The organism is Chryseobacterium sp. WX, from assembly GCF_029542485.1.
In the GTDB taxonomy this organism is placed as follows: Bacteria; Bacteroidota; Bacteroidia; order Flavobacteriales; family Weeksellaceae; genus Chryseobacterium; species Chryseobacterium cucumeris.
Genome location: NZ_CP120710.1, coordinates 2420452 through 2478122 on the forward strand (window position 1 = coordinate 2420452; position 57671 = coordinate 2478122).

The following is a 57671-nucleotide window of genomic DNA, read 5'->3' on the forward strand; positions in this document are numbered from 1 at the left end:
GAACGCTTGCCGAAGATTTTGAAATCCCAAAATTCTGCTGTACCTGTAGAATGACTGTTCCTACAGAATTCAGAAGAATGGCGAAGACAAAATAGTTTAAAAATAAAACGGCCTTGATGTTAAGATTTTTCATTCAGGTGATTTCTTGTTGGCTAAGATAGAAGCATTTCTGTTAACGATAATTTAACACAGTAAATCAATATTTGAACTATATTAATATATTTAGTATTTTCAGTGAATAAATATGATTAATTAGATGAAAGTTACTTTTGAAAGGGTAATCCCTAATGAAAAGAGCTCATTCCGCACCATTCATAATAATTCTCCCATTTCAGAATTCAAATGGGAGTATCATTATCATCCCGAAATTGAGCTGGTATGTGTTATTTCCGGGAATGGAACCCGTCACGTGGGTTATCATAAAAGTAATTATACGAACGGAGATCTGGTATTAATCGGGTCCAATATTCCCCACTCCGGATTCGGTCTGAATTCTATTGATCCGCATGAAGAAATTGTACTTCAGTTCAAAGAAGAAATCCTTCAGTTTCCCGAGCAGGAAGTAGAATCGAGATCTATTAAAAACCTGTTGGAACTTTCAAAGTACGGGATTCATTTTCATCATAAAGTAAAAAAGGTGATGCTTCCCAAACTGAAACTGATGCTGGAATCTGAAGGCTACAAAAGATATTTATTATTGCTTGAAATTCTTTTTGAACTTTCAAAATGTGAGGATTATGATCTTTTAAACAAGGAAATCATGCCCTACACCATTATTTCTAAAAATAAAACCCGCCTTGAAAACATCTTCACCTATGTAGAACATCATTACGATAAGGAAATTGATATTGAAGACGTGGCAAAACTTGCCAACCTCACTTTACCAGCTTTCTGTAATTTTTTTAAAAAAGCGACTCAGATTACGTTTACAGAGTTTGTGAACCGTTATAGAATTAATAAAGCCTGTCTGCTGATGGCGCAGGACAGATCTATTTCAGAATGCAGCTACCAGTGTGGCTTTAATAATGTGACCTATTTTAACAGGATGTTTAAAAAATATACGGGGAAGACTCCTTCAGAATTTATCAGGAATTATTCTCATAGCAATGTTAATGTAGATATAAAGACTGAAAAGGAGACTAAAGCTAAAGTAAGTTTTTAATAGAAAAACTACGCTGAGACTCCTACCGGAGTGACAGACTGTGTGGATAATAGGTGAATTATGTTGCAAGAAACAAAAAAGCCACTCCAAAAGAGCAGCTTTGTATTATTGAGTAAAAACCAGTAACTAAATAAACCAGCAACTAGCAATTATTTCCATTTAATATTGCATCCCATGCTAGGTCTCTGAATTTCTTCCTGAGGTTCTCCAGCCAAAAGATTTTCAAAAGCAATAATCAGATCTTCTCCGGTTACATCTTTATTATTTCCAGGTCTTGAATCATCCATCTGACCTCTGTATACAAGGTCAAGCTTATCATCAAAGAAATAAAAATCCGGTGTACAAGCTGCATCATAAGCTTTTGCTACTGCCTGGCTTTCATCAAACAGATAAGGGAAATCAAATCTTCTTTCAATTTGAAATTCGATCATTTTTTCCGGAGAATCTGCCGGATATTTTTCGATATCGTTAGCATTGATGGCGATGAATTCAATTCCGCGCTCGTTATAATCTTCGTATAGTTCATTGATCTTGTCAATTACATGAAGAACAAACGGACAGTGGTTGCACATAAAGATCACCAAAGTACCTTTTTCTCCTTTCAGCTCTTCCAAAGACTGAAGTTCATTCGTTTTTGACGGGTTAGGAAGTTCAAAAAACGGAGCTTTTGTTCCTAATGCCAACATATTTGAGGGAGTATTCATATCCTTATTTCTTTACCGGCAAAGATAATTATTTCTTTTGTTAATTAGGAAAAAGACATTTTCATTTTTAATAAGGTAAGGAAGCTGGAAGCTGGAGGATGAAGATTGTTAGCCCTCAAAAATAGTTATAGTCAAATTCTATTATTATATTATTTAACCTTCAAAATAACTCCCAGCACCCATTCTTCTAGCTTCCAGCCTTTAATTAATCTTCTTTAAAAAGTAGACGAACCTATAAAACTTACAATATCCCTTGGAAGTTATATTAAAAAGTTTGTAGTTTTGCTAACGCTGTTAGTAAATAAAAATCATGGGTCTACATGAACGCCGTCAACGAGAAAAAGAATCCATCCGTGCAAATATTTTGCAGGCTGCTTTTACGTTGGCGAAAACTGAAGGCTGGGGTTCGCTTTCTATGCGCAAGATAGCAGATGCTATTGAGTATAGTGCTCCCGTTGTATATGATTATTTTGAAAATAAAGAAGCTATTCTATTTGAAATTTCTTTAGATGGCTTTCATAAGTTACACATTGAACTGTTAAAAGCTCAGCAGAAGCACGATACTCCGGAAGAGCAGCTTGTTGCCATTGTGGATGCGTACTGGAACTTTGCTTTTAAAAATAAGGAATATTACCAGCTTATGTTTGGTCTTGGAATGCAATGTTGTGGAAAAGGACAGATTAAAAAAGAATTCTCGTCATTCCAGGAACTTATTTATGAATGTACTTATGAGATTATAAAGAAAAACGGATCCAATCCGGACAATGCCTGTCATATGTCTCATGCTCTGTTTTCTGCCGTACATGGAATGATCTCTATTATGATGATGCGTACAGCTGATATCCCTTCAACAATGAATAAAACGACTTTGGACGAAACTGTTTCGGCTTTTATTAAGTCTTTATAGATTTTTTTTGAATTAAAAATTAACACCGTTAGGAAAATTAACACTGAATTAATATATATTTCCTGTTAATCCTGACTAAAAACTCAAACATTTATGAAGCCATTCATTATTTTAAGTTGTTAAAATTAGTGATTTTTTGTCTACTAATTAACACTGTTAGTAAAATTAACACACCTTACACCATCATTATACACTTCAATACATTAAAAAAATTTCAATTATGGAAGCAATCGACCTCATCGGACATTAAAAATTCTGTAATTTTTTTTGAACAAATCATTAACACTGTTAGGAAAAAATACAGCATTTATCAAAACATTTTTTACTTACCTCTAACACTTCATTAAAAAAATTAAACCAACAATGAAATTACCTGGAAAAACAAGGTTTATTGTACTTATTGCAAGTATAATTCTTTTACAGAGCTGCACAAAAGCCGCAGAAGGAACCAATGCCGCACCTCCAGCTCCAGAACTTCCGGTTTATACCGTTATCACCTCACCCGCTACTACATATCAGGAATTCCCAACTGCTTTGGAAGGGAAAAACAACGTAGAAATCAGATCTCAGGTAGATGGATACCTTGACAGAATCTACGTAGAAGAAGGAGCATATGTAAGAGCAGGACAACCGTTATTCAAAATAGATTCAAGAAGTTATGGCGAACAGATGAATATGGCTCAGGCTAATCTTCAGGCGGCCAATGCCAATATTCAAAAAGCAAGAGTAGAAGTAGACAGACTTCAGCCGCTGGTGGCTGCCAAAGTAGTTTCTGATGTACAGCTTAAAACCGCAAAAGCCAATTATGAAGCGGCTGTAGCAGCAGCTGCACAAGCGAGAGCCTCTGTAGGAAACGCCAGAATCAACGTAGGATTTACAACCATTACAGCTCCTGTAAGCGGCTATATAGGAAGAATTCCTTACAAAAAAGGAAGTCTGATTTCAAGAACAGATGTGAATCCATTGACATTACTATCTGATATCAGTGAAATCTATGCCTATTTCTCTTTAAGTGAGCTTGACTTCATTGCTTTCCAGAATAAATATCCGGGAGCAAGCTTAGAAGAAAAACTGAAAAATATGCCCATGGTAGATCTAGTGATTGCCGACAACAGTACTTACCCTGAAAAAGGAAGATTAAGTATTGTAGACGGACAATTTGATAAAACTACCGGAGCAATCAGTGTACGTGCCGTTTTCCCTAATGCCAACGGAACTTTAAGAACCGGAAATACAGGAAGAGTACGTATGCCACAGCTCATTTCAAATGCAGTTGTAATTCCTCAGGAATCAACCTTCGAAATTCAGGATAAAACCTATGTTTATGTAATGGGTAAAGACCAGAAGGTAACCGGGAGACCGATCAAAATATCAGGAAAAACGGATAGCTATTATTTTATTTCTGAAGGGCTTAAGCCTGGAGAAAAAATTGTATTCACGGGAATTGGAAACCTGAAAGACGGTGCTTCCATCAAGCCGAAAAATATTTCTTCGGACAGCTTGTTAAAAGCAAAACCATTATAGTTCTTTCCGAATACAGAAGACTTAAAAAAATAAACTTCTTATGTTAAAACAATTTATAGAAAGACCAGTCCTTTCAACGGTCATCTCCATAATACTCTTATTATTGGGAGCTTTGTCTCTCTTTAATCTACCGATTGCCCTTTTCCCGGACATCGCTCCACCAAGCGTTCAGGTAACGGCATTCTACCCTGGAGCCAATGCTGAGGTCGTAGCCCGTTCGGTAGCCACTCCTATTGAGGAAGCTGTAAACGGAGTTGAGAACATGACTTATATGACCTCAAACTCCAGTAACGACGGTACCATGACCCTGAGTGTTTTCTTCAAACAGGGTGCCGATGCAGACAATGCGGCAGTAAACGTACAGAACCGTGTATCGAAAGCGATGAGCCAGCTGCCTCAGGAAGTGGTACAGGCCGGGATCTCAACCCAGAAGGTTCAGAACAGTATGATTATGTTCATGGGACTGACCAGTGAAGATGCAAAACAATATGATGAATTATTCCTTCAAAACTATCTGAAGATCAATGTTATTCCACAGATACAGCGTATTCCGGGGGTAGCACAGGCTCAGGTATTCGGGACAAGGGATTATTCCATGAGAATCTGGCTGAAACCGGATCGTCTGGCGGCTAATAATCTTTCTCCACAGGAAGTTTTGGGAGCCATTAAAGACCACAACCTTGAAGCTGCTCCGGGCCGTCTTGGACAGGGAAGTAAGGAAACCTACGAGTATATCCTTAAATATAAAGGAAAACTGAATAAGGGTGAAGACTATGAAAACATCGCCATCAAAGCAAACAGTGATGGATCTTTCTTAAGATTAAAAGATGTTGCAAGAGTAGAATTCGGTTCTTATACCTATACTGCGACCAACAGGGTAGATGGAAAACCGGTTGCCGGATTTGCTATCCTGCAGACAGCCGGATCCAATGCCAACGAAATCCTTACGGAAATTGAAAAGCAGGTGAAAGTAATGGAAACCACTCTTCCAAAAGGAGTGAAGCCAATCATCATGTACAACTCTAAAGACTTCCTGGATGCTTCTATCCATCAGGTTGTGGAAACACTTGTTATCGCCTTCATCTTGGTATTTATTGTAGTATTTATTTTCCTTCAGGATTTCAGATCTACCTTAATTCCGGCTATTGCCGTACCCGTTGCGATTATAGGAACCTTCTTCTTCCTGCAGTTATTTGGTTTCAGTATCAATATGCTTACCTTATTTGCATTGGTACTCGCCATTGGTATTGTAGTGGATGATGCCATTGTGGTGGTGGAAGCCGTCCATTCTAAAATGGAACAGACGGGAATGCCTGTAGAGCATGCTACCATGCACTCGATGAGTGAAATTTCAGGAGCCATTATTTCCATTACACTGGTAATGTGTGCCGTGTTTATTCCGGTTGGTTTCATGCAGGGACCTGCAGGAGTTTTCTACAGACAGTTTGCTTTCACATTGGCGATTGCGATTTTAATTTCAGCAGTGAATGCATTAACATTGAGTCCGGCATTATGTGCGATGTTCTTAAATGATCCTCAGGGAGAACATGGGGAGCACGGTCATAAAAAAGGTTTTGGAGCAAGGTTCTTCAATGCTTTCAATGCGAGCTTCAACAGCATGACCAAAAAATATATTTACAGCCTTAAGTTTTTAATTAAAAACAAATGGGTTGCGATAGGAGGTCTTGTTATCATCACAGCAGCAAGTGTATTTTTAATCAAGAAAGCGCCGTCAGGATTCATTCCTACGGAAGACCAGGGATTCGTATTGTATGCGGTGAATACTCCTCCGGGAAGTTCACTGGAAAGAACACACAGAGCTACGGCTCAAATTGATAAAATTATCAACGGTGAAAAAGCAACCAACCACCTTTGGGTAGCGGACGGGATGAACTTCATCAGTAATGCCAACGCTTCTCCCTATTCTGCAGGTTTCATTAAGCTTAAAGATTATGACAAGCGTGGTGAAATGAAAGATCCTGATCAGATTGCTGCAACATTGACAGGTAAGGTAAGCCAGGTAAAAGATGCCAACGCATTCTTCTTTAACTTCCCCACTGTACAAGGTTTCGGTAACGTTTCCGGATTTGAATTCATGCTTCAGGACAAAACGAATGGTTCTTTTGAACAATTGGGAACAACCACTCAGCAGTTTATCGGAGAACTGATGAAAAGACCTGAAATTGCTTTTGCCTTCACAACGTATGCCGCAGGAAACCCTCAGTATACTATTGATGTGGATACTGATAAAGCTAACCAGCTGGGCGTTTCTGTAACAGAACTGATGCAGACGATGCAGATTTATTTCGGAAGTAGCTTTGTATCGGATTTCAACAGATTCGGGAAGTATTACAGAGTAATGGCTCAGGCAGATATTCCTTACCGTACGGATGTTAATTCACTCGAAGGAATCTATGTAAAAAATAAATCGGGAGAAATGGTTCCTGCCAAAACTCTGGTTACTCTAAAAAGATCTTTCGGTCCTGAAACAGTAACAAGAAATAACCTTTTCAATGCTGTTACGATTAACGGAACTCCGAAACCTGGTTACAGTACCGGAGATGCCATCAAAGCGGTTGAAGAGGTTGCTCAACAGTCACTCCCAAGAGGATATGGATATGAGTGGACAGGGATTACCCGTGAAGAAATTAAAACAAGCGGACAGACTGCCTTTATTTTCTTCTTAAGTATCCTATTCGTTTACTTCTTACTGGCAGCTCAGTATGAAAGTTATATCCTTCCTTTTGCGATTATTCTTACCATTCCAACAGGGATTTTCGGAGTATTTGCCTTCACAGGATTAGCAGGAATTGATAACAATATTTACGTTCAGGTAGGATTGATCATGCTTGTAGGACTATTAGCGAAGAATGCCATCCTGATTGTAGAATTTGCCGTACAGAGAAGAAAAGCTGGTAAAACATTGATAGAATCTGCACTTCAGGCATCAAGATTACGTTTAAGACCGATCTTAATGACCTCTTTTGCCTTCATCGTGGGAATGCTTCCACTGGTATGGACGCAAGGTGCTTCTTCAAAAGGAAACCACTCTATCGGTTACAGTACCGTAGGAGGAATGCTTACAGGGGTAATCTTCGGGATCTTTATCATTCCGGTAATGTATGTAGTGTTCCAGTACCTGCATGAAAAAATGCCAAGCAGAAAAAAGAAAAGACTTCTGAAAAAACAAATGGAGGAAGAACTTTTAGCTGCTAGTCACTAATAAAAAAATGAATGACAAAAACTTAGAGAAAATTTTAAGATCATAGGTTTACCTATTTACCTGCCTGTTCTTAATGGTTTAAAAAATTAACTATTTTCTCCTACTAAAGAAATTTTTGCATCAACAGAAACCTCTCTAAGTTTTGTCTTCAATTAAAAGTTTAAAAACTATGAAACGAGTAAAAAATATTATTCTAACATTTGTGCTGGCCATCGGCTCTGTTTCGTGTGTGTCTAAACTGGCCTACACGGAGCCTGAGCTTCCACTTCCGGAAAAGTTCCAGTACACTGCCACTGCAGACACAGCCAGTATAGCTAACCTGGAGTGGAAACAGTTTTTCAGTGATCCTATTTTACAGGGACTGATTGAAAAAGGAATTAAAAATAATTATGATCTTCAGATTGCCTTAAAGCAGGTGGCTGCTTCACAGGAAAAACTGAAACAGGCAAAATATATGCAGTATCCGGATGTTGGGTTTGGAGTAAGCGGACAGATTTCAAGACCATCCAAAAACAGCATGAACGGGCAAAGCTTAAATTTATTTTTAGGTTCAAGCCATGTTGAAGACTATAACGCAGCCTTCAATCTTTCATGGGAAGCAGATATCTGGGGAAAAATCAAAAACCAGCAGGAAGTTTCAAGAATGCAGTATCTTCAGACGTATGAAGGTTCAAAAGCAGTTCAGACTCAGGTAGTAGCAGCTATTGCACAAGGGTATTATAATTTGTTAATGCTTGACAGACAATTGGCTATTGCAAAATCCAACCTGGAACTGACCAGCAATACCCTTTTAATGACCCAAAAAATGTGGGAAAGCGGCGATAATACTTCTTTGGGAGTTCAGCAGGCCGCAGCACAGAAACAGGCTACAGAACTTCTGATAGCCCAGCTGGAGCAGAATATTGCCATCCAGGAAAATGCACTGAGTATTCTGGTTGGAGAACTTCCCAATAAAGTCGACAGAACCATTGAAATGTCTGATACTTCACTGCCTCAAAACATTACTGCAGGACTTCCGGCAGCTATGGTAAGCAGAAGACCAGACGTTCGTCAGCAGGAACTGGTTTTATTAGAATCCAATGCAATGGTAGGAATTGCTCAGGCAAATATGTATCCTGCATTGAAAATTACCGCGAATGGTGGAGTAAATTCATTCAAATTTGATAACTGGTTCCAGATTCCGGCTTCGTTATTCGGATCGGTTTTAGGGGGAATTACCCAGCCTATTTTCCAGAAAAGACAGTTGAAAACAGATCTGGAAGTAGCAAAAATTCAAAGAGAAAAAAATGTTCTTGCATTCCGTCAATCGGTATTAAATGCTGTGGGAGAAATTTCTGATGCCTTGGTTTCCAATGAAAACTTAAAAGTTCAGGAACAAAAAGCGACAGAACAGGCAACTACACTAAAAGATGGAATTAAAAGTGCACAACTTCTTTACAAAGGAGGTTCAGCCAATTACCTGGAAGTGATTACAGCACAGGGGAATTCCCTACAGGCAGAGTTGAATCTGGCTTCCATAAAAAGACAGAGATTAAGCAGCATTGTAGATTTATACAGAGCTTTAGGCGGCGGTTGGAAGTAGTAAATTAAATTATATTTGTTTTAAGATGCGGTTCTTTTCAGAGCCGCATTTTTTGTATTGTTTCTGTTTATCTACAATATGAATTTAAACTTGGATTCCTAAGGAATGACACAGTGTATGGATAAATGAAGCGTCCGGTTTGTCATTCTGAATGGAACAAAGTGGAATGAGGAATCTTTAAAAACAATCGATGAGATTCTTCCTTTGTCAGAATGACAAACTAAGTGCTTAATTCATTCCTGAAATTGCTCAGCAATCCATTTTAACAGAGCCTCAAAATCTTCCTGAGAATATCCCAACTGTAAATAATGAATATCGTCCGCCTTTCTGTACCATGTCAATTGGCGTTTTGCATATCTGCGGCTGTTCTTTTTAATTTCCGAAACCGCAAAATCAAGATCCCATTCTCCATCAAAATATTTGAACAGTTCAGCGTAACCTACAGTATTCAAAGCTGTCAACCCTTTGAATTTCTCAAGACTTTTCACCTCATCCAGCAAGCCGTTCTCCATCATGATATCCACTCTGCGGTTAATTCTTTCATATAATTCTTCCCTTGGAGCTTCTATCCCGATTCTGATGACATTAAAATCTCTTCCATTTTGAGAAACCGAAATATGTTCAGAATATTTTTTATCCGTCTGCCATATAATATCAATAGCTCTCAACAGCCTGCGGTGATTGTGAATATCCACCACACTGAAATATTCAGGATCCAGTTCTTTTAAAATCTCCTGAAGTTTTTCTATTCCCTCCTGCTCCATCATATTTTGAAGCTTTTCCTGGTTTTCAGCATTGGCTTCCGGAAGATCATGCAGACCTTCTATCACAGCTTTTTCATACATCATGCTTCCTCCAACAAGAATTACCGTGTCATGAGCAGTAAAAAGTTCATTGAGTTTCTGAAGAGCATCTTCTTCATACTGCCCGATAGAATAATACTCTTCCACTGAAAGATTTCCGATAAAATGATGAGGTGCCTGCGCCAGTTCTTCTTCTGAAGGAGCTGCCGTTCCTATTTTCATTTCTTTAAAAAACTGGCGGGAATCACAGGAAATAATCTCGGTATTGAAATGCTGCGCCAAATCAATTGCCAATCTCGTTTTTCCAATTCCGGTGGGTCCTACTACAGAAATTAAATTTTTCTTTTTCACAGCGCTAATTTACGAAAATGGGTTTATTTAATTTGCTGGAAGATGGAAGCCTGAGGTTGGAGGTTAATTAAATCTCATTATATATTTACAACAACCTTCCAGCTTCTCGCCTCCATCTTCCAGCCATTCAACATTAGTTAAACTATAGACTTAAATGTTTATCTTTGTAGAACAATAAAAAACTATGATTTTATCAATGACCGGATTCGGTAGAGCCGAAGATGTTTTTGAAGGAAAAAAAATTACTATTGATATTAAATCTCTGAACAGCAAGAGCTTTGATTTAAATATTAAAATTCCTTTACGTTATAAAGAAAAAGAATTTGAAATCAGAAAAATTCTTAACGATAGAATTATCCGTGGAAAAGTAGACTGCTACGTTAATATCGAGAATCTTGAAGAGTCCAACGATGTAAAAATCAATAAAAACTTAATTGACTCTTATATTAACGAACTTAAAAACATAGCTTCTGACGGTCCCAATTTCGAATACCTTAAAATGGCAGTAAGACTTCCTGATGCCATCACTTCAAGACCTGACGAATTAACGGAAGGTGAATGGGAAGCTCTGGCTAAGATTGTCAATAATGCCGTAGACAGATTCGAAGAATTCAGAAGAACTGAGGGTGGTATCTTACACGAAGAACTCAACAGAAATATTCAGAATATCGACAAATATCTTAGCGAAGTGATTCCTTTTGAAGAAGAAAGAATTGTAAGCGTGAAAGAACGTTATCAGAAATCTTTGAAAGAATTTGAAAATGTTGATGAAACACGTTTCTATCAGGAAATGGCCTATTTCACTGAAAAACTTGATATTTCTGAAGAAAAGGTAAGACTTGCCCAACACCTGAAATATTATAAAGAAGTAATGGACAATGAGTCTTTCAACGGAAAAAAACTGGGATTTATTTCTCAGGAAATCGGAAGAGAAATCAATACACTGGGTTCTAAAGCCAATCACGCAGAAATCCAGAAACTGGTGGTGATGATGAAAGACGACCTTGAAAAAATTAAAGAACAAACGTTAAACGTATTGTAATGATAGATACGGGGTACGAGATGCGTGGTTGTTCTAAGAATAGATCACCAAACTCGAAACCCGAAACCCGAAACCCAAAAAAATGGATAAAGTAATTATATTTTCAGCACCATCAGGGAGCGGAAAAACTACATTGGTAAAGCATTCACTGGAGACATTTCCTGAACTGGAATTTTCAATCTCATGTACGACAAGACAGCCAAGAGGAAGTGAAGTACATGCCGTAGATTATCATTTTCTGACACCGGAGGAGTTCAGACAGAAAATTTCCGAAGATGCTTTTGTAGAATATGAAGAAGTTTATACTGACAAATATTACGGTACTTTAAAATCTGAAGTAGAAAAAATCTGGAATCAGGGAAAAGTAGTTATTTTTGATGTAGATGTAAAAGGAGGAATTTCGTTAAAAAAATATTTCGGTGATAAAGCGCTGTCTATTTTTATAGAACCGCCTTCCATTGAAGAATTGGAACGAAGATTGATCTCCAGAAACACAGATGATGCAGAAACCATAAAAACCCGTGTCGCAAAGGCAGAAGAAGAAATGACCTACGCCAGCGAGTTTGACAAGATCGTGATTAATGAAGATCTTGATGCAGCTAAAAAAGAAATAGAAAGTTTAATAAAAAGTTTTATCAGTAATTAATGGCTGGAAGATGGAAGAAGGAGGATGGGAGTAAAATACTACACTCAAAATCTAACTTCTAATTTCTAACCTCTAGCTTCTGATCATAAAAAATTGAGGTTGATATGAGTACCGAAACATTAGAAAAAGCTAAATCTGCAATTCCTGTCAGAGGATTTCTGGATATAAAAGATATTGCTATTCCTCAGGGTGAAGAATTGGTGAAGGCCATTCTCAAACTGAAAGAAGAAAAAAATGCGGTTATTCTTGCCCATTATTACCAGCCCGGAGAAATTCAGGATATCGCAGATTTCCTTGGAGATTCTTTACAGTTGGCAAGACAGGCTAAAGATACCAATGCTGACATGATTGTATTCTGTGGAGTACATTTCATGGCAGAAGCCGCAAAAATTCTTAATCCAACTAAAAAAGTAGTTCTTCCTGATACCATGGCCGGATGCTCTCTGGCAGATGGATGTTCAGGAGAAGGACTGAGAAAAATGCGAGAGCAGCACCCGAATGCTTTAATTGCTACTTACATCAACTGTAATGCAGAAACTAAAGCTGAAAGTGATATTATCGTTACAAGCTCCAATGCTGAAACAGTAATTGAAGCCCTTCCTAAAGACAGACCCATTATTTTTGCACCTGACAAAAACTTGGGAAGATACCTTTCTAAGAAAACAGGCCGCGATATGATCCTTTGGGATGGAAGCTGTGTGGTACACGAAGCATTTTCAATGGAAAGAATTGCCCAGCAATTGGCTGACAATCCGGATGCAAAACTGATTGCACACCCTGAAAGCGAAGAAGCAGTTTTAAAACTGGCCCATTTTATCGGTTCCACTTCTGCCCTTTTGAACTATGTAGAAAAAGATGACTGCCAGAAATTCATCATCGCTACAGAAGAAGGAATTCTTCACGAAATGAGAAAACGTGCGCCTCACAAGGAACTGATTCCTGCATTGGTTTTTGATGAAAGCTGTAATTGTTCAGAATGTTTCTATATGAAACGTAATACCATGGAAAAGCTGTATTTATGTATGAAATATGAGCTTCCGGAAATTCTTATTGACGAAGAATTAAGATTAAAAGCATTAAAACCTATTGAAGCGATGCTTGATCTTTCCAAAAGCATAAAATAATTTTTTTATCACGAATATTTATTATATTTAAAACTTAAACTAATAATAAATATGAAAAATCTAAAAAAATTAGACAGAAGAAGTCTTAAAAATGTAAACGGAGGAAGTAACATATGTAACTTAAACTGCGAAATACATGAAACCTGCGGAGCGGGATGTAATGGAGAATTAATCTGCGTACCCAGAGGAATGTATATTCCGGATAACTGTTAAAAAAATAAAGCACTGTTTTTACAGTGCTTTTTTATTTTTATTATGCAGTGATTGCAACAAAGCAATCTGCACTCACAACAACGCACATTCTGCAATTTTCGGACAATGTCCAATATTCATCGCACGAAGGATCACTGGAAGAGCCTGGTCCAAAAACCAGATGGGTAGGACAACCATCACACCTTGATATACCAGCACCTTTCATTTGTTCCAAATCTCTTCTGTTCAGTTTCTTTAATTTTTTCATAAAGTCAAATTATCTTTTAAGAAACTCCTCCGTCCACACATTCCATACTTACCAGAACACACATCTTGCAGTGGTCAGGAAGTCCCTGATAAGCAGAGCATGGATATTGATATTCAGGTCCATCTCCAAACGTAGCATTTTGAGGACACCCTGCACATCTTGAAGGACCTGCTGCTCCATTTAATTGTTCAAGTTCTTTTCTGTTTAATTTTTTTAGATTTTTCATAGTAGTTTTAAATTAAATTTTGATTTTATGTTCTTATAACAAATTGATGGTTTTTACATACTATTTTTCTAGCCTTCGAGAACCATACAGCTGCCTGGAATGGATGGATCATAAGGAAAAAGATAAAGACAAACTTTACGTCCTTTGAGATCTGTGCATATTGCACAACCTTTCGGTCCACAATCAAGATCTACCGCACAGCTGTCTCCTGTCCCTCCGATAATAGCTCTTAAGCTTTCTCTGTTTAATTTTTTTGAATTTTTCATAGTATTTTAATATTTAAATTGAGTTTAGTCTATTCAATACTACAGCATTGGTGCATAGCAGGTTCCTCCCGGCTTCAGCCAGCATCCCCAATTCCCGCCTCCACGGAAACAAACAAACTGCTCGCCTCCACAGGCTTCAATCTGAATATCAGTGAAACCACCTTTGATGTTCTTCTTGTCTTCCCTTGATAATTTTCTAATTGTTTTCATATGGTAATAATTTTGGTATTCTGTAATAATAAATTCATGATGTAAATCAGTAAGGACCAAAGCATTCAAAGCTTACTAACACTCTTCCTTTACAGCACTCAGGTAATGCATAATAATCAGCACATGATCTTGGTTCACCAGGTCCATATGGACCGGCAGGACAATTCTCAAAACAGTCATTCACATCTCCTCCACTGATTGATTTCAGATTTTTTCGGTTTAATTTCTTAAAATTTTTCATGATTAATTTCTTATTAGTTAATATTATAAATATAACATTTTTAATCAATTACACCAAAATATATCTCATAAAAAGGAAATATTATTTTATTTTGTTAAAAACTTGTCTGTTTCAAAATTATTTGTACATTTGTTCTGTTACAATGAATTTTTTAAGAAACATATCTGATATTTCTGCTCTGAAATCACTTATTTCAGGCATATCTTCTGTTTCTACATTTGGCACTACAACAATTACCCCATAACGGGGTAGATTTTCACATATTATTCCCGGTACCCGTACTCTTTTTTCAAAGAGTAACCATTTCTATTTACCCAACTTCAAAAAATAATTGATGAAAGTTTTAAAATTCGGCGGAACATCAGTCGCCCATTCTCAGAATATATTACTGGTGGAAAAAATCATACAAAGAGAATCTTTAAAGAGCAAAGTTGTTGTTATTGTATCAGCACTTCATGGTGTTACTGACCAACTGATTAAAGCTGCGGAATATGCTTCTGTAAAAGATGAAAATTATATTCAAACGGTTCAAAATCTTGAAGAAAAACACATAAATCTGGTAAAAGAACTTTTTCCAATCGCAGAACAAAGTTCATGGTTAAGTTTTGTAAAAAAACATTTTAATGATATCGAAGAGCTCTGCAACGGAATTGCTGTTCTTGGTGAATTGACAGACAGAATTAAAGATAAAATTGCTTCTTACGGAGAATTTCTGTCTTCAAATATTATTGCAGCAAGACTCCAACAAGAAAAATTAGATTGTATATGGATGAATTCTGCGGAGCTGATCAGAACAGACAGTAATTTCACCAATGCAAAAGTAAATTTTAAATGGACTGATAGTAACATTGTCAATTTCCTGAGTAAAACCCCCAACCGCATTATTTTAGGCCCTGGGTTTATTGCTCATGATGAAAAAAATAATACAACCACATTAGGAAGAGGAGGTTCCGATTATACTGCTTCTATTATGGCGGCGGCCGTTGATGCAGAAGAACTTCAGATCTGGACAGATGTAAGTGGGATGATGACTGCTGACCCACGGCTGGTTTCCAATGCTAAACCTATTTCTGAAATTTCTTATCATGAAGCAATGGAACTATCACACTTTGGGGCAAAAGTGCTTTATCCACCTTCTATTCAGCCTGTGATGGTAAAAAACACAAACCTGATCATCAAGAATACTTTTGATCCGGATGCGTCAGGAACTTTAATTTCTGATCAACTGAAATGCTCAGAAGATACAAAGCAGATTGCAGTAGGAATTTCAAATATGAACAATATTGCCCTGCTTACCCTTGAAGGCAGTGGAATGGTAGGAATACCCGGAATTTCAGCAAAATTATTTCAATGCTTAAGTCATGAAAAAATAAATGTAATTCTTATCACACAAGGATCTTCAGAACATTCTATCACCATTGCTATTGAAGAAAAAGAAGTTTTGCGTGCTGAAGATGCTATCAACTCTTCTTTTGCAGATGATATTAACCTTAAGAGAGTCTATGATATAAAGATTGAGACAGAACTTTCCATTGTAGCTTTAGTAGGAGAAAATATGAAAAGTAGAAGTGGTGTGAGTGCAAAAATGTTTGGATGTCTCGGAAATAATGGAATCAATATTAGAGCGATTGCACAAGGGTCTTCAGAAAGAAATATCAGCATTGTCATTTCAGAAAAGGATAGTAAAAAAGCAGTTAATGTGCTTCATGAGGAGTTTTTTGAATCTGAAATAAAGCAAATCCATCTGTACATCTGTGGAACAGGAAATGTAGGTTTAAAACTGATTCAGCAGATTTATAACCAAAATGATTATTTAAAAGAAAACTTTTTGATCAACCTGAGAATTGCAGGCATTTCCAATAGCCGTCATATGATGTTTTCAGATCAGGGAATATCAAAAAACAGCTATGCTAACTGGGAACAACATGGTGAAAAAGCCTCTGCCAGAGAATTTGCTGATGAAATTATTCGTCGAAACCTTAGAAATTCGGTTTTCATTGATGTAACAGCAAGTGCTGACATTCCTGAAGTGTATGAAAGCTTATTAAAAAGAAGTGTGAACCTCGTAGCCTGTAATAAAATTGCAGCTTCTTCAGATTTCAAAAAATATAAAACTTTAAAAAATACCGCGCGAAACCACAGCTGTAATTTCTATTTTGAAACCAATGTAGGAGCTGGGCTTCCGGTCATAGGAACCATTAATGATCTCATCAAAAGCGGAGATCAGATTCAATCCATTAAAGCTGTACTGAGTGGAACATTGAATTTCGTATTTAATGAGTATGACGGCAGCAGAACATTCTCTGAAGTTGTGGCACAAGCTCAGAAAGAAGGATATACAGAGCCGGATCCAAGACTTGATCTGTCCGGAACGGATGTAGCCAGAAAAATTTTAATTCTGGCAAGAGAGGCAGGATATCCGCTTCAGTTTGAAGATATTGAAAACATTGGTTTTCTGCCTGAAGAATGCATGCAGGGAAGCGTTGAAAGTTTTTACGAAAAGCTTACAGTATATGAAGATCACTTCAAAAACTTATTGAATAAAGCTAAAAGCGAGGGCAAAATATTAAAATATGTCGCAGAATTTGAAAACGGAAAAGCCAAGGTAGGCTTGCAGCATATTGCTCCGGAAAGTGATCTGTTTCACTTATATGGAAAGGACAATATTGTCATTTTTAAAACGCTGAGATATTCTGAGCAGCCTTTGGTTGTAAAAGGAGCTGGTGCAGGAGCTGAGGTAACGGCAAGCGGAGTTTTTGCAGATATAATCCGTTCTATTTAAAAACAGAGTTATGAAAAAAGTAAAATTAAAAGTCCCGGCCACCGTGGCCAATCTGGTTTGTGGATTCGATATTTTAGGAATGGCAGTCCATGATCCTTATGATGAGATGGAGTTCAGATTATTGGAAACTCCTGACATTATTATAAAACATACAGACTCTTTCGGACTTCCTGAAGAGCCTTCCAGCAATGTTGCCGGGATTGTTCTCTTAAAAATTCAGGAACACCTTAATCTGAAAAACGGCTTTGAAGTTATTATTCATAAACATATAAAGCCCGGAAGCGGGCTCGGCTCCAGTGCGGCAAGTGCCGCCGGAGCCGCCTTCGGAGTCAATGTATTATTAGGAAACAAACTTTCCAAAGAGGAAATGGTTTATTTTGCTATGTTTGGGGAAGAACTTGCTTCAGGAGTGCGCCATGCAGACAATATCGCACCATGCATCTATGGCGGAATCACCTTGGTAAAATCTACCGAACCAATTGATATCATCCCTCTGAACAGTCCTGATTTATTCGTAACCACCGTTCATCCGCAGGTGGAAGTTAAAACCTCAGATGCCAGACAGATTTTAAAGAAAAATATCACCTTAAAAAGCGCTGTTGAACAATGGGGAAATATAGCCGGACTTGTAGCCGGGATTCAGAAAAATGATTTCCCGTTGATTGGCAGAAGCCTCAACGATGTGATTATAGAACCTATCCGTAGTATTCTGATTCCGAAGTTTGACGAAATCAAAGAAAAAAGCTTACAGATAGGATCTTTGGGAGGAGGAATTTCCGGATCAGGACCTTCCATTTTCATGCTGTCTGAACAAAAAGAAACGGCAGAAAAAATTGCTCAGATGATGAAATCAGTCTATGATGAAATTGATATAGAAAGTTTTGTATATGTATCAAAAATAAATCCGGCAGGAATTCAGATTGTTGAAGAAAATTAACCTTAAAAAACAGAAATGAAATATTATAATTTAAAAGACCATCTGGAAAAAATTGATTTCAGAGAAGCAACAATAAAAGGCCAGGGAAAAGAAAAAGGGTTGTTCTTTCCTGAAAACATTCCTCAGTTTAATGAAGAATTTATTCAAAATCTTCATCAGTATTCCAATGAAGAAATTGCATACAGATGTATGAAAGACTTTGCAGGAGATGACATTCCTTCGAAAATACTCAAAGAAATTGTAGCAGAAACCGTGAGTTTTGAGATTCCTTTAGTAAAAATTAATGAACAGATATCTATATTGGAGCTGTTTCATGGTCCTACTCTGGCTTTTAAAGATATTGGTGCGAGATTTATGAGCCGCTGCCTGTCTTATTTTCTGAAAAATCAGCAGAAAAAAGTAACTGTTCTTGTTGCCACTTCCGGCGATACCGGAGGTGCTGTTGCCCATGGATTTTATAAAATCCCGCAGATTAATGTCGTTATTTTATATCCTAAAAACAGGGTAAGTCCGGTACAGGAGAAACAGTTGACAGCATTAGGAGAAAATATTTCGGCTATAGAAGTCAATGGCAGTTTTGATGATTGTCAGAATCTTGTCAAGCAGGCTTTTTCAGATGAAGAAATCAACAGTCAGTTATTTCTGACGTCTGCCAACTCTATCAACGTTGCAAGATGGCTTCCCCAGCAGATTTATTACTTAATAGCTTTGAAACAATGGATTCAACAGCATAAAGAGCATCCCGTAATCTGTGTACCAAGTGGTAATTTCGGAAATATCTGTGCCGGGCTTTTGGCTTATTTCAGAGGTTTACCTGTCAGCCATTTTATTGCGGCCTGTAATGCCAACCAGGTAGTTCCTGACTATTTTAAAACTCAAAACTACAAGCCCCAAAAAGCGATTGCTACTCTATCCAATGCTATGGACGTAGGAGATCCGAGTAATTTTGTACGAGTTCTGGAGCTTTTCGGGCATCAGTTTGAAACTGTAAAAAATAAAATTTCGGCTTATTCCATTGATGATGACCAAACCATGGGCACTATCACAGAAGTTTATGCCAAATACGGATATGTTCTGGAGCCTCACAGTGCCGTAGCCTTTGCGTCAATGAAAAAATATCTAAAAGAAAATCCCAATCAAAAAGGATTTATCCTGGGTACTGCTCATCCGGTAAAATTCCCTGATGCAGTGGAAAAAGCAATTCATACTCAGATTGAAATTCCTGAATCGTTGAATGAGCTCATGAAAAAGGAGAAAAAAACTGTAGAAATAAATTCAGATTTTGAAGAATTAAGACGATTTTTGCTTCATAAAATCTGAAGCAATGAGCAAAATATATCTTGAAGATGTAAGAATATACGCGTACCATGGTGTACTTCCTGAAGAAAATATCATCGGTACCTATTATATTCTGAATGCAGAACTTCATACCGATCTGTGGAAAGCAGCCACTTCCGACGATTTGCATGACACGATAAGTTATGCAGATATCAACAATATTCTTCACGGTGAAATGAAAATAAAATCCAAATTACTGGAACATGTAGCAGGAAGAATCATCACAAAAATTCATGACAGCTTTCCACAGGTCGATTATATTAAATTAAAAATCACCAAAACAGCGCCACCTATGCAGGGAGAAATGAAAGGTGCAAGTATTGAGTTGGAAAAAAGCTTTAAACCAGAAAATTAAATTACTTATTTTCGTTTCATTAAAAAAACATACAAATTGAAATTCGTTAAAATATTATTTTTAGTAGCGGGAATCAGCGTTTTTGGTCAAGCCGGTGTTGACAATCAGTTGGCGGCTTATAACTTTCCGAAGATCAGATCCAGTATTACAATGCCTGTGACCATCCCCCTTTCGGAACTCAGCAACATGATCAATGCTTCCGTGAAAGATCTGGTGTACCAGGATGATTCTTATACAGACAATAATAATGATCAGTTTAAGGTAAAAGTTTGGAAGACCAGACCTATCCGCCTTGTAGGAGGAACCAGCCAGAATCTGCTGATTGAAGTTCCTTTAAAAATATGGGCAGAAAAAGGAATTGGTACACTAGGAGTATATACCTATCAAAATACCACTTTCGAAACGGTAATGTCTTTCAATACCACTGTTACTTTTAAAAATAACTGGACCATTACTACGAATACCAGGCCCAATGGCTTCAGATGGGTAACAAAACCTGTTCTGGACTATGGAAGAATACAGATTCCTATTACCTCCATTGTTGAAAAAAGCTTAAAAGAGCAACAGGAAAAATTCTGTAAAACTATTGATCAGCAAATGGCTACACAGCTGAATTTCCAGCAATATGCCTTGATGGCATGGAATACTTTCCTTCAGCCCTTCAATATTTCTGAGGAATATAATACATGGCTGAAAGTAAGTCCTGTAGGTGTCAATATCACTCCTTTAAAGTTTTATGGAAACCAGATCAATGCTACTCTTGGTGTGGATATCTTTTCTGAAACTTTTACAGGGAATAAACCTGCCGCCTCTTCCCCGGTAACCAGTGTTGCCAATTTTAATACAACCCCTACAGTTGCTGACAAGTTTATTCTGCAGACTACAGCCAATATTCCTTTTACAGAAGCAAGCAATATGGCGAGAAAAACTTTCCTGAATAAGGAATTTGATATTCGCGACTCCAAAGTAAAAGTAACAGACATCAGAGTGTACGGTGTCGATAATAGAGTAGTTATTGAGGCTCAGACTGATGGCTATATAAAAGGTACTTCTATTATTTCAGGAATTCCGGTGTATGACGAAACCAAAAGAAAAATTGTATTGTCAGAAACCAAATTCAAACTGAAAACTACCAATATTCTGCAGAAAACCGCTTCCCTCCTGTTTCAGGGGAAAATCGTAAAAATGATTGAAGAAGAATATGGTATTCCAACTCAGGAACTGGAAGAAACTTCAAGAAAAAGCATTGAAGAAGCCTTCAACAAAGAGTATTATAAAGGATTAAAGATGAACGGAAAAGTTTTCAATCTTAAACCTAGTAAAATTCTGCTCAGTAATACAGGAATTACTGCAGTTATTGATACGAATGCCTCATTAAAGCTACTTGTCAATGGGTTCTAAAATTTTAAACTTAAAACTAAACTAAAAAACTAAACCAAAAACTAATAACCGACCATGAGAAAATATTTAGTAATTGTAGATCGAAACAGAGCTGAAAAGCTGACCAGATTTGCTAATTTTATTATTGACAGAGTTGTAATCTCAGTTTTTTTTCTTGCTTTAGGTTTTATTGCTTCCTTACTGTACAGCCTTGCCAATATTGACTTTCTTATCAACATTGTTTATAAAATGTCTGAAATGAATAGATTTCTTGATATACTAATAACCTCTCTTATCTACTTTATGTATACTTTTCTGATAGAATATTTTACTAAAGGACGATCCATAGGCAAATATATTACTGGAACAAAAGTTATTTGTATAGATGGGACTGAGCCTACTTTTAATGATTATCTCATCAGGAATATTTCAGGAATTGTTCCTTTTGATACGCTTTCCTTTTCGGAGAAAATGGCTGGCATGACAAATGGAGTGAAACAAGGGTAATTAACATGAAAAATTATCAGGCTGAAATTCAAGCAAAAAGCGAAATTGAGGATCTTGGAAAGAAAGAAATTGCTTAAAAACTTTTGTTCATAAAGAAATTTTACTATATTTGCACACCTCAAAAATGGTAAAAATGGTACTTTGGCCGAGCGGCTAGGCAGTGGTCTGCAACACCATCTACAGCGGTTCGAATCCGCTAGGTACCTCAAAAAAAACCTCTAAATAATTTAGAGGTTTTTTTGTTTTTATACTTTAGCTTTTTTAGTATTCCATTCTTTTTATCATCAATAGAACCTATGAAAAAATTACTAGTCTTCTTCATCATTTCATTTGCTCTTGCTCTGTTGAATGGATATTTTTTTAATTTCCTTAATGATACCTATTTTCATTTTGATGTCAATCAAAATAGAAACAAGAATATCTCGAAAGAAGAACTAAACTTCATTGCAATATTTATCGCCCCTTTTCTGGAAACTTTTTTATTTCAATATCTCCCCTACCTAGTTTTAAGCAAATGGATGAGAATCAGGAATAGAGTACTTTGTATTATCATCATGAGTATCATTTTTGCCTCCATGCATTATTATAACGGGCTATATATTGTTATGACATTTTTTGGAGGCATCATTTTAAACAATCTTTATATTTATTACTTCAGGCACGCCCATGCCTACAGTTTTATGCTAACAGTATTCTTTCACGGGTTATTCAATCTGTACGGCTTTTTATTTATAATGTAATATAACCTGCCTCTTTTAATGATACAAAAAAGCCCTTCAGATCACAGAAGAGCTTGATAAATAATGTAAAAAGTAATGATGGATAGAAAATTATCTCCTTCAAAAATAGAGGATTAATCCAACATACTTTTATGAGTAGCGTCATATTAGGGCAAAAAAAATCCTCGGAAATTCCGAGGATAAAAACTAATAACCATGAAAACTCAAATTAAACATGAGTTACATTTCTATATTGAAAAATCGTGCCAAGAATAATGATTTTGAGAAAAAAAATTATTTTCTTGTTGTGACACAATTTTCACCAATTCAACATTTAAAACAGATTTTACTGATCGTTTAAAAACCTCTTCATAATTACCTTTAATAATTTCAGATAAATCTAATGCTCTGGCAAAAGTATTAAAAAAAAAATAATTTACATTTTAATAAAAAAAAATTTACATTCAAGACATAAAAAAAATTAAAAAGAGCTGATCTGCCATAAAAAGTATTTCTAATAACAAATTGGCACACTCGCCACATCCATCAAAAAAAATATTAATCATCATGATATAAAAGATCATATCAATCCTTCATATAAAAAGCCCCCAAAAATGGAGGCCTCAAAAAACACAAATGATGAAAAAAAATTTTATATCAGAGATAAAAATTATTTTATCTATTAATTCTTAGCCAAAGATATACCAGTCTTTTTTTTTATTTTATGAGTATAATCATAAAATTATTATTTCTTTTAAATACGGAATTTTCAGGCCACACACTTTATTTCTCAAAAAAAGACAATAATCAAAATCTACATGATAATGGTTATCGGGGTGAAATATCTTATTCTTTAAAAAAACATAACACACTCTCTGGTGTGCAAAATATAAGAAAAAAAAATCAAATATATAATGACTGAAGTTATGTTTTCCCTATATATTATTTTATAATTTTATACTATTAATTCAAAAAGACCGTGGCAAATTTTTCTATACTTATAGCAAACTATAATAATGGAAAGTATTTCAAGGAGTGCTATCATTCATTAATCAATCAAACCTATGAAAACTGGGAGGTAATAATTATTGACGATGCTTCTACAGACAATTCGGTTGAAATTATAGAGTCTCTGATCAAAGATGACTCCCGCTTTAAGCTTTATCATAATGTTCTTAATGAAGGCTGTGGATCTACGAAAGCCCAATGCATGAAATATGCTCAGGGAGATTTATGTGCGTATCTTGACCCTGATGATGCTCTTCATCCTGAGGCACTGGAAAAAGTAACACTGGAATTTACAGACAGAGATGATCTTGCTGCCGTATATTCTCAAATGATACTTTGCAACGAGGACCTTGTTCCGGAAAAAATCTATACAGGTACTAAACAAATTTATAACAATCGCTATTTCTTCAACTATCCTATTCAGTTTGCCCACTTTTTCACGTTTAAAAGAGAGATTTATTTAAGAACTAAAGGAATTAATCCGAATCTGAAAAATGCGGTAGATCAGGATCTTTATCTGAAAATACTGGAGCAGGGGGAAGTAAAATACCTCAAAGAACCTTTGTATCTCTACCGACTCCATTCCAATGGAATTTCTCAGGATAAAGCAAAACAAAGTGCAAAAGATTCTTTTGCAAGAGTAATCCATGAAACGATGAAAAGACGGGGAATAAAAACCATTAACAACAAAATAGTTCCTGAGTTTTTTACCAGTTCAAATGAAATTTTTAATCTTCTGAATTACCAAACCAACAGAATGCACCGCATCATGAGTAAAATAAAAGTTACTTTAGATAATATATAAATCAAAGGCTGCTCTATTTGAGCAGCCTTTGATTATAAAATATGGAATGAAATTGTTTGTAATAAAAGTATCCGTTTTTGAACAATTATTATATGCGTAAAATCATAAAAAGCAATAAAATGAAAAGGCCTCCGTCAGGAGGCCTAAAAAACACAAATGATGAAAAAAATCTATTTAGAAAAATCCAAACAGAATATTGTAGAATCATTCAGCATCATCAATATATTTTACATTTTCTAAGCAGAAAATATAATACAATATCACAACAGAAGAATGAATACTTTATATTAGAATCAAGCAGCCCTCCGAAGAATAATCAAAAATAATCCGCATTACGAAAATGCTTTATAGGTTATACTCAATCTAAAAACCATATAAAATTATTGAATGATTGAAAATATCTCCATCTCTGGGATGGGTAAATTTAGCTAAATATTTGTTTGCTCACAAGGCTTATTCTTCCCAAATGATCGGAATATATATGGTAATATATCCATCAGAATCTACCTGTGCATCAGAAACTGTTGCAACTACTGTTGCATAGCCAACCCATCCTCCTTGTCCCTGCATTGCCGAAAAGGTATAAGTTCCCGCAGGAAGACCATTATAATATTGTGGAACAGATTGAAATCCGCCACTATAATATGTATCATACACTTCTCCGGTCGTCATATTTTCTGCAAGGAAACTTCCTACATCATAATTTCCTGACAGAATTTTTGTTCCGTTTTTAGAAAGAAGGCCATACCGGATCTTATAAGTCTGAGTTATTGGTGATTTATCAGCTATTTCTGAACTGCCTTTATGGGGTTCTGTTATTTCCTTGGAGGAAAACGATGTTGTAACAGTCAGCAATCCAATAAATGCTGATACTGTAAAAATTGATTTTTTCATATTAAAAAGTAATTTGGTATTCAAAAATACTCAACTTATATGAATTTAATAAAAACTATCAATGAAATAAAATTTACAAATACTTTTAAAAAGAAAAAAAGAAAATTGAAAGCATATGTATAATGTTTACTTTATTTTTTTTTATCCTAAAAAATCATACAACCTAAAATAATCAACCTTTATTTTTCAACCTTTGAAATCTACCATCAATAGTACAAAACTGATCATTATATAAAATTAACTCTCTTTTTAATTATCACTTTTAACACTTATTAACTAAAATTTGGCTTCATAATTGAAAATAGAATTAAAATCAAAGTCATTTTGGCTTTATCGTATTAAAATTTGAATTATGAGAAAGATAGTATTAGCAGGTTTTTTATCCGTCTTTTTAATGACGGCCTGCAAGAAAGATGACAGTGTTGCAGAAAAGTCACTGGAAGTACAGAAACTTGAATTTCAGGCCAGACAACTTGAAATAGAAAAACAAAAACTGGCTATTGAAAAGGAAAAAATGGTATATGAAGCGCAGAAAAAAGCAGATAGTGTATCAGAAAGCAAAAAAGCGAGAGCTGCTGCTGAAAATAATTCAAAACCACAGGTAATCAGAGAAACACGAACAGTATATAGAGACAGAAACTCTAATTCTGGCTCAGGAAGCAGCAACGGAAGTTATGCCAATAACGGAAGTGGTACATCACAGGGAACTACTCAGAAAAAAGGATGGAGTAAAGCTGCCAAAGGGACCGTCATTGGTACTGTAGGTGGAGCTGCTGTCGGAGCCATAGTTGCTAAGAAAAACAGAGGATTAGGAGCTGTAATCGGAGGTGTTGTAGGTGGTGCAACCGGATATACCATTGGTAGATCACAAGATAGAAAAGACGGAAGGGTACAACCCCGCTAATAAATATTTTAATGATAAAATATAAAGATTGCTTACTTTTAAGCAATCTTTTTTTATGATAATGATTCTGTTTTCTTCCATTTTCATCATTCCTGCCCTGATGGGCTGGGGAAAGATCATGGAAAATATATGGGGAATTTTATTTCAGGGTATCTCTGGAAAAATTTTAGCCGGAATTATGGGAATCAGTATTATATGGACAGTGATTTCTTTTTTTATTCCCTTAAATATCAAGGTGGAAGTACCTTCAATACTATTGGGACTATTTTCTTTCTTTATAAATAAACTTTATCAGGACTTTCGTCAATTTTCAAAAAAGGATTTTATAATATTAAGTGTAAGTTCTCTGACTGTTATATTCGCAGGGTCTTTCTATCCTTATATATTGGATCATTTTGGGTATTATATTCCTACATTGAAATGGCTTACAGAATATGGACTTATAAAAGGCATCTCGAATATAGACCTCACCTTAGGACAAATGTCTGTGTGGCATATTTTTCAGGCAGGGTTTTCGAATTTTTCTGATCCATTTTTAAGAATCAATTCCATACTGCTTATCATCTACAGTATGTATAGTATTGAAAAGAAAAACTGGATACATCTTTGTTTTCTGCCCATCTTATTACAGTTTTCACAGTCTCCTAGCCCGGACCTTCCTGTGATTATCTTTTCTGTGATTATTTTAAATGAAATTATAGCTGGAAACAGAAATATCACGCTCCTCTTTGCATTTTCAGTTTTTGTCTTTACCATAAAACCTACGATGATATGGCTTCCTATTTTGGTTTTCTTAAACTTTGTTTTTATTTTTAAAAGCAACTTTAAACAATTTCTTTTAGGGAGTTCAATTCTGTTTTTATTCTTCGTTAAAAATATCTGGACATTCGGATATCCTGTCTTTCCTATAGCAATAGGAGATCTGGGGCTATCCTGGAAGCCCAATTCCGAAGTTTTAAAAATTTCTTCTCAGTTCGCGATCATGAAAACCTATGATATGCAGTATACCTATGAGGAAATCCAAAATTTTTCAACATGGGATTATATCAAAAACTGGTTTTCTCTGGAAGGAATAAAATCCAAAATCAATATTATCTTTATTCTGAGCTTAATTATTTTCATAGTATTCGCCTGGATAAAAAAGAAAAAACTTATCACCCTGATCTGCATTTCATTGTTGATAAAAAGTATAATAGTTCTTGCATTTTCAGCCCAGTACAGATTTTTTACAGATGTCTTTTTTGCAATATCCTTTATTTTATTTTACGACTATTTTGATCAGAAAAAATCCATTATTGTCTTTTCAACACTTAGCTTATTCTTTATTTCAATATTATCTTTTCCGGGAATTATTCAAAAATATATTCCAAGTTTCCGGGTGGGAAGTTTTATGGCCGGATTTGAAAAAGAGCAGATATACAAACCTTCAACCTATGAATATCAGCGGTTTGACAGATTTAAAGTAGGGAATTTAAAGTTTAATGTTTCTCAACATTACCCCTATAGTTTTGATACTCCACTTCCTGCAATTACTCCGGCTTATCTTTTTGATGATGTAAATGCAGGTATTTTTCCACAGCTTTCAGATAAAAATGATATTAAAAAAGGGTTTATCCCGAAAAAAATGACTTCTGAAGAAAAAGAGGAAGCCCAGAAGGTTATCAATACTATCAAAAACAATGATAAATAGAACAAATCCAGAAACTTTATTATCTGAAGAAAAAAAGGTAATTTTGTATCATGTTCAACACATTAGGTAATCTTCTTAGTCTTACAACATTTGGAGAAAGTCACGGAGTGGCTTATGGCGGTATCATTAATAATTTTCCGGCAGGTTTAACGGTAGATCTCGATAAAGTTCAGTATGAACTGAACCGAAGAAAACCTGGCCAGTCGGCAATCGTTACACAAAGAAAGGAAAGCGACACGGTAAAGTTTCTTTCAGGAATCTTTGATGGCAAAACAACAGGTACGCCCATCGGTTTTATCATTGAAAACGAAAATCAGAAATCGAAAGATTATGATCACATTGCTGGCGCATATCGTCCAAGCCATGCTGATTTTACTTATGACCAGAAATTTGGTTTCAGGGATCATCGTGGTGGCGGAAAATCTTCTGCAAGAGAAACAATGAATTGGGTAGTGGCAGGAGCCCTTGCCAAACAACTTTTACCCAACATTGAGATCAATGCTTACGTTTCTTCCGTAGGTGATATTTTCTGTGAAAAGCCTTATCAGGCTTTAGACTTCTCCCAAACAGAGAGCAATGATGTTCGTTGTCCGGATACTGAGACGGCAGAAAAGATGATTGCAAGAATCAAGGAGATCAAAAAAGAAGGAAACACAATCGGAGGTACCATCACTTGTGTGATTAAAAATGTTCCTGTGGGAATTGGTGAACCTATCTTTTCAAAACTTCAGGCTGAGCTGGCAAAAGCAATGCTGAATATCAATGCCTGCAAAGGGTTTGAATATGGAAGCGGTTTCTGCGGAGCTAAAATGACAGGAAAAGAACATAATGATGCCTTCAATACGGATTTCACTACAAAGTCTAACCTTTCCGGAGGTATTCAGGGTGGAATTTCCAACGGAATGGATATCTATTTCCGTGTGGCTTTCAAACCTGTAGCTACTATTCTGAGACCTCAGGACAGTATTGATAAAGACGGAAATCCAGTCATTGTAGAAGGAAAAGGACGTCACGATCCTTGTGTCGTTCCAAGAGCAGTTCCTGTAGTGGAAAGTCTTGCGGCATTTGTACTGGCAGACCTGTTTTTGATCAACAAAACAAGAAATATCAATAATTTTTAACATAAATATTTTTGGTAATGAAAAATTACTGGGATAAAGGAATTTCGTTTGAAGAATATCTTCAGATTGCAAAAGAAAGATTAGAAAATCCTGCCAACCAACAGGAGGCTGACTATAAACAATATTACGAGCTGGGTCTTCAGAGAATGGACAGAACGGTAAAAAAATACGTTCCGGATGAAGATCAGCTGAAAGAACTGGCTGCCAAAAACTTTGACGGAAAGATTTTAATCATTTCTGAAGCATGGTGCGGAGATGCTAGTGCAACAGTACCTGCTCTTTTCAGATTTTTTGAAGGACACAATGAAGTAAGAGTCTTCCTGAGAGACAGTGATAAAAGTTTAATCAACCAATTTTTAACGAACGGTACAGAATCCATTCCGAAAGTACTTATCCTTGACAAAGACCTGAATGTGAAAAATTCATGGGGTCCACGTCCTAAATATGGTTATGAACTTCTGATGAAATATAAAGCCGATCCTGAAGCCTATCCAAAAGATACTTTCTATAATGATCTGCAGATTTATTATGCCAAAAACAGAGGAAAAGATGCTGTTCAGGAAATTTTGGATCTTCTATAACAATAGATATGAAAAAAAGTATTATTTATATTGTAATCATAGCAATCATTGGCGTTGTTGCATTTGTACCGGGAATAAGGAATTTTCTTAAGGATACATTCTTTCCGGTAGCCACCATTGAAAATGCGGTTCATATCAGCGAAGAAGATTATGATATAGAGCTTAAAGGAATTAATGCACCGAGCACCAACCTTAAGAATTTTAAGGACAAAGGGGTTTTCCTCAACTTCTGGGGAACATGGTGCCCGCCTTGCAGAAAAGAATGGCCTTCTATTCAGAAACTGTATGATACAAGAAAAGATCATGTTGATTTTGTTTTAATTGCCATGAATGATAAGGAAGAGGATGTAAGAAAGTTTTTGAAAGAAAATAATTATACCGTTCCTGTATATATTGCTCAAAGTCCTATTTCCGAAAAAATTCTTCCAAAGGTATTTCCTACCACTTTCCTGCTGGATAAACATGGAAGAATCCTTATTAAAGAGGATGCTACAAAAGACTGGAACACAGAGACTGTGCATCAGTTTATTGACAATATTATCAAATAATATTTTAACTAAATTTTATAATTTGTTGGTACAGGATTTGCGAATTTTATAGCGTTGAAAAATTTATTAATCCAAACACAAAATGAAATATTCAAAATTAAATCTTGCAAAAGAAGCCATCAATCATAAGGGCTTTATCAAAAAGATCCCTGATATTTTCAGAATGGTCAAAATGTGGAGAAAAGGAATTTATCCAATGAAATCCATAGACATTATTCTTCCTTTACTTGGAATTTTATATGTACTCTCTCCTATTGATCTGCTTCCTGAATTTGTAATACCGGTTCTTGGAGTTATGGATGACCTGGCAGTATTGTCACTTACCATTCCTAAGCTTATCAAAGAGGTTGACAAATTTTTATTGTGGGAAGCCCAGCAGAAATATAGCAGTGCTCAAGTCATTGATGCTGAAATCGTAAAATAATAGTTTATTATATTTTTTCACGCCATCCCGGCCAATCCGGGATGGTTTTTTGTTGACAAATGGACGATAAATTTTTAAGCCTTATTTCAATTCCTTAAATTTGCAGTATCTAATAAAAAATAATGGAAAGTAAAAAAGAATTCTTCTTAGAGTGCTACAAACTAGGAATCATCAAATTCGGAAGGTTTACCCTGAAAAGCGGCATTGAAAGTCCTTTTTATGTAGACCTGAGACCTTTGGCTTCAGATCCTAAAATTTTAAAAAATCTTGCTAATTATTTACTGGAAATGCTTCCGTTGGATAATTTCGATTTAATTTGTGGAGTTCCTTATGCTGCTCTTCCTATGGCTACTGCAATGTCTCTGGAAAGTTATATTCCATTAATTATTAAAAGAAAAGAAGCGAAAAGCTATGGTACAAAGAAGCTGATTGAAGGAATTTACCAGAAAGGACAAAACTGTCTTTTGGTAGAGGATGTGATCACTTCAGGAAAATCTTTGCTGGAAACCATTCCTGAAATAGAACAGGAAGATCTTAAAGTTTCTGATATTGTGGTGGTACTTGACAGAGAACAGGGAGGGAAACAATTATTGGAAGGTAAAGGATATCGAGTACATACTCTTTTCAATATTTCGGAAGTATGCAATATTCTTCAGGAAACAGGTGAATTGTCAGATGAAGAAGTAAAAAGAATTCAGGATTTCCTTCAAGGGAACCACATTCAGTTTGAAGAAGAAACCAGATCATCTTATGAACAGAAACTTCAGGTGACACAGCATTCCGTTTCCAAAAAATTACTGGAAACTGCTTTAGCAAAAAAATCAAACCTTATTGCTTCTGCTGATGTTACAACCACTCAGGAGCTATTGGAACTTGCTGAAAAAGTAGGGCCACACGTTATTGCTTTAAAAACACATATCGATATCATTTCTGATTTTGATTATGAAAAAACCATCACTCCTTTAAAAGCTATTGCAGCAAAACACCAGTTCTTACTCATGGAAGACAGAAAATTTGCTGATATCGGAAATACACAGGAGCTTCAGTTCACAAGCGGAGTTTTCAAAATTACAGATTGGGCAGATTTTGTAACTTCTCAGGTGATCGGAGGTTTTGAATCATTAGACTGTTTCAAAAATGTAGGAGTGGTAGCCATCGTTGGAATGTCTTCAAAAGGTGCTTTAACAACAGCCAGCTATCGTGAAGAAGCTTTAAAAGTAGCTTTATCTCATCCTAATGTAATTGGTGGTGTATCTCAGAATAAAATTCCTGAGGATCTGCTATTGTTCACTCCTGGGGTAAACCTTGCAGATTCAGGAGATGGCAAAGGACAGCAGTACAACACACCGGAACATGTTTTCAAAACACTGCACACAGATTTTATCATCGTAGGAAGAGGAATCTACAAATCCAATGATCCTGAAGCATCTGCCATCACTTATAAAACAGAGGGATGGAATGCTTATATTAATTCTTTGGAAAAAAAAGCAATTCAAGGTTAAAATACTATAAAGTATATACAAAATAAGTTATATTTGAGCTTTATCACGAATATTTGAAAAAGATCAGCCTTTGCCTTATTTTGTTATGTGGAGTTGTACAGGTTTCTGCACAGACAGACAGTATATACATTGAAACAAAACTGTCTCCTGACAAAAAGAACCTTGATGTCCGCCAGGAAATTGTTTATTACAATCACTCCGGAAAAGACCTTCAAACCGTAAAACTCCTGAATTGGGTCGCCGCGTACAATAAACGGGGAACTTCTTTAGTCTACAGAAAACTGGAAGACCGGAATAATGATTTGCATTTTGCAAAAAATGACCAATTGGGAAAACTTCTGGAACTGAATATTAAAAATTCTGACAATGAAGCCCTTCCCGTCAATACACTCTCAGATGAAAATCTTTTTATTCCTCTGAAAAATGTATTAAAACCTGGCGAAAGCGTCACTTTACAGTTGCAATACAGGATGCAGCTTCCCGATAAAAACTTTACGGGATACGGAACATCTGCACAGAATACTCTATTAAAATATTTCTTTATTGTTCCGGATCATTTTGATCCGGACAATATTTCCAAAAGAAACTATCACGATATTGAGGAACAGGTAAGTTTTAATACTTTCTGGACCGTCAATTTTGATCTTCCTGTTAATAATTTTGTTGAAGGAAATCTTCCACAGGTTCAAATGAATTCATTTAAGGGATACCTTGACTCAGATCCTGAATTTTTGATTTCTCCGACAGCATTTCAATCCATCAAAACCAATGTTGATGGAGATGAAATCCAAATCAAGTTTGGTTATAATCTTAAACCGGAAGAAAAACAAAACCTGGAGTTTTATCTTCCTTTACAATTAAAATTTATCAAGGAACGCATCGGGTATCTTCCGAAAAGTATTTTTATCTCAGATAAATTCCGAGCTAAAGAAGACTTTTTCGGGAATAATGATATTACTTTCTGGAAATTCAGATTCCGCCTGTTTACCGAGACCGAAAAAACCGATATGGATTATTTCGGGATCATTGCTAAGAAAATTCTTGACGAAGGCGTTATTGCAGATAAAGAAAAAGACCATTGGTTTAAAAATGGTTTAAAATCATATCTTGAAATTCAGTACCTCAAAAAATTCTACGCTGATACGAAACTTTTAGGGACACTTCCCGAGACAAGAATCTTTGGGCTTAAACCTTTAAAGCTATTCCATGCCTCCAAAGTAAAACTTCTGGACCGCTACGGACTTTCCTATCAGTATATTATGCTGCAGAACCTTGATCAGAAAATTGATGAACATTTCCCTGTTCTGAGTAATTTCAATGATATGGCTATCAGCAGCTTTGAAACAGGAAGTCTTTTCAATTATTCGGCCGACAAAATGGGATATGAACCATTCAATGGGATTCTAAAAAACTATATTTCTCAGAATTCCGGAAAAAAAATTAATCCTGATGAATTCCTTTCTTCCCTTGCTGAAAACAATACATCAACAGCCTATCTCTCCAACTTTTTTAAACAGAAAAACAGGGTTGATTTTAAATTGAAAAACATTAGAAAAGACAATGACTCTCTGCAAATAAAAATTGTAAGAAATACAGACATTTCTATTCCCGTAAAACTGGAAACGGAAACCAGAGAAGGAGAAAAGAAAACGTACTGGATAGATACGGAGGAAAATGAACGTACCACCAGCCTGTCACTTCCTGCATCAGAGAATATTTACAAAACCACCTTAAATAGTGGTTATATCTTTCCTGAATCCAATTACAGGGACAACTTCCTGTATGCGAAAGGATTATTTTCCAATGCAAAAAAAATTAAACTTAAATTAATAAAAGATATTCCCAACCCGGAATACAATGAAATTTACATCAGCCCAAGGGTACGTTTCAACAATACGTATGATAAATTTCTTTTGGGAGCCAATTTTAAAAATCAGTCTTTCTTTGATCAGAAATTTTTGTATTCGGTGACTCCAACTTATAGCACAGGAACAGGTAAACTAACCGGTTCAGGAGCTGTCTCCTACTCTATTCTGCCTGCAGAAAGCATTATCCGAAGTCTGACATTTGGACTCTCAGGATCTTATTTCCATTATGATTATGATCTGGCCTACAGAAAAACCTCAATATCATCTTCTATCAACTTCAGAAAGAATCCAAGAAGTACAGTAAGCAGAAGTCTGGGAGTTTCCTATAATTATTTTGAAAGGGATCTGAGCCCTACAATGATTGCCAATAACGATTACAGCAAATATAACCTCTGGAGTATTGGATATGGTTATAGCGACAGCCAGATGATTCATGAAAAAAGCTTCAGCCTAAGTACCCAGGGAATGGAAGATTTCAATAAAATAACAGCTGAAGGCTTCTACAGATGGGAATTTGCTCCTAAACAAAAGCTGAGCTTACGTTTATTTGCCGGTTACTTCTTAAGAAACAACACCCGAAATAACCTTTTCGATTATGGAATTTCGAGGGTTTCCAACTATTCATTCTCTTATACGCTTTTAGGAGAAAGTGCCAGCAGCGGTCTTCTTTCCCAGCAGTTTATATTGGCTGATGGTGGTTTTAAATCTTTTCTTCCGGGAACAGTGAATCAATGGATTACGTCTGCCAATGTAGATTCAAGCGTATGGAAAATATTCCACGTATATGCAGATGCCGGAGTTTATAAAAACAAAGATCTTCCTGCCAAATTCATTTGGGACACCGGAGTTAAGGTAAGAATCATCCCGGATTTTCTGGAAGTATATTTCCCGATACAGTCTTCTTTAGGTTTTGAACCTTCATTCAAAGATTATGGAAAGCGTATCAGATACACTTTAATTCTTAATCTCGGATCAATAATTAATGCAGCGAGAAGAGGCTGGTATTAAGTAAGATTCTGAAAAATAAAAAATAAGGACAGCCTGTTATCGGTTGTCCTTTCTTATTTAAAACTAATCTTTTATAATTTTCTGCGATATAGGAATATTATTAATCGTTCCTGTGACAATGTAAGTTCCTTTCGGAAGCTCAGCAATATCAAGAGTGGAGGCCAGTTTCGTCGGTGATTTTTTAACGACCTGCCTGAATGTATCATACACTTTCACATCTTTCACCTCAGTTCCGAACACTACTTTACTGTCTTTTATGAATGGATTCTGTACAAAACCAGATTTCACACTTCCTTCAAGAGAAAAGTCTGCCATATTATCGTTACTGCTTACCAAAGTTCTTTTGATAGCTGTAGTTGTTGTGGGAGAAGGAGCTGGCCCCTCTCCTTTAAACTGATCAGCATTGGATCCGTACCCTACAAAATCCAGTACATTGGATGCAGAAGGCCCTGTCACCTGCACTATATTTCCGGCTAAAGCTACTTTTCCTGACACACTGGAAATTTTCAGCCCTGAAGATGGATTAGGCGTTCCGTCAAAATTAGTTATTTGGGTGGCAATAAAATCCGGTGTTGGCAGATTTTCAATACCTCCTTCAATTGCTGACTCCTGAATTAAGTAGGTTTCTTCCGGCCCTAAAGTAAGATCCGGCAGCGTATGATATTCCGTAAAAGCACCTATTGCCGGAGCATATTGAATACTTGCTCCTGTCAAAGAGACCCAATTAGTTCCGATATTTTTAAGGACGATATAATTATTCTTCAATACAGCCCCTGAATTGACATTTCCACCATAGATCTCATTAATCACAATCTGGGCATTGGAAAAGGAAGTTAGTAAAGTAAGTCCAACAAGAGTAAAGATTTTTTTCATTGTAATAATTTTAAGAAATGGATTAAAAATAAAACATCAAAAACAATACCACCAAATTAAAAAATATATAGGATACAAAAACTTAAAAATCAGCAAACAATCACAAAAAACAGCCACTTCGTTGAAGCGGCTGTTTATATTTTTATTAATAAAAGATTAGTCTTTAAGTACTTTCTGAGAAACCGGTCGATTGTTTACTGTACCTGTAACGATATAGTTTCCTTTTGCCAATTCAGCAACACTTACAGATTCGTTTTGTTTTACTGAAGTTTCTTTTACAAGTTGTCCGAACATATTGAACACTTTTACGTCTTTTACATCAGATCCGAAAACGATTTCGTTATTTTTAACGAAAGAGTTCTTTACAAAGTTGGCTGATTTTACATTTTTAGTATCAAGAACAGCAAGAGTTCCTGTGCTTACAATGATATCATCAATAAAGAATCTGTTATTGGCAGCTGCAGATCCTTCAAATGTAAGAGTTACAGCTCCGGTAGCGCCTGTAATATTTACGGTATAGTTAGAAAAAGCTCCTTTTACAATAGTTACGCTTGCCTGATCCAGAGTAGCACCTGTTGCAGATATATTTAAAGTACTTTTTTCACTAGCCCCGTCCCATGCACCTGCTCTGAATGTTAACGTAGCTGATCCTGTTAAATTAAAAGTTGGAGTAGTAATTGACCCTTTTAGACTACTTGTACCTGCCTTAAGACATCCGTTTCCTTTATAAATTTTAGTAAAAGTCCAGTTTCCGCCAGTTGTATAAGAGCTGGATCCATCAGCAAATCCACTTGATGCAATGCCTCCACTCCAAGCACCATCATTTCCTCCTGTTCCTGTTACATCATCAAATGTAGCACTGAAGACTGTTTGTGCAAAAATTCCACTTGCTAACATTACTGTAGCAAATAACGAATAAAGTTTTTTCATGATTTAAATTTTTTGTTATTAATAATTTTTTTTCCGTAACAAAACTACATTCTATTTTTTTTGGGAGGACAATAAAGAGGTTAAGTTTTTGTTAATTATAGTTGATCTCTTAATGTTAACATTTTTTAATTATTTTTACGAATTATTTTTAAAAGTTGCGGAATTTTGTCATTCTATTCGTTTTATTCTTCTTAGGCATATTTTCAGGAAATGCTCAGGTCTTTTCGTGGAAAAATCCCAACGTTCCGGAGGACAGCATCAAAAGAGACAGTATTCTTGCAGCAAAACTGGAACAGGACATCTTTGCAAAGGACACTCTTGATTTCATAAGAACGCATAATAAGATCATTATTGATGAAGCCGTACTGGCCAAGAATGATAAAAAGAGATTTTTAGGAGAACTTAATTCAAAAGGTTCTATTATCCGAGGGATTACTTTTGGTAATAATCAGGGGCAATCTGTACAAAGTTCTATGGATCTTCAGATTTCCGGACGTTTGTCAAAAGATGTAACGATTTTAGCGAGTATTTCAGATCATAACCTGCCCATACAGGCTGATGGTTATACCCAGACTTTAGAGGAGTTTGACAAAATCTATATGCAGCTTAATATTAAAGATAAGTCTATCCTTAGAGCAGGACATCTTGATCTTGTAGAAGCTAAGAATTATTTTGCCAAATACCAGAGAAGAAGTATGGGACTTCAGTTCCAGACAGAATTCGGTAAAGAGAATAAGACATTCGTAGATATCTCTGCAGGTGTTGCCCGAAGTGAATTCCACAGAATACGTTTTCAGGGGGTTGAAGGTAATCAGGGACCTTACCGTCTGACGGGTAAGAACGGTGAACAATTTATTACGCTGATCTCTGGCTCTGAACAGGTTTTTATTGATGGAATCTTAATGAAGCGCGGTGAAAACCAGGATTATATTATCAATTACAATACCGGTGAAGTTACCTTTACCAGTTTTCGTCCTATTTTCCAGCAGAATTTCATCACCATTTCATACAACTACGCCAATAGAAATTATTCAAGGTATTTGTTTACAGGAAAGCTTGAGCACCAGAGAGAGAAATTCAAAGTGGGATTCAACTGGTTTATGGAAAATGATAATAAGAATGCTCCGCTTTCTTTAAATCTATCTAAAGAAGATGAGCAAATTCTTGCAGAAGCTGGAAATAATCCTGACCTGATGTATGCTCCTTCAGGAGTGATAACGGAATATGATGTCAATAAAATTTTATACAAATTAAGTCCTGCAGGAAATTTTTATGAATATTCTACGGATTCCAGTTTAACGCTTTATCAGGTATCTTTTACTTATTTCGGAGCTAATCAGGGAGACTATAAAATAGCACAGACCACTAACAATGGACGTGTTTTTGAATATGTAGGCCCTAATGGCGGAGATTACAGAGCCGTAAGAAAACTTCCTTCTCCTCAGAAATCGCAGGTATACTCTCTGAACTCAGAATATCTGTTAAATGAAGGAAAAATAGGTGCTGATATCTCTCTGAGTAACTATGATGTCAACTTATTTTCATCAAAAGATTCTGATCAGAACATGGGGTATGCATGGCGTATTTATGGAAATAAAAGCTTCACAAAGAACACATGGAAAGGAACTCCAAGTTTTGAATATCAATATATAGACAGACAGTTTCATATCCTTGATCGTATTAATGATGTGGAATTCTCCAGAGATTTCAACCTTACCCAGGAATTCAATAAAAAGACCCAAAATAGATTTACCTTCAGCTTCCTCAATAAATGGAATAATAAATCTACACTGAATTACCGCATCAATTACCTGAATGAACAGGATTCTTACAAAGGGATTAAAAATGACCTTGATTTCGGCTGGCTGACGGGAAAATTCTTTACGAAAGGGAATCTGTCTTATCTGAGTACCAATGCTACTCTTCAGGATACAAAGTTCATCCGTGGTGGAGTTTCAACAGAATTTACCGGTAAAAAAGGAAGCTGGGCCATTGGTGGAAGCATGGAGCATAACGAGAAAAAGTACAATGATACCCAGCTTTTGGATGTCACAAGTTTCAGCTGGAAAGAAATATTTTTGCAGAAGAAAATAGGTGACAGTACAAGAACCAAATTATTGGCGAAAGTATATATGAGAGATAATGACTCAGTACGCGATAACAGACTTCAGAATATGAACAATATTTTGGGGATCATGGCTGAAAGTCAGATTATCAAGACTGAAAGAACCAGTTTAAATGCTCTAATTCACTACCGAAAATTCTTCTACTCAGGTGCAGAAGGTGAAGTAACCCGTAATAATGATTTTGTTGTTGGAAATATCTTATACAATCAACAGCTTTTCAGAAACGGTATGCGTCTTCAGGCTTTCTATGAATTGGGGAACGGACAGGAAGCCCAGAGAGAATTTCAGTACATTAAAGTAACGGACGGACAAGGTGTTTATAAATGGACCGATTATAACGGAGACGGCGTTCAGCAGCTGGACGAATTTGAAATTGCCGAATATTCCGATCTTGCGCAATACATCCGTGTATATACTAATTCTGTACGCTATATTCCTTCCAATAAAAATAAACTGCAATTGGCCTTGTTTGTCAATCCGGCCATTGTTTTCAACTCTGAGAATGGATTTTTAAAACGTTGGAATTTTAATATTTCATTAAATTCTCAAAACTCATTCTACAAAAAGGAAAAAGTACTTGTTCTGAATCCTTTTGAAAAGAACAGTGACCAAATCCTTAAAAATCAGAATATTCTTGCTTCCGTACAGTTTAATCCAACTGATAAATCAGGCTGGAACGGAAATTACAGATTTATCACCAATGATAATCTCATCAATGCCAATTTCAGTAATGAAGAACGTGAACAGACTTCTCATTTCCTGAACATAGGATATTGGTTCAATAAAGAATTCAGAGTGGATTGGGAAAACTCGGTTCATGATATCCAAAACTCTTCACAGTTATTTAAAACAAGAGATTATCGTCTGAATAATTTTGAAACCAAGCCTAAAGCAACGTATAAATTCACCGATGCCATTCAGGCTGAATTATCTTCTGCTTTCCGTCAGAAACAAAGATTGGATGGCGAAGAACTCCTTAAGGCTTTTGATGTTACAGGAACCATCCAGTGGGAGCGAAGAAAAACGTCTATCCGTGGAAACTTCTCATTTATCAATAACGATTTTACAGGAAACAATTTCAGTATCGTAGGAAACCAGATGCTGGATGGGCTTAAACCTGGAAAAAACCAGGTGTGGAGTGTGTTTATCCAACAGGCTATCAACTCGTTTATCCAACTGAACCTTAATTACGAAGGAAGAAACTCCGGTGACCGAACCATTCATATCGGAAGTATGCAGGTAAAAGCAAGCTTCTAATTGTGGACAACTGGAAGTGGGGAGTCAATCAAATCTCATATTCACTATTTAAAGTCTTTTACTATCCTCCAATTTCCAAACAAAACAATCATTTAGGCCGATAGATAATATCATAATTATGAATGTTCAGAATTTCGTAAATTTGCACCATGATAAAAATAGGCAACATAGAACTGCCGGAATTTCCGCTTTTGCTGGCTCCGATGGAAGACGTAAGTGATCCTCCGTTCAGACGTTTGTGTAAAATGCATGGTGCAGATTTAATGTATTCGGAATTTATTTCTTCCGAAGGGTTGATTCGTGACGCTATCAAGAGTCGTAAAAAGCTGGATATTTTCGATTATGAAAGACCCGTTGGGATACAGATTTTTGGTGGTGACGAAGAAGCTATGGCTATGTCTGCAAGAATTGTTGAAACGGTAAATCCGGATTTAGTAGACATTAATTTTGGATGTCCTGTAAAAAAAGTTGTATGCAAAGGAGCAGGAGCTGGTGTTTTGAAAGATATTGATCTTATGGTGCGTCTTACAAAGGCTGTTGTAAGCTCTACTCATCTTCCTGTCACTGTAAAAACCCGTTTAGGATGGGACAGTACCAGCATTAATATTGATGAAGTAGCAGAACGTCTGCAGGAAACAGGAATCAAAGCGCTTACCATACATGCAAGAACGCGTGCTCAAATGTACAAGGGTGAAGCAGACTGGGAACATATTTCAAGAATTAAACAAAATCCTAATATTGAAATTCCAATTTTTGGAAATGGTGATATAGATTCTGCTGAAAAAGCATTAGAATATAAGCAAAAGTATGCCTGTGACGGTATTATGATCGGTCGTGCTGCTATTGGATATCCATGGATATTCAATGAAATCAAGCATTTCTTTAAAACAGGAGAGCATTTACCTGAACCTACTATTTCAGACCGGTTACTGGCTGTTCGTCAGCATGCAGAATGGAGTGCAGAATGGAAAGGAGAAAGATTAGGATTGGTTGAAATGAGACAACATTACAGCAACTATTTCCGAGGAATTCCTCATTTCAAGGAGTTCAGAAAAAAATTCCTTGAAGTGTTTACCCTGGAAGAAATGAATAGCTTGATTAAAGAGACCCAACAGTTCTACGAAGAATATCAGGCACAACTATAAAATAAAACCATCAGCTTTGCTGATGGTTTTTTTATATTGAGAATTTAATATTAATATCCTTCTGATGAAGATTCGTTTTTAATTAATCCCAGAGCTGAAGAGGTTCCAATTCTTTTAACTCCCATTTTAATCATTTTTTCAGCATCTTCAGGAGTTCTTACTCCACCTGCTGCTTTTACAGGAAGTTTCCCGGCATTGCTGAGCATAATTGTTATTCCTTCAAAGGTTGCTCCGTTAGGCTTTCCTTCGGCAGTCTGATAAAATCCTGTAGATGATTTGACAAAAATTTTCGACAACTCATTTTCAGAAAAATTCTCTTCTGCCCAGGTAGAAATCTTTTTAGTAAGATCAGCAATTTGTTCATCTGTTAACGCTGCAATTTCAATAATCCATTTTGCAACTTTTTGATGTTCAAGAGATAATTTTGTACATTTTACAAATTCTTCTCTTACCAGTTCTATATCTCCCTGCAGATAAGCCGTGTAATTAATAACAAAATCTAATTCATCTGCCCCGTCTTCTATTGCTTTTGAAGCTTCTGCAAGTTTTTCATCAATAGAGTACGTTCCTTCGTGGAAACCTATTACAGTTCCTACTACAACATTTGAATTTCTTTCCTGAATAAATTTTTTGATCTCAGATACATAATCCGGCCGAATCATCACGGCAAAAATATCATTGTCTATTGCTTCCTGAGCAAGTTCTTTATCTTTTTGAAGTGTTTCTTCGTGGGAAATACCTGACTGTTCTGGTGTTTTCAGGTAAGTTGAATCCAAATATTGGGCTATGTTCATATTATTATACTTTCAATTGTCTGTAAATACCTTGTTCTAAAGATATAAAAGTTTCTGTTCTTGTTACTCCCTTCAGCTTTTGAAGCTTACTAAGGATTTGCATTAAATGATCATTGTCTTTACAAAGCACTTTCAGGAAAATGGTATAATTTCCTGTAGTATAGTGGGCTTCCACTACTTCGTTGATATCATGCAAAGACTTTACCACTTCCGGATAATGGCTTGGCTGATCCAGAAATACACCGATGTAGGAAATCACTTTGTATCCAATTTTCTTAGGATTAAGAAATGAAATTGAATTTTCAATAACTCCTGCATGTTCGAGTTTTTTGATTCTTTGATGCACTGCAGTAGTGGAAATTCCGACATTTTTTGAAATGTGGGCTAAAGAAGTTTTAGCATTATCCATCAACATGTAGATGATTTCCTTGTCAATAGAATCTAAATGGTAGCTTGTGTTGCTCGAATTTTTCATTTTCTACTTTTTTATTATTTATGTTTTTTAATGTAAATTTTTAAATTTTACAAAAACCGGAAAGTGATCGCTATATCCACCTAAATACCGGGTACCGGCATAAGTTCGGAATGGCCGTCCTTCAAAATATCTGGTTCTGCTGCGGATTTTTTCAGAATTAAATATATGGGCATCCTGAAAAGCCAGCGTCTTATTATCAAGCAAAGATCTTGATATAATGATCTGATCATACAGCAATCCAGATTTATAATGAAAAGTAGAATAATTTCTTGTAGAAAACAATTGTTGAAAAGGGTTCATTAAAACCTTCTCATGGTCATTGTCATAGAGAATCTGTACTAAATTTTCATCATCCGGGTTTTCGTTAAAATCACCACACAATATAACATGCTCTTTATCAGCATTTACAATTTTCATAATCCGTTCCCGTATTTCATTCAATATAAAGGTTCTTTTAGGTTTATTGATATCTTTTTCGCGCTTAGAGGGAAGATGGGCGACAAAGACATTAATAATTTCCCCTTTATATTTAATTTTTGAAAAAAGTACGTCTCGGGTTGTGTCGTAATTTTCTGTGTTTTTATTTACTATTTCAAAAAAGAAAGTAATGGTTTCTGAATCGAGTACCTCTACTTTATTTTTATCATATAACATGGCTACATCCACTTTTCGTTCGTCCATAGAATTGTAATGAACAATTCCGTATTCCGAATTAAAGGGCTCCATTTCTACTAGATCTTCCAAAACTTTCCTTCCGGAAACTTCAGATAATCCTATTACAAATGGTAATACTTCATTATCCTCCTTCATCAACTGAAATACATGAGAGATTTTAAAAAGCTTATTTTTATATCTCTTTTCATCCCAATTCCTTAATCCTGACCGGGTAGGATCTAATTTATGGACAGGTTTCGGATCGGGTAAAAATAAATTTTCAACATTATAAAAAGAGAACAGCTCCATCTACACTAATTTCTATACTTTTAATTTATTATGTCCTTTTTACTTTAAGATGTAAATTTATTATTTTTTTTCAAATTTTAGTGATTTACCTCTAAAACAGTAAATCAATTTCCAATAAAAAACAATTCAAATATAGTAAAAAATACTAATGAAATAAGTCATTATGAATTAATTTTTCAACTATCCCACAGTTTCGATATATTAATCAAAATTGAGACAATATATAAAATATGGAATAATAGAAATAAATTTTTAACTTAAAACCAGAAACATTAATATTTTTCACACTTATTGAAATTACAACAAATATTATTCCATTTATCTATAACAAATGGAATTAAATATGGAAGCAGAAAATTAGATCATTTCTGACGATTTTCGTTTACAATAAATCGGGACGTTTTTCCTTTGTAATTCTTACGGCTTCATCATGACGCCATTCTTCAATTTTTCCGAAATTCCCACTCAACAGGATTTTAGGAACATCCAGGCCTTTATAACTTTCAGGTCTCGTGTAGATGGGTGGTGAAAGAAGATCATCCTGAAAACTGTCTGTTAAAGCGCTTTGTTCATCATTCAAAACTCCAGGAAGCAATCTGATAACGGAATCTGCCAGAACACAGGCAGCCAGTTCTCCTCCTGTAAGAACATAATCTCCAATTGAAATTTCTTTGGTAATATGAAGATCTCTTACCCTTTGGTCTATTCCTTTATAATGTCCGCAAAGAAAAATTAAATTCTCTTTAATAGACAATGAATTGGCTATTTTTTGGTTTAAAGTTACCCCATCCGGAGTCAGATAGATTACTTCATCATAATTTCTTTGAGATTTAAGCTCTGATATACATTTATCCAATGGCTCAACCATCATTACCATTCCTGCACCGCCTCCGTAAGGCTCATCGTCAATTTGTCTGTGCTTATTGATTGCCCAGTCTCTCAGATGATGAAAATGTACTTCTACCAGTCCTTTGTCCATTGCTCTTTTCAAAATAGAGGTTTGGAACGGACTTTCCATCAATTCCGGAAGTACGCTTATTATGTCAATTCTCATTGTAATGTTCCGTTTTTCTTAGTAGGTATAATAATTAATCTTAAAGAAGAATCTTTGTTGATATAACTCCACATCCAGTTGAAGAATATGGCAAGTTTATTTCGAACACTCAAAATTAGCATTAAATGGAGAAACATCCAGAAATACCATGCCAGAAATCCCTGAAATTTTATAAACGGCAGATCTACAACTGCTCTGTGCTTCCCAATAGTCGCCAATGAGCCTTTGTCATCATACTCGTATTCTTTCCATTCTTCGTGGCTTTTCTTTAATAGATTTTTACCTAAATTTTTTGCCTGATTAATAGCTACGTTGGCTACCTGAGGATGCCCATGTGGATATTTAGGGGTTTCCATATAGGCAATATCCCCGATCACATAAATATTATCGTAACCTTGTATTTTATTATATCGATCAACAATATATCTGTTTCTCACTAATTTTTCTTCCGGAAAACCTCCTACAACATTTCCTGTAACTCCGGCTGCCCAGATCACATTATTGGATGGAATTTCTTTTCCGCTTTTCAAATGAACCTTATCTCCGTCATAATCCGTCACTACTTCTCCACTCATAAAAGTTACCCCAAGATCTTTAAGATATTTCTCTGACTTCTCCTGAGCCTCACTACTCATTACTGCAAGTGGTTTTTCGGTAGAACTCACCAGAATAATTTTCAGATGATCAAAGTTCATATAAGGATAATCTCTTGGAAGAATATCTTTTTTCATTTCAGCAAAAGCCCCTGCCAGTTCTACTCCTGTAGGACCGCTTCCCACGATAACAATATTCCAGTTTCCGTCATCGCTTCGGCTTTTTTCAATAATCAGTTTTTCAAAGGTCATCAAAACATGATTTCTGATACTGATGGCTTCCTGAGTATTTTTCATTCCGAAAGCTTTGCCTTCCAATTCTTTATTTCCGAAAAAATTAGTTTTACAGCCCGTTGCAATGATGAGTTTATCATAGGTAAATTCTGCTTCATCAGTAATGACCTTATTGTTGGCAGGATCTATTTCTTTGACTTCAGTCATACGGAACTGTGTATTTCTGGACTGCTGAAAAATCTTTCTGAAGGGAAAGGAAATGTTGGAAGGTTCTATCCTTCCTGAGGCTACCTGATAAAAAAGCGGCTGAAACATATGGTGGTTCATCCGATCCAGAACAATCACCTTTTTGTTCTTGTTATTCAATGTTTTTGCAAGCTGCAGCCCCGCAAATCCTCCTCCAATAATGATGATTTTTTCGCGTGTTTCCATAATACACAAATTTACTGATTTTATTTTAGCATTTAGCAGTGAAAAAAGTTAGTTTTGCAAAACTTTATGACACCAAAAAAGTACACCAAAAAAACTGCCAAACAAGTCCATAAATCGCGACGGAAGAAGTATTTTTTCCGAAGATGGGTGATATTGGTTATTTTAATGATAGCATTAGTAGGAACAGGGCTTTATTTAAGACAGTCTATCAGTTATTACTATGCGCTGTACTTTAATAAATTTAAGCATAAAAAGCTTCATAACAGTGAAAAGGAAGCAGCAAGAATCCAAAGAATACTAGCCAGCAACCTTGATAAAACCTATGGTTTTGATGTTTCTCATTATCAGAATCGTGAAGATATCAAATGGGACAGTCTCAGCATCGGAAATAAAACGATTCCATTAGAATTTGTTGTCATGCGTGCAACGATGGGAAACCGAAGTGCCGATAAGCATTTTGACGAATTCTGGGAAAGTGCTAAAAAGCATGATCTTATCCGTGGTGCCTATCATTTTTACAGAGCTGATGAAGACCCTGTGATCCAGGCTAATAATTTTTTAGAGAATGTAAAACTTGAGAGCGGGGATCTTCCCCCGATCCTTGATATTGAAAAAATTCCCAAGCGTAAAACCAGCAAAAAGCTGATTGAAGATCTGAAAATATGGTGTAAAATTGTAGAAGATGCCTATGGTGAAAAGCCGATCATCTACACCTACTATCATTATTATAAAGACTTTCTGAAAGGCGAGTTTGAAGATTATCCTTTATGGCTTGCCAATTACAATGATGTTCCGTCTCCTTCTCCTGATGATGAGTGGGATTTCTGGCAGTTTACAGAAAACGGGATTGTTCATGGTATCAACGCTAAAGTGGATCTTGATATTTACAATGGTAATTCGTGGTCATTAAAAAGGCTGACACTGGATTAAAAGAAGGGAGGAAGGAAGCACAAAGATGGGAGCTGATGAAGTTTCATTGATCCCGTATGATATGTTTCAATGAGTCAACTTACAAAATTAGCTAATGGATATCACTTCCATTCTCCATCTCCCTGCTTCCAGCCTTTATCTAATTACTTTTTCCTAAAAAATTCAGAATATCCGTATTGAGCTGATCTGCGTTTTCAAAAGGAATCATATGGGTGGCCTTGTTGTAGATTTTAAGTTCAGCATTGGGTATTTCTTTTGCAATAAGTTCAGTATGACCACGTTTAATAACATCATTCTCACCGGCAATAACCAATACTTTACTTCCGATTTTATTTAAATCTTTCTTCTCAATGCGCGGCTGTGTCAGCATAATTTTCAAAAGCCTTTGTTCATTAAACTTTTCAGGATCCTTCAGCTCTTTCATCACCAGCATTTTATTTTCAAAATGATCAGTAAGTCTGTCATCCACTCCACCAGGAAATGCATTGGCTCCAATTGCAATCAGCTTATTCAGCTTTTCAGGATATTTCAGGGCAAATTCCAGTCCGGTATTTCCACCATCACTCCAGCCTGCGATATTTACCTTATTGAGCTTTAATTGGTCTGCTACTGCTTTTACATCATCAGCAAACATTTTGTAGGTAAATTCCTTTTTAGAGGAATCTACACTTTTCCCTTGTCCTCTTGTATCTATAGCAATTACTTTATACTGCTTTGATAAAACAGGAATCTGCTGATAAAAATCTTTAATACTTCCTGAATTGCCATGAAGCAGAATCAATGGTTCTCCTTCACCATACACCTCATAATAAAGGTTGGTATCCTGAAGTTTCAGATAGTTTCCTACGGCTTTATTTTGCCCATACACAGTTTGCTCCGATTCCTGGATATATTTTGACATATCAGGCATCAGTGCTTCTGCGCTGTCATCTGCAAAACCGTTTTCATCATCCGTATTTTTGTCTCCGTTTTTATCCATTTTCACATCGATATTAATGGCAGGTGCGGCGAGAGTCATTTTTGTCCACTCTCCGTAAAATTTCCTTATAAATCCTGTTTTGAACAATGCTGCACTTATATTGACTCTCCCTTCAAATTCTTTTAAAAACTGAATTCCTATAAAAAACCTTCCGTGTACCCAGATATTACGGTCATTCACATCCAATGTATAAGTTCCGTCTTTAATCATATCACTGGTTAGTTCAACGGTAATTTCTTCATCAAGAATATTTTTATCCGGAAAACCATCTTTTTCACTATAAATAGTATACCGCATGATGACAGGCTTATCAGCAGTATAGCTGGCAATATTCAGGTTAATATTCTTAATCTTTGATTTCTTTTTAGCATTAAAAGCCAATGCGGTTTCACCAAGAAAATCTTCTTTTCTGAGGTGTGGATTTACCGAGTACATAACACTTTTTGTCTTCGTATTGACTCCCCAGTTTTTATCAACAAGTTTCTTAGGCTTAATGGTAATCTCTTTAATATTTTTAGTTTTCTCTGTTAAAAATATTTTTTGCTGATCATTTTTTTTAAAATCCTGTATTGTTTCCTGGTAAGGCTCAAATCCCGGTACTTCTATTTTTATTTTCTGCCGGGGATCTGTATCGGAAAGATCAATTGAAAAATTTCCTTTTTCATCAGAGATTGTTCCGATTGATTTTTTTTCAATTCCAATCTTTACATAAGGAATTGGATGGTTTTCATTTTTAGAAATGACAGTTCCGGAAATAACCTGGGCATGGAAAGCAGAGGCTGTGAAAAGGAAGAATAAAGTATGATCTATTTTCATGTTAAAAGTTTAAAGCAAACTTATTTATTTTCAACAGCCCAATATCCCAATACTTTATTAAAATTATTCTCCCTTTAGTTAAAGTTGTTTTAAATATTTCCTAATTATAAATATTTCCTACTTAAAGGATACTCATAATTTCTTCCCAGGAATGCACTCTTTCGTAAGTATCATTTTCTATCAGCTCATTATGAGGTTGGGTAAATATCAGTCTCTGCCCTGAAAAATGATCTAAATTTTTAGGATAGTCATCAATCATGATATCTCCGGACACTACTTTTTTACTTCCACAAAGAACAATCTGTTCCCAGGTAATGAATGGGAAATGCTCTGCCAGCCAATCATATTTTTCCCTTAAGCTGTTTGGAAACTCCATTCCGGCAGATACAATATAGAGTTCATATTTATTATTCAGATATTCCATTGCCTCACGGCTTCCCTTCATTACAGGTAAGGTTCTGAAAAAACCTACTTCATTCACGTGCTTTTTTCCATTGGGAAAAGATTCTATTTCAGGCTTACCAGCCAAATCACTGATTTCAATTTCTCTTCCTGTATCTCTTTTTTCAAATTGTACCAGCTGATGATATACATCCGCCATTACCCCGTCCATGTCGACAATAACTTTTTTCATTGTTTCCATCAGATTTTTGTATTATTTATTACTATTAAAATGTGTATTTCATTGTGGCTGATCAAATTTACTGATTAGTTTTTTCAGGCAAGGGACACTATCTATTAAAAAATCATAAATATTCATTCTTATAAGATGCGTTCCGGAAAATTTTATGGCTACATTTTCGTATTTTTGCGACTTAGTTAAAAAATAAAATCAAACTATTAATTCCCAATGAATTACGTTTCTGCAGAAAATCTTACCAAATCTTACGGCATCAAAGTTTTGTTTAAAAATATTTCTTTCCACATCAATGAAGGAGATAAAATAGCGATTGTTGCCAAAAATGGAAGTGGAAAATCTACCCTTCTGAAAATATTAATGGGTAAAGAAATTGCAGACAGCGGAACTGTGATCATCAATAAAGATATCCAGGTGGTGTTATTTGACCAGGAAATTGATTATGATCCTAAGCTCAGCATTGAGGAATTCATGATGACCCTTGATTCCGAACCTATCCTCGCTCTTAAAAACTATCACAAATCACTCCATTCTACAGATAATGATTTTATTGAGAAAGCATTGGCTGATATGGAAGTTCATAAAGCCTGGGATCTGGAGAATGAAATGAAACAGATTCTTTCCCAGCTTAAAATCACTGATCTGGATGCTAAAATGGGTACTCTTTCCGGAGGGCAGATCAAGCGTGTAGCATTGGCTAAACTTTTAACAGAAACAAGAGCCGAGCACAGGCATACACTTCTTATCATGGATGAACCTACCAACCACCTGGATGTGGATATGGTAGAATGGCTTGAAAATTATCTGAACAAAGCAAAAATCACTTTATTGCTTGTAACCCACGACCGATATTTCCTTGACAGTGTTTGTGACTGTATCTGGGAAATGGAAGATCAGAATCTGTATGTTCACAACGGTTCTTATGCTACTTACCTGGAGAACAAGATGATTCGTGAGGAAAATCTTAATGCTACAATTGACAAGGCCAATAACCTTTACAGAAAGGAACTGGAATGGATGCGAAGACAGCCGAAAGCCAGAACCACAAAATCAAAAAGCAGAATTGATGCTTTCTATGAGACTGAAAAGGTTGCCAAAACCGATACCAGAAAAGACGGACTTGAACTGGATTTTGAGATGAAACGTTTGGGAAATAAAATTCTTGAACTTAAACATATTGATAAAAGTTTTGGACCTAAAGTTTTATTGAAAGATTTCAGCTACCAGTTTCAGCGTGGAGAAAAAGTGGGAATCATTGGAAAAAATGGGGCAGGAAAATCTACCTTACTTAATATTATTCAAGGTTTTGAAAAAGCCGATAAAGGAGAAATTGAAACCGGAGAAACGATTTCTTTCGGTTATTTCTCACAAAAAGGGCTTACATATAAAGAAGATGAGCGTGTAATAGATTTCATCAAAGAAATTGCAGAATTTTATCCTTTAGCTAATGGCAAAAGTTTATCAGCATCACAGTTCTTAAGATTATTTTTATTTGATGATCAGACACAATATTCTCCTATTTCTAAACTTTCGGGTGGTGAAAAGAGAAGACTTCACCTGATGTATATCTTGTATCAGAATCCTAACTTCCTGATTTTTGATGAACCTACAAATGACCTGGACCTTCCTACATTAACAGTTCTGGAAAATTTCCTTCAGCAATTTCAGGGATCTTTAATTATCGTTTCCCACGACAGGTATTTTATGGACAGAATTGTAGACCACGTTCTGGCTTTTGAAGGAGACGGAAAAATCAGAGATTTTGTAGGAAACTTCTCAGAATACAGAGAAGCAAGAAGCCGTGAAGAAGCCTTAGAAAAAAATGCAATGGTAAAACCTGAGCCTGTAAAAGAAATTGTTTCACCAACAGAAAGTACTCAGTCTGCCAATTCTAAAAGGAAACTCACTTTTAAAGAACAAAGGGAACTGGAAACCATTGAAAAAGAGATGCCTGAACTGGAAGCACAACGTACTAAAATTCTGGATAAGCTCAACAACGAAGCTGATTACGAAAAGATAGCCACACTTTCTTCAGAACTGGAAAGCGTTTCAGAAAAACTGGAGAACCATGAAATGAGATGGCTGGAGCTTCAGGAACTCCTTTAATAATGATGAATTATGAATGATTCAAAGAGTTTTAGAGTTTTAGAGTAAACGAATTGAAGACTTCTCATCACAACTGTTATCAACTTTGAATCTTGAATTCATTCATAATTCATAACTCATCATTTATAATTCTATTATTCTTTCTTCTTTTGCACTTTTAAGAGAAGTATCTATGATTTTCATATTCTGAATAACTTCTTTTCCGGGAGATGGTAAAGCATATCCAAAAACGATGTGTTCATAAATTTGCTGGTAATAATTCATGTAGTTTCCGGCTTCACTGGAGGTAAGAATTCTCTCTGTTTCAGAATCATCATTCAGGAAGTTTAAAATTCCGTCCGGCTCTTTCAGAGGCTGTGTCCATTCTTTACCATATTCAGGAACAGCACCTGCTACCAGTTCATTTTCCTGATTATCGGTTCTTTCCTGCAGGAAAGTTCCTTTGTCTCCATGAATAGTGTAAGCATAATGTCCTTCTTTACTGAAAACAGATGATTTCAGTCTTACCCTCATATTATCTTTATAGAATAAGAGAATTTCAAAATAATCGTTAGCGAACTCAGTTCCTTTCATAGAAAACACGTCTGCAAACAATTTTTCAGGATATCCAAAATACTGCACCGCCTGATCTACAAGATGTGCCCCCAGATCGTGAAGTGATCCTGCCCCCACCTGATCAGGACTTTCTTTATGCTGTTTTCCACTGGCGGTTGTACGGAATCTGTCAAAACGAATTTCAGCTTCTTTAATATTACCTATTTTCTTATCATCAAGAATCTTTTGAACCTGTAGAAAGTCGCGGTCAAATCTTCTGTTTTGATATACGCTTAAAAACAATCCTTTTTCTTCTGCTAATTGCACCAGCTCTTCTGCTTCAGAAACATTTACTGTAAAGGGTTTTTCCACAACAATATTTTTTCCTGCTTCCAGTGCTTTTTTGGCGTACTCATAATGAGTCTGAACCGGGGTATTGATAATCACCAATTCTACATCAGCATGCTGAAGCATTTCTTCCACGGAACGGTAGATGGTTGCTTCCGGATACTTTTCCTTCGATTCTTCCTTACTTCTTTCCACCACAGCAGACATAAAAAATCCCGGATGTTCTTTTAAGAAGGGAGCATGGAATACTTTCCCACTCATTCCAAAGGCGCAAAGCCCTGCTTTTACCAATTGCATATTATAATTTTTAACAAATATATTCATAAAAAATTTTCTATCCCTTAGTCTAAGCGGCTATAGAAATAATCCATCTCATCAACACTAAGAATATGATTTAAATCATAAAATTATTTTTATCTATTCTAAACAAATACTTACATTTGCGCCTTATTTAAAACTGTTCTACATAAAAATAAAATGAAAAGACAATTACTTTCTTTAGGTCTTCTGTTTATCGCCGCTTCGGCAAGTTCACAGCTGAAAAATACTGAAGCTGATACTATCAGAACTCAAACTATTGAGGATATCAACCTTCATAAAACGGGAAATCCTAACCAGGCAAGACCATTATCGACAAAGTCGAATCTGACGATAATGGAAACTCCCCAGCCCATTGCTATTGTTACCCACGAAATCATTGAGCAGCAGCAGGCAAAGCAACTGAGTGATGTTCTTCAGAATGTAAACGGATTGTACATCACTTCATCCAGAGGAAATTCTCAGGATAGTTTTGGTGGACGTGGTTTCATTTTAGGAAATGATAATATTTTTAAAAATGGTTCAAGAGTAAACAGCGGTGTTTTCCCTGAAGTAAGTGGTCTGGAAAGAGTAGAAGTTTTAAAGGGCGCCAATGCCATGCTTTTTGGAAATACAGCAACTGGTGGTGTTATCAATATGATTACAAAAAAGCCTAAATTCAATTTTGGTGGAAGTATCGGGCTAAACGGCGGAAGCTGGAATTCTTATAAACCAACAGTTGATATTTACGGTCCTTTATCTAAAAATATTGCTTTCAGAGTAAACGGAGCCTATGAGCATGCTGAAAGTTTCAGAGATGTTGTAGAATCAGAGAAATATTATTTCAATCCATCCTTCCTTTTCAATTTAAGCCCAAAATCACAATTGATTGTGGAAGCGGATTATCTTAAAACTAATTTTACTCCCGATTTCGGGCTTGGTTCTATTACGGAAAAGGACCAAAGCTATAGATTGAATGATACTGTTTCCAGAAACACTTTCTTCGGAACTGACTGGCAATATCAAAATGTACAGCAAGCTTCTACGAATATAACTTTTAATCATCAGTTCAACGAAAGATGGTCTTTAAATGCGATTGCTTCTTACCAGAACTATACGAAAGATTATTTTTCTTCTGAAAGAGTACAATGGATATATGATACTAAAGATGCCACTGTAGATCCTAACAGATTGTCATGGAAAAGACCTTTTGGCAGAACTTACAACGAACAAAATTATACTTCAGCACAGGTAAACATCAATGGTGAATTCAATACTGGAAAAATCAGCCACAAAGTTTTAATTGGGGCAGATGCTGATTACGGCCAGGCAGATGCTTATGCTTATACTATTGCGGCTCCAAGAAATCTTATGTATTTAGATGATCCGTCAACGTGGGGAAGTATTGATATGCCTAATTCTACTCTTAGTACGAGAAATAGAATCAATACAAGAAGAATAGGGATCTATGCACAGGATTATATCAGCTTAACAAAACAATTAAAAGTAATTGCAGGTTTAAGATGGTCTTATATAGAAAACATGCCTACGCTGACGACCCGCTTCACATTAAATGATAAAATTGAAGTCGCTAATTCTTCAACGTCTGACAATGCATTTTCTCCAAAAGTAGGTTTGGTGTATGCTCCAAATGAAAACCTTTCAGTATTCGCAACTTATACGAATTCTTTTGCAGCCAATGCAGGATATACTTCAGATCAATTTGGAACAGTAAATACCAATCAATCTGCTTCAGATGTTCAAGCTCAGTTAAATACTTTATCAAAACAAAGCATAAAGCCATCAACTGTCGATCAATATGAAATCGGTATTAAAAAGAATTTCTGGAACAATGCTTTAGCTGTTAACTTAACGGCTTACCAGATTATGTACAATAATTACTATCAAACGTATTGGTTTGCTTCTGCTCCAAACGGGGCACCGGTAAATTCCACAGACACCAATCTTAAAGAATTTGCAGGAAATATGAGAAGCCGTGGTGTGGAACTGGACATTACAGGAAATCCTACAGAAAACTTGTCTATAATCGGAGGTTTTTCTTATAACAATTCGGTTTATACCGACACTCCTGAAAAAGGATATATTGAAAACCAAAGACTGGTAAGAACACCGGCAACAACAGCAAATGCTTCTGTTTTCTATAAATTTACAAACTACGTAAAAGGATTGAAAATCGGAGCTGGAATTTATTACATCGGGGACAGAATTGCCGGATGGAATGATACAAAATCTACAAACACAAGTAGAAATAACGTGAGCAGAATGTTTGACCTGAAAGATTATACGACTGTTTCCGTTTCAGTAGGCTACGAGTGGAAAAAATTCTCTATCCAGGGGAAAGTGGGCAACCTGTTTGATGTTGTAAACTACAATGTTCACGAGAATTATTCAGTGAATCCTATTACGCCTAGAAATTACTATTTCACATTGACATACAGACTCTAGAATTTCTAGAATTCTCTTTATATAATAATTCTTTCATTAAAAGTGGAGATTGCATTTTTGCAGTTTCCACTTTTGAAATTTTAAACAAAAACAAAACAATAGATATGGATAAGATTAAAGACACAAGAAGCTTCATGAGAATTTCACACCGTTATCTGGGATATTTCCTTGCCGGAATTATGGCGGTATATTCGTTAAGTGGAATTCTTCTGGTGTACAGAGACACTGATTTTCTGAAAAGCGAAAAAAAATATGAAAAAAACATTGCTGCCAATCTTTCAGAGAAAGAACTGAAAAAAGAACTGAAGATGAAAGGCCTGGAAGTGGAAAAAACAGAAGGAAGCGTTCTTTATTTTAAACAGGGAACTTATGACAGTGCCACCGGAAAAGCCAAATACACTAAGAAGGAACTTCCTTTTGTATTGGATAAAATGGTTTCTCTTCACAAATCACAATCTAAAGATGCTATATCTCCTCTAAGTGTATTCTTCGGAGTTTCCCTTTTCTTTTTTGTCATCTCAAGTTTCTGGATGTTTAATCCTAAGACAAAAGCATTCAAACGTGGAATCAAGTTTACGATTGCCGGCTTGATCATTTCCATCATTCTTTTGTTTATTTAATATAATAGGAAGGCAGATCAAAAGAAAAAACAGCAATTTGGAACATTAACAAAATAACATCTGTTTTTATCATTTTCATTCCAAAAGGCCTGTTTTATTTTCTTTATCATTATGATATCCTCAGTTAATCTGTTAAAAAAGTAAATTATATCTCACTGGTAATCTTAACGTTTATTTAGAAAAATTACGTAAAATTAAGAGTCTGGCACATTTATTGTTTTTTCTATAATTCGTGAATAATAAACATTTAATTATTAAAATAATAAATTATGAAAAAACTTATTTTAACAGGAATATTAGCCGTAGCAGGCTTAACAGCAACTGCCAACGCTCAAATTCAGAAAGGTAATTGGATGGTAGGGGGTAACCTTGTAGGGGCAAATTTTGGTTTAAATGAAGGAGCAGGATACAACTTTGCAATTCAGCCTAAAGGAGCCTATTTCATTGAAGATAATATCGCAGTTGGGGGATATGTAGATTTAGGTTTCAAAGGAGCTAAAGATGCACCCACTACTTTCACTTATAACGTAGGAGCATTAGGACGTTATTATCTTAATCCGGGAGAGCAAGGAGTAAACAACTTACTACACCACGGAAGATGGTTCTTCGAAGGTAACGTAGGTGTTGGAGGGATGTCAATCTCTAAAGGAGGTTCTTCTTCTAACGGTCTTAATTTTGGATTCGGACCTGGATATTCTTACTTCATCACTCCAAACATCGGATTGGAAGGTTTAGTGAAATATGATGCAAACGCTGGATTCGGAAGCGGTGGATACACTAACAAAATTACTTTTGGTTTAGGTTTCCAGATTTATCTTCCAACGTCTAAAGCAAAACAAATCATCAACGACGTTAAGTAATCACTGAAATACTTATAAAAAAAATGAAAGCGCCCCGGAAATAAATTTCCGGGGCGCTTTTCGTACAAATTAAAACTAAACTATAAAAAATCAAATAAATCATGTATTAGGTTGTGGAGTGTATCTCAAATACGGTTTTATTTCCGTTACACCTTTTGGGAATATTTTTCGTGCGTCTTCTGTAGAAATGGTTGGAGGTATAATAACATCTTCTCCGGTTTTCCAATTTACAGGAGTGGCTACACGATAATTATCTACTAACTGTAAAGAATCCAGCACTCTAAGGATCTCGTTAAAATTCCTTCCTGTAGAGGCCGGATAGGTAATAATCAGTCTTACTTTTTTGGAAGGATCAATAATCAGAAGAGAACGTACTGTAGCGGTAGCCGAAGCATTAGGATGAATAAAATCATACAGTTCTGAAACCTTTCTGTCTTTATCGGCAATAATAGGAAACTGAACTTGGGTGTTCTGAGTTTCATTAATATCTTTAACCCAATTTTGATGATCTTCTACCCCATCTACACTCAGGGCAATTACTTTCGTACCTCTGGCATCAAACTCAGACTGAAGTTTTGCAGTATATCCCAACTCTGTTGTGCATACCGGTGTGTAGTCTGCAGGATGCGAAAACAGAATTCCCCAGGAATCTCCCAGATAATTATAAAAATTGATATCGCCTACTGATGATTCTGCCTGAAAGTTGGGCGCTGTATCTCCTAGTTTGATTGACATAATGTTCTTTCTTTATAGTCTACAAATTTAGTAGACTTTTTGGAACTGGCAAATTTTTTGATGAAAATTTATATCTTTAATTAAAATTTTATTCATGGAGAAAACCGGACTGAGGTATGTAGATCTTGTTTACAAGGTATTGGAAAATTGGTATATCACCTTCGCTGAACTTACACCCAAGCTGATTGTTGGAATTTTAGTATTTACCTTTTTCCTGGTTACCAGCAAATATTTAAGCCAGGCAGCGGTAAAATTATTCCATAAATTTTTTCCTAAAAGTCGCAAAGAGAGTTCATTAGTCACCTTAATCAGTGTATTCAGATTTTTGATCATGCTGATGGGAACCTTTATTGCTCTTGAAATAATGGGTTTCAGTGGCTTTCTTTGGAAGTTTATCGGAAGCTTAGGAGTTGCGGGGGTTATTGCCGGGGTTGCTCTGAAAGACCTGGTATCCAGTATTTTCTCAGGAATGCTTATTGGAATTGACAAAGCTTACAAGGTAGGAGATTATATTACGATCGGAACCCATTCAGGAACAGTACAGGAAATCGGGTTTCTCACTACAAAAATTCTTACTGATGACGGAAAGAAAGCCTATATCCCTAATCAGGTTGTTTTCAATGCT

Annotated in this window: 52 protein-coding genes and 1 tRNA gene (2 of these 53 only partly in view); 34 read left to right on the forward strand and 19 right to left on the reverse strand. The window is 35.8% G+C overall.

Translation table 11 applies throughout. The annotated features are described in order from the left end of the window. Positions 1-133, reverse strand: partial view of an MFS transporter gene (locus tag PZ898_RS10895; protein WP_062676222.1) — the 5' end (the start) only. Its footprint begins 1097 nt before the window's first position; only the first 133 of its 1230 coding nucleotides appear in the window; its start codon is at positions 131-133; the stop codon falls past the left edge of the window. 123 nt (positions 134-256) lie between these two features. Here PZ898_RS10895 and PZ898_RS10900 point away from each other — a divergent pair, with 123 nt between their 5' ends. After that, positions 257-1162, forward strand: a complete 906-nt coding sequence (locus PZ898_RS10900) for an AraC family transcriptional regulator (RefSeq protein WP_277695495.1) — start codon at positions 257-259, stop codon at positions 1160-1162. A gap of 149 nt (positions 1163-1311) precedes the next feature. Here PZ898_RS10900 and PZ898_RS10905 read toward each other — a convergent pair whose 3' ends face one another. Further along, complete coding sequence (locus PZ898_RS10905; RefSeq protein WP_002976725.1) at positions 1312-1866, reverse strand: thioredoxin family protein; 555 nt, start codon at positions 1864-1866, stop codon at positions 1312-1314. A gap of 310 nt (positions 1867-2176) precedes the next feature. Here PZ898_RS10905 and PZ898_RS10910 point away from each other — a divergent pair, with 310 nt between their 5' ends. The 4 genes from PZ898_RS10910 (at position 2177) to PZ898_RS10925 (ending at position 9102) form a co-directional block, all read left to right on the forward strand. Then, positions 2177-2773 carry a TetR/AcrR family transcriptional regulator gene (locus tag PZ898_RS10910; RefSeq protein ID WP_277695496.1) on the forward strand — a complete coding sequence of 199 codons (597 nt, stop codon included), beginning with the start codon at positions 2177-2179 and terminating at the stop codon, positions 2771-2773. A gap of 363 nt (positions 2774-3136) precedes the next feature. Further along, positions 3137-4297 carry an efflux RND transporter periplasmic adaptor subunit gene (locus PZ898_RS10915; RefSeq protein ID WP_277695497.1) on the forward strand — a complete coding sequence of 387 codons (1161 nt, stop codon included), beginning with the start codon at positions 3137-3139 and terminating at the stop codon, positions 4295-4297. 40 nt (positions 4298-4337) lie between these two features. Further along, positions 4338-7520, forward strand: a complete 3183-nt coding sequence (locus tag PZ898_RS10920; RefSeq protein ID WP_277695498.1) for an efflux RND transporter permease subunit — start codon at positions 4338-4340, stop codon at positions 7518-7520. A 169-nt stretch (positions 7521-7689) separates the two neighbouring features. Further along, positions 7690-9102 carry an efflux transporter outer membrane subunit gene (locus PZ898_RS10925; RefSeq protein ID WP_062676226.1) on the forward strand — a complete coding sequence of 471 codons (1413 nt, stop codon included), beginning with the start codon at positions 7690-7692 and terminating at the stop codon, positions 9100-9102. Positions 9103-9335: 233 nt separating this feature from the next. Here the strand turns inward: PZ898_RS10925 and miaA are convergent, their stop codons facing one another. After that, entirely contained in the window at positions 9336-10256 is a 921-nt protein-coding gene (gene miaA, locus PZ898_RS10930) for a tRNA (adenosine(37)-N6)-dimethylallyltransferase MiaA (protein ID WP_120232901.1), read from the reverse strand. Between the two features lie 184 nt (positions 10257-10440). On the opposite strand from miaA, the gene PZ898_RS10935 reads away from it, so the two are divergent. The 4 genes from PZ898_RS10935 (at position 10441) to PZ898_RS10950 (ending at position 13281) form a co-directional block, all read left to right on the forward strand. After that, positions 10441-11298 (forward strand): DUF1732 domain-containing protein, encoded by an 858-nt coding sequence (locus PZ898_RS10935; RefSeq protein ID WP_082798853.1) that lies wholly within the window; start codon positions 10441-10443, stop codon positions 11296-11298. 82 nt (positions 11299-11380) lie between these two features. Then, the gene (gene gmk / locus PZ898_RS10940; protein WP_227942877.1) at positions 11381-11944 is read left to right on the forward strand and encodes a guanylate kinase; all 564 of its coding nucleotides are present in this window, start codon (positions 11381-11383) and stop codon (positions 11942-11944) included. A 104-nt stretch (positions 11945-12048) separates the two neighbouring features. Continuing rightward, the gene (nadA, locus tag PZ898_RS10945; RefSeq protein WP_034694934.1) at positions 12049-13068 is read left to right on the forward strand and encodes a quinolinate synthase NadA; all 1020 of its coding nucleotides are present in this window, start codon (positions 12049-12051) and stop codon (positions 13066-13068) included. A 51-nt stretch (positions 13069-13119) separates the two neighbouring features. Further along, positions 13120-13281: a hypothetical protein gene (locus PZ898_RS10950; protein WP_157885796.1), complete on the forward strand. Its 162-nt coding sequence runs from the start codon at positions 13120-13122 to the stop codon at positions 13279-13281. Positions 13282-13544: 263 nt separating this feature from the next. Here the strand turns inward: PZ898_RS10950 and PZ898_RS10955 are convergent, their stop codons facing one another. From PZ898_RS10955 to PZ898_RS10970, 4 genes are all read right to left on the reverse strand, one after another. Further along, complete coding sequence (locus PZ898_RS10955) at positions 13545-13754, reverse strand: hypothetical protein (RefSeq protein ID WP_062676231.1); 210 nt, start codon at positions 13752-13754, stop codon at positions 13545-13547. Between the two features lie 68 nt (positions 13755-13822). Continuing rightward, complete coding sequence (locus tag PZ898_RS10960; protein WP_062676232.1) at positions 13823-14020, reverse strand: hypothetical protein; 198 nt, start codon at positions 14018-14020, stop codon at positions 13823-13825. Positions 14021-14059: 39 nt separating this feature from the next. Then, a complete protein-coding gene (locus tag PZ898_RS10965; RefSeq protein ID WP_277695499.1) occupies positions 14060-14230 on the reverse strand; it encodes a hypothetical protein in 171 nt (56 codons plus the stop codon). A gap of 46 nt (positions 14231-14276) precedes the next feature. Next, positions 14277-14471 carry a hypothetical protein gene (locus PZ898_RS10970; RefSeq protein ID WP_123279184.1) on the reverse strand — a complete coding sequence of 65 codons (195 nt, stop codon included), beginning with the start codon at positions 14469-14471 and terminating at the stop codon, positions 14277-14279. A gap of 334 nt (positions 14472-14805) precedes the next feature. Here PZ898_RS10970 and thrA point away from each other — a divergent pair, with 334 nt between their 5' ends. The 9 genes from thrA (at position 14806) to PZ898_RS11015 (ending at position 24302) form a co-directional block, all read left to right on the forward strand. Then, the gene (thrA, locus tag PZ898_RS10975) at positions 14806-17253 is read left to right on the forward strand and encodes a bifunctional aspartate kinase/homoserine dehydrogenase I (RefSeq protein ID WP_277695500.1); all 2448 of its coding nucleotides are present in this window, start codon (positions 14806-14808) and stop codon (positions 17251-17253) included. A 10-nt stretch (positions 17254-17263) separates the two neighbouring features. Further along, positions 17264-18190: a homoserine kinase gene (locus PZ898_RS10980; RefSeq protein WP_062676236.1), complete on the forward strand. Its 927-nt coding sequence runs from the start codon at positions 17264-17266 to the stop codon at positions 18188-18190. 15 nt (positions 18191-18205) lie between these two features. Further along, a complete protein-coding gene (gene thrC / locus PZ898_RS10985) occupies positions 18206-19510 on the forward strand; it encodes a threonine synthase (RefSeq protein ID WP_277695501.1) in 1305 nt (434 codons plus the stop codon). A 4-nt stretch (positions 19511-19514) separates the two neighbouring features. Continuing rightward, positions 19515-19883, forward strand: coding sequence for a dihydroneopterin aldolase (gene folB / locus PZ898_RS10990; RefSeq protein ID WP_123279180.1), 369 nt, complete (start codon positions 19515-19517; stop codon positions 19881-19883). 36 nt (positions 19884-19919) lie between these two features. Then, complete coding sequence (locus PZ898_RS10995; RefSeq protein WP_062676239.1) at positions 19920-21284, forward strand: DUF4403 family protein; 1365 nt, start codon at positions 19920-19922, stop codon at positions 21282-21284. Between the two features lie 54 nt (positions 21285-21338). Next, positions 21339-21770 carry an RDD family protein gene (locus tag PZ898_RS11000; protein ID WP_277695502.1) on the forward strand — a complete coding sequence of 144 codons (432 nt, stop codon included), beginning with the start codon at positions 21339-21341 and terminating at the stop codon, positions 21768-21770. 135 nt (positions 21771-21905) lie between these two features. Continuing rightward, positions 21906-21976: transfer RNA gene (locus PZ898_RS11005), tRNA-Cys, on the forward strand. A gap of 90 nt (positions 21977-22066) precedes the next feature. Further along, entirely contained in the window at positions 22067-22510 is a 444-nt protein-coding gene (locus PZ898_RS11010) for a CPBP family intramembrane glutamic endopeptidase (RefSeq protein ID WP_123279178.1), read from the forward strand. A 958-nt stretch (positions 22511-23468) separates the two neighbouring features. Continuing rightward, positions 23469-24302, forward strand: coding sequence for a glycosyltransferase family 2 protein (locus PZ898_RS11015; protein WP_062676243.1), 834 nt, complete (start codon positions 23469-23471; stop codon positions 24300-24302). A gap of 453 nt (positions 24303-24755) precedes the next feature. On the opposite strand, the gene PZ898_RS11020 is transcribed toward PZ898_RS11015, so the two are convergent. Beyond that, positions 24756-25196 carry a hypothetical protein gene (locus PZ898_RS11020; RefSeq protein WP_277695503.1) on the reverse strand — a complete coding sequence of 147 codons (441 nt, stop codon included), beginning with the start codon at positions 25194-25196 and terminating at the stop codon, positions 24756-24758. Positions 25197-25548: 352 nt separating this feature from the next. Here PZ898_RS11020 and PZ898_RS11025 point away from each other — a divergent pair, with 352 nt between their 5' ends. The 8 genes from PZ898_RS11025 (at position 25549) to PZ898_RS11060 (ending at position 34842) form a co-directional block, all read left to right on the forward strand. Then, positions 25549-26100 carry a glycine zipper domain-containing protein gene (locus tag PZ898_RS11025; RefSeq protein WP_277695504.1) on the forward strand — a complete coding sequence of 184 codons (552 nt, stop codon included), beginning with the start codon at positions 25549-25551 and terminating at the stop codon, positions 26098-26100. Positions 26101-26155: 55 nt separating this feature from the next. Beyond that, positions 26156-27790: a hypothetical protein gene (locus PZ898_RS11030; RefSeq protein WP_277695505.1), complete on the forward strand. Its 1635-nt coding sequence runs from the start codon at positions 26156-26158 to the stop codon at positions 27788-27790. Between the two features lie 50 nt (positions 27791-27840). Then, positions 27841-28911, forward strand: a complete 1071-nt coding sequence (gene aroC, locus PZ898_RS11035; protein WP_062676248.1) for a chorismate synthase — start codon at positions 27841-27843, stop codon at positions 28909-28911. A gap of 17 nt (positions 28912-28928) precedes the next feature. Further along, a complete protein-coding gene (locus PZ898_RS11040) occupies positions 28929-29492 on the forward strand; it encodes a thioredoxin family protein (RefSeq protein ID WP_062676249.1) in 564 nt (187 codons plus the stop codon). 8 nt (positions 29493-29500) lie between these two features. Beyond that, positions 29501-30040: a TlpA disulfide reductase family protein gene (locus PZ898_RS11045; RefSeq protein ID WP_062676250.1), complete on the forward strand. Its 540-nt coding sequence runs from the start codon at positions 29501-29503 to the stop codon at positions 30038-30040. A gap of 82 nt (positions 30041-30122) precedes the next feature. After that, positions 30123-30464 (forward strand): DUF1232 domain-containing protein, encoded by a 342-nt coding sequence (locus tag PZ898_RS11050; protein ID WP_062676251.1) that lies wholly within the window; start codon positions 30123-30125, stop codon positions 30462-30464. 122 nt (positions 30465-30586) lie between these two features. Beyond that, entirely contained in the window at positions 30587-31966 is a 1380-nt protein-coding gene (gene pyrF, locus PZ898_RS11055; RefSeq protein ID WP_120232887.1) for an orotidine-5'-phosphate decarboxylase, read from the forward strand. A gap of 53 nt (positions 31967-32019) precedes the next feature. Continuing rightward, the gene (locus PZ898_RS11060) at positions 32020-34842 is read left to right on the forward strand and encodes an aminopeptidase (RefSeq protein ID WP_065119727.1); all 2823 of its coding nucleotides are present in this window, start codon (positions 32020-32022) and stop codon (positions 34840-34842) included. A gap of 63 nt (positions 34843-34905) precedes the next feature. Here the strand turns inward: PZ898_RS11060 and PZ898_RS11065 are convergent, their stop codons facing one another. Together PZ898_RS11065 and PZ898_RS11070 are read right to left on the reverse strand one after the other, a co-directional pair. After that, positions 34906-35715 carry a T9SS type A sorting domain-containing protein gene (locus tag PZ898_RS11065; RefSeq protein WP_277695506.1) on the reverse strand — a complete coding sequence of 270 codons (810 nt, stop codon included), beginning with the start codon at positions 35713-35715 and terminating at the stop codon, positions 34906-34908. Positions 35716-35871: 156 nt separating this feature from the next. Then, entirely contained in the window at positions 35872-36645 is a 774-nt protein-coding gene (locus PZ898_RS11070; protein ID WP_277695507.1) for a T9SS type A sorting domain-containing protein, read from the reverse strand. Between the two features lie 155 nt (positions 36646-36800). Between PZ898_RS11070 and PZ898_RS11075 the strand changes: the two genes are divergently transcribed. Beyond that, positions 36801-40028, forward strand: a complete 3228-nt coding sequence (locus tag PZ898_RS11075; RefSeq protein WP_277695508.1) for a hypothetical protein — start codon at positions 36801-36803, stop codon at positions 40026-40028. Positions 40029-40177: 149 nt separating this feature from the next. Continuing rightward, positions 40178-41173 carry a tRNA dihydrouridine synthase DusB gene (gene dusB / locus PZ898_RS11080; protein WP_062676256.1) on the forward strand — a complete coding sequence of 332 codons (996 nt, stop codon included), beginning with the start codon at positions 40178-40180 and terminating at the stop codon, positions 41171-41173. Positions 41174-41223: 50 nt separating this feature from the next. Here dusB and deoC read toward each other — a convergent pair whose 3' ends face one another. From deoC to PZ898_RS11105, 5 genes are all read right to left on the reverse strand, one after another. Beyond that, positions 41224-41967 (reverse strand): deoxyribose-phosphate aldolase, encoded by a 744-nt coding sequence (gene deoC / locus PZ898_RS11085; RefSeq protein ID WP_062676257.1) that lies wholly within the window; start codon positions 41965-41967, stop codon positions 41224-41226. A gap of 4 nt (positions 41968-41971) precedes the next feature. After that, entirely contained in the window at positions 41972-42442 is a 471-nt protein-coding gene (locus PZ898_RS11090; RefSeq protein ID WP_002976659.1) for an Lrp/AsnC ligand binding domain-containing protein, read from the reverse strand. A 27-nt stretch (positions 42443-42469) separates the two neighbouring features. Then, complete coding sequence (locus tag PZ898_RS11095; protein ID WP_277695509.1) at positions 42470-43405, reverse strand: endonuclease/exonuclease/phosphatase family protein; 936 nt, start codon at positions 43403-43405, stop codon at positions 42470-42472. Positions 43406-43787: 382 nt separating this feature from the next. Next, a complete protein-coding gene (trmD, locus tag PZ898_RS11100; protein WP_062676259.1) occupies positions 43788-44459 on the reverse strand; it encodes a tRNA (guanosine(37)-N1)-methyltransferase TrmD in 672 nt (223 codons plus the stop codon). Next, complete coding sequence (locus tag PZ898_RS11105; protein ID WP_277695510.1) at positions 44456-45718, reverse strand: NAD(P)/FAD-dependent oxidoreductase; 1263 nt, start codon at positions 45716-45718, stop codon at positions 44456-44458. The genes trmD and PZ898_RS11105 overlap by 4 nt, the downstream gene beginning before the upstream one ends. Positions 45719-45784: 66 nt before the next feature. On the opposite strand from PZ898_RS11105, the gene PZ898_RS11110 reads away from it, so the two are divergent. Further along, positions 45785-46648, forward strand: coding sequence for a GH25 family lysozyme (locus PZ898_RS11110; RefSeq protein ID WP_062676261.1), 864 nt, complete (start codon positions 45785-45787; stop codon positions 46646-46648). Positions 46649-46787: 139 nt separating this feature from the next. Here PZ898_RS11110 and PZ898_RS11115 read toward each other — a convergent pair whose 3' ends face one another. Both PZ898_RS11115 and PZ898_RS11120 read right to left on the reverse strand, forming a co-directional pair. After that, positions 46788-48443 (reverse strand): alpha/beta fold hydrolase, encoded by a 1656-nt coding sequence (locus PZ898_RS11115; RefSeq protein WP_277695511.1) that lies wholly within the window; start codon positions 48441-48443, stop codon positions 46788-46790. A 121-nt stretch (positions 48444-48564) separates the two neighbouring features. Further along, positions 48565-49077 (reverse strand): 5'(3')-deoxyribonucleotidase, encoded by a 513-nt coding sequence (locus tag PZ898_RS11120; RefSeq protein WP_062676310.1) that lies wholly within the window; start codon positions 49075-49077, stop codon positions 48565-48567. Between the two features lie 216 nt (positions 49078-49293). On the opposite strand from PZ898_RS11120, the gene PZ898_RS11125 reads away from it, so the two are divergent. Further along, the gene (locus tag PZ898_RS11125) at positions 49294-51186 is read left to right on the forward strand and encodes an ABC-F family ATP-binding cassette domain-containing protein (protein WP_277695512.1); all 1893 of its coding nucleotides are present in this window, start codon (positions 49294-49296) and stop codon (positions 51184-51186) included. A 123-nt stretch (positions 51187-51309) separates the two neighbouring features. Here the strand turns inward: PZ898_RS11125 and PZ898_RS11130 are convergent, their stop codons facing one another. Then, positions 51310-52365 (reverse strand): Gfo/Idh/MocA family oxidoreductase, encoded by a 1056-nt coding sequence (locus PZ898_RS11130; protein WP_216445504.1) that lies wholly within the window; start codon positions 52363-52365, stop codon positions 51310-51312. Positions 52366-52545: 180 nt separating this feature from the next. Here PZ898_RS11130 and PZ898_RS11135 point away from each other — a divergent pair, with 180 nt between their 5' ends. The 3 genes from PZ898_RS11135 (at position 52546) to PZ898_RS11145 (ending at position 56311) form a co-directional block, all read left to right on the forward strand. Then, a complete protein-coding gene (locus tag PZ898_RS11135) occupies positions 52546-54831 on the forward strand; it encodes a TonB-dependent receptor (RefSeq protein ID WP_277695513.1) in 2286 nt (761 codons plus the stop codon). Positions 54832-54935: 104 nt separating this feature from the next. Continuing rightward, positions 54936-55451, forward strand: a complete 516-nt coding sequence (locus tag PZ898_RS11140) for a hypothetical protein (protein ID WP_277695514.1) — start codon at positions 54936-54938, stop codon at positions 55449-55451. 269 nt (positions 55452-55720) lie between these two features. Further along, a complete protein-coding gene (locus tag PZ898_RS11145) occupies positions 55721-56311 on the forward strand; it encodes an outer membrane beta-barrel protein (RefSeq protein ID WP_047435061.1) in 591 nt (196 codons plus the stop codon). Positions 56312-56410: 99 nt separating this feature from the next. Here PZ898_RS11145 and PZ898_RS11150 read toward each other — a convergent pair whose 3' ends face one another. After that, complete coding sequence (locus PZ898_RS11150) at positions 56411-57046, reverse strand: peroxiredoxin (RefSeq protein WP_277695515.1); 636 nt, start codon at positions 57044-57046, stop codon at positions 56411-56413. Between the two features lie 94 nt (positions 57047-57140). Between PZ898_RS11150 and PZ898_RS11155 the strand changes: the two genes are divergently transcribed. Then, positions 57141-57671 carry the 5' portion of a mechanosensitive ion channel family protein gene (locus PZ898_RS11155; RefSeq protein ID WP_062676268.1) on the forward strand. The gene runs 354 nt beyond the window's last position, so the window shows 531 of its 885 coding nt (coding positions 1-531); the start codon lies at positions 57141-57143; its stop codon lies beyond the right edge, outside the window.

Bases quoted from the DNA above. Each gene is read 5' to 3' on its own strand.
- PZ898_RS10900 (WP_277695495.1), top strand. From the start codon at position 257: ATGAAAGTTACTTTTGAAAGGGTAATCCCTAATGAAAAGAGCTCATTC.
- PZ898_RS10905 (WP_002976725.1), bottom strand. From the start codon at position 1,866: ATGAATACTCCCTCAAATATGTTGGCATTAGGAACAAAAGCTCCGTTT.
- PZ898_RS10910 (WP_277695496.1), top strand. From the start codon at position 2,177: ATGGGTCTACATGAACGCCGTCAACGAGAAAAAGAATCCATCCGTGCA.
- PZ898_RS10915 (WP_277695497.1), top strand. From the start codon at position 3,137: ATGAAATTACCTGGAAAAACAAGGTTTATTGTACTTATTGCAAGTATA.
- PZ898_RS10920 (WP_277695498.1), top strand. From the start codon at position 4,338: ATGTTAAAACAATTTATAGAAAGACCAGTCCTTTCAACGGTCATCTCC.
- PZ898_RS10925 (WP_062676226.1), top strand. From the start codon at position 7,690: ATGAAACGAGTAAAAAATATTATTCTAACATTTGTGCTGGCCATCGGC.
- PZ898_RS10935 (WP_082798853.1), top strand. From the start codon at position 10,441: ATGATTTTATCAATGACCGGATTCGGTAGAGCCGAAGATGTTTTTGAA.
- gmk (WP_227942877.1), top strand. From the start codon at position 11,381: ATGGATAAAGTAATTATATTTTCAGCACCATCAGGGAGCGGAAAAACT.
- nadA (WP_034694934.1), top strand. From the start codon at position 12,049: ATGAGTACCGAAACATTAGAAAAAGCTAAATCTGCAATTCCTGTCAGA.
- PZ898_RS10950 (WP_157885796.1), top strand. From the start codon at position 13,120: ATGAAAAATCTAAAAAAATTAGACAGAAGAAGTCTTAAAAATGTAAAC.
- PZ898_RS10955 (WP_062676231.1), bottom strand. From the start codon at position 13,754: ATGAAAAATCTAAAAAAATTAAACAGAAAAGAACTTGAACAATTAAAT.
- PZ898_RS10960 (WP_062676232.1), bottom strand. From the start codon at position 14,020: ATGAAAAATTCAAAAAAATTAAACAGAGAAAGCTTAAGAGCTATTATC.
- PZ898_RS10965 (WP_277695499.1), bottom strand. From the start codon at position 14,230: ATGAAAACAATTAGAAAATTATCAAGGGAAGACAAGAAGAACATCAAA.
- PZ898_RS10970 (WP_123279184.1), bottom strand. From the start codon at position 14,471: ATGAAAAATTTTAAGAAATTAAACCGAAAAAATCTGAAATCAATCAGT.
- thrA (WP_277695500.1), top strand. From the start codon at position 14,806: ATGAAAGTTTTAAAATTCGGCGGAACATCAGTCGCCCATTCTCAGAAT.
- PZ898_RS10980 (WP_062676236.1), top strand. From the start codon at position 17,264: ATGAAAAAAGTAAAATTAAAAGTCCCGGCCACCGTGGCCAATCTGGTT.
- thrC (WP_277695501.1), top strand. From the start codon at position 18,206: ATGAAATATTATAATTTAAAAGACCATCTGGAAAAAATTGATTTCAGA.
- folB (WP_123279180.1), top strand. From the start codon at position 19,515: ATGAGCAAAATATATCTTGAAGATGTAAGAATATACGCGTACCATGGT.
- PZ898_RS11000 (WP_277695502.1), top strand. From the start codon at position 21,339: ATGAGAAAATATTTAGTAATTGTAGATCGAAACAGAGCTGAAAAGCTG.
- PZ898_RS11010 (WP_123279178.1), top strand. From the start codon at position 22,067: ATGAAAAAATTACTAGTCTTCTTCATCATTTCATTTGCTCTTGCTCTG.
- PZ898_RS11020 (WP_277695503.1), bottom strand. From the start codon at position 25,196: ATGAAAAAATCAATTTTTACAGTATCAGCATTTATTGGATTGCTGACT.
- PZ898_RS11025 (WP_277695504.1), top strand. From the start codon at position 25,549: ATGAGAAAGATAGTATTAGCAGGTTTTTTATCCGTCTTTTTAATGACG.
- PZ898_RS11030 (WP_277695505.1), top strand. From the start codon at position 26,156: ATGATAATGATTCTGTTTTCTTCCATTTTCATCATTCCTGCCCTGATG.
- aroC (WP_062676248.1), top strand. From the start codon at position 27,841: ATGTTCAACACATTAGGTAATCTTCTTAGTCTTACAACATTTGGAGAA.
- PZ898_RS11040 (WP_062676249.1), top strand. From the start codon at position 28,929: ATGAAAAATTACTGGGATAAAGGAATTTCGTTTGAAGAATATCTTCAG.
- PZ898_RS11045 (WP_062676250.1), top strand. From the start codon at position 29,501: ATGAAAAAAAGTATTATTTATATTGTAATCATAGCAATCATTGGCGTT.
- PZ898_RS11050 (WP_062676251.1), top strand. From the start codon at position 30,123: ATGAAATATTCAAAATTAAATCTTGCAAAAGAAGCCATCAATCATAAG.
- pyrF (WP_120232887.1), top strand. From the start codon at position 30,587: ATGGAAAGTAAAAAAGAATTCTTCTTAGAGTGCTACAAACTAGGAATC.
- PZ898_RS11065 (WP_277695506.1), bottom strand. From the start codon at position 35,715: ATGAAAAAAATCTTTACTCTTGTTGGACTTACTTTACTAACTTCCTTT.
- PZ898_RS11070 (WP_277695507.1), bottom strand. From the start codon at position 36,645: ATGAAAAAACTTTATTCGTTATTTGCTACAGTAATGTTAGCAAGTGGA.
- dusB (WP_062676256.1), top strand. From the start codon at position 40,178: ATGATAAAAATAGGCAACATAGAACTGCCGGAATTTCCGCTTTTGCTG.
- deoC (WP_062676257.1), bottom strand. From the start codon at position 41,967: ATGAACATAGCCCAATATTTGGATTCAACTTACCTGAAAACACCAGAA.
- PZ898_RS11090 (WP_002976659.1), bottom strand. From the start codon at position 42,442: ATGAAAAATTCGAGCAACACAAGCTACCATTTAGATTCTATTGACAAG.
- PZ898_RS11095 (WP_277695509.1), bottom strand. From the start codon at position 43,405: ATGGAGCTGTTCTCTTTTTATAATGTTGAAAATTTATTTTTACCCGAT.
- trmD (WP_062676259.1), bottom strand. From the start codon at position 44,459: ATGAGAATTGACATAATAAGCGTACTTCCGGAATTGATGGAAAGTCCG.
- PZ898_RS11105 (WP_277695510.1), bottom strand. From the start codon at position 45,718: ATGGAAACACGCGAAAAAATCATCATTATTGGAGGAGGATTTGCGGGG.
- PZ898_RS11110 (WP_062676261.1), top strand. From the start codon at position 45,785: ATGACACCAAAAAAGTACACCAAAAAAACTGCCAAACAAGTCCATAAA.
- PZ898_RS11115 (WP_277695511.1), bottom strand. From the start codon at position 48,443: ATGAAAATAGATCATACTTTATTCTTCCTTTTCACAGCCTCTGCTTTC.
- PZ898_RS11120 (WP_062676310.1), bottom strand. From the start codon at position 49,077: ATGAAAAAAGTTATTGTCGACATGGACGGGGTAATGGCGGATGTATAT.
- PZ898_RS11125 (WP_277695512.1), top strand. From the start codon at position 49,294: ATGAATTACGTTTCTGCAGAAAATCTTACCAAATCTTACGGCATCAAA.
- PZ898_RS11130 (WP_216445504.1), bottom strand. From the start codon at position 52,365: ATGCAATTGGTAAAAGCAGGGCTTTGCGCCTTTGGAATGAGTGGGAAA.
- PZ898_RS11135 (WP_277695513.1), top strand. From the start codon at position 52,546: ATGAAAAGACAATTACTTTCTTTAGGTCTTCTGTTTATCGCCGCTTCG.
- PZ898_RS11140 (WP_277695514.1), top strand. From the start codon at position 54,936: ATGGATAAGATTAAAGACACAAGAAGCTTCATGAGAATTTCACACCGT.
- PZ898_RS11145 (WP_047435061.1), top strand. From the start codon at position 55,721: ATGAAAAAACTTATTTTAACAGGAATATTAGCCGTAGCAGGCTTAACA.
- PZ898_RS11150 (WP_277695515.1), bottom strand. From the start codon at position 57,046: ATGTCAATCAAACTAGGAGATACAGCGCCCAACTTTCAGGCAGAATCA.